This window comes from Thalassotalea sp. G20_0 (assembly GCF_017744175.1).
In the GTDB taxonomy this organism is placed as follows: Bacteria; Pseudomonadota; Gammaproteobacteria; order Pseudomonadales; family Endozoicomonadaceae; genus Endozoicomonas.
This window is the reverse complement of record NZ_JAGHQV010000004.1, coordinates 115343-173013: the sequence shown is the minus strand read 5'-3', so window position 1 is coordinate 173013 and position 57671 is coordinate 115343. Positions and strand designations below refer to the sequence as shown.

Annotated in this window: 45 protein-coding genes, 1 other RNA gene, 1 pseudogene and 1 riboswitch (1 of these 48 cut by a window edge); of the genes and pseudogenes, 21 read left to right on the top strand and 26 right to left on the bottom strand. The window is 49.9% G+C overall.

The features are described 5' to 3' along the window. Positions 1-430, bottom strand: the 5' portion of a protein-coding gene (locus J7438_RS27585; protein WP_286196382.1) for a pilin. 62 nt of this gene lie to the left of the window's left edge; only the first 430 of its 492 coding nucleotides appear in the window; its start codon is at positions 428-430; the stop codon falls past the left edge of the window. Positions 431-816: 386 nt separating this feature from the next. On the opposite strand from J7438_RS27585, the gene J7438_RS03675 reads away from it, so the two are divergent. Beyond that, positions 817-1275, top strand: coding sequence for a hypothetical protein (locus J7438_RS03675; protein ID WP_209275486.1), 459 nt, complete (start codon positions 817-819; stop codon positions 1273-1275). A gap of 147 nt (positions 1276-1422) precedes the next feature. On the opposite strand, the gene hutH is transcribed toward J7438_RS03675, so the two are convergent. The 3 genes from hutH to hutC form a co-directional block, all read right to left on the bottom strand. Beyond that, positions 1423-2955 (bottom strand): histidine ammonia-lyase, encoded by a 1533-nt coding sequence (hutH, locus tag J7438_RS03670; protein ID WP_209275485.1) that lies wholly within the window; start codon positions 2953-2955, stop codon positions 1423-1425. Then, positions 2948-4681 (bottom strand): urocanate hydratase, encoded by a 1734-nt coding sequence (gene hutU, locus J7438_RS03665; protein WP_209275522.1) that lies wholly within the window; start codon positions 4679-4681, stop codon positions 2948-2950. The genes hutH and hutU overlap by 8 nt, the downstream gene beginning before the upstream one ends. A gap of 137 nt (positions 4682-4818) precedes the next feature. After that, a complete protein-coding gene (gene hutC / locus J7438_RS03660) occupies positions 4819-5529 on the bottom strand; it encodes a histidine utilization transcriptional repressor HutC (RefSeq protein WP_209201571.1) in 711 nt (236 codons plus the stop codon). A gap of 142 nt (positions 5530-5671) precedes the next feature. On the opposite strand from hutC, the gene J7438_RS03655 reads away from it, so the two are divergent. From J7438_RS03655 to hutG, 3 genes and pseudogenes are all read left to right on the top strand, one after another. Continuing rightward, a complete protein-coding gene (locus tag J7438_RS03655; protein ID WP_209275484.1) occupies positions 5672-6232 on the top strand; it encodes an RING finger domain-containing protein in 561 nt (186 codons plus the stop codon). Between the two features lie 184 nt (positions 6233-6416). Continuing rightward, positions 6417-7667 (top strand): annotated as a pseudogene (hutI, locus tag J7438_RS03650) (imidazolonepropionase); the annotation flags it as partial. After that, positions 7665-8636 carry a formimidoylglutamase gene (gene hutG / locus J7438_RS03645; protein WP_353620092.1) on the top strand — a complete coding sequence of 324 codons (972 nt, stop codon included), beginning with the start codon at positions 7665-7667 and terminating at the stop codon, positions 8634-8636. The pseudogene hutI and the gene hutG, both read left to right, overlap by 3 nt. Positions 8637-8694: 58 nt before the next feature. Here the strand turns inward: hutG and J7438_RS03640 are convergent, their stop codons facing one another. The 3 genes from J7438_RS03640 to smpB all read right to left on the bottom strand — a co-directional run bounded on the left by J7438_RS03640 (position 8695) and on the right by smpB (position 10968). After that, positions 8695-9303 (bottom strand): hypothetical protein, encoded by a 609-nt coding sequence (locus tag J7438_RS03640; RefSeq protein ID WP_209275483.1) that lies wholly within the window; start codon positions 9301-9303, stop codon positions 8695-8697. 535 nt (positions 9304-9838) lie between these two features. Further along, positions 9839-10204, bottom strand: a transfer-messenger RNA (tmRNA) gene (gene ssrA / locus J7438_RS03635). 284 nt (positions 10205-10488) lie between these two features. Further along, positions 10489-10968 (bottom strand): SsrA-binding protein SmpB, encoded by a 480-nt coding sequence (gene smpB, locus J7438_RS03630; protein WP_209275482.1) that lies wholly within the window; start codon positions 10966-10968, stop codon positions 10489-10491. Positions 10969-11488: 520 nt separating this feature from the next. Here smpB and J7438_RS03625 point away from each other — a divergent pair. The 3 genes from J7438_RS03625 (at position 11489) to J7438_RS03615 (ending at position 13684) form a co-directional block, all read left to right on the top strand. After that, positions 11489-12847: a sodium-dependent transporter gene (locus J7438_RS03625; protein ID WP_209275481.1), complete on the top strand. Its 1359-nt coding sequence runs from the start codon at positions 11489-11491 to the stop codon at positions 12845-12847. Between the two features lie 86 nt (positions 12848-12933). Continuing rightward, positions 12934-13365 carry a type II toxin-antitoxin system RatA family toxin gene (locus tag J7438_RS03620; protein ID WP_209201586.1) on the top strand — a complete coding sequence of 144 codons (432 nt, stop codon included), beginning with the start codon at positions 12934-12936 and terminating at the stop codon, positions 13363-13365. Next, a complete protein-coding gene (locus J7438_RS03615) occupies positions 13358-13684 on the top strand; it encodes an RnfH family protein (protein ID WP_353620091.1) in 327 nt (108 codons plus the stop codon). The genes J7438_RS03620 and J7438_RS03615 overlap by 8 nt, the downstream gene beginning before the upstream one ends. A 41-nt stretch (positions 13685-13725) precedes the next feature. On the opposite strand, the gene J7438_RS03610 is transcribed toward J7438_RS03615, so the two are convergent. Next, positions 13726-14100 (bottom strand): outer membrane protein assembly factor BamE, encoded by a 375-nt coding sequence (locus J7438_RS03610; RefSeq protein WP_209275480.1) that lies wholly within the window; start codon positions 14098-14100, stop codon positions 13726-13728. Positions 14101-14220: 120 nt separating this feature from the next. Between J7438_RS03610 and fur the strand changes: the two genes are divergently transcribed. From fur to J7438_RS03595, 3 genes are all read left to right on the top strand, one after another. Further along, positions 14221-14631 (top strand): ferric iron uptake transcriptional regulator, encoded by a 411-nt coding sequence (gene fur, locus J7438_RS03605; protein WP_101745083.1) that lies wholly within the window; start codon positions 14221-14223, stop codon positions 14629-14631. Between the two features lie 296 nt (positions 14632-14927). After that, the gene (locus J7438_RS03600) at positions 14928-15260 is read left to right on the top strand and encodes a DUF2158 domain-containing protein (RefSeq protein WP_209201589.1); all 333 of its coding nucleotides are present in this window, start codon (positions 14928-14930) and stop codon (positions 15258-15260) included. Positions 15261-15347: 87 nt separating this feature from the next. Continuing rightward, complete coding sequence (locus J7438_RS03595; RefSeq protein WP_209275479.1) at positions 15348-15662, top strand: DUF2158 domain-containing protein; 315 nt, start codon at positions 15348-15350, stop codon at positions 15660-15662. Positions 15663-15725: 63 nt separating this feature from the next. Here J7438_RS03595 and recN read toward each other — a convergent pair whose 3' ends face one another. After that, complete coding sequence (gene recN / locus J7438_RS03590; protein WP_209275478.1) at positions 15726-17435, bottom strand: DNA repair protein RecN; 1710 nt, start codon at positions 17433-17435, stop codon at positions 15726-15728. A 399-nt stretch (positions 17436-17834) separates the two neighbouring features. On the opposite strand from recN, the gene grpE reads away from it, so the two are divergent. The 3 genes from grpE (at position 17835) to dnaJ (ending at position 21894) form a co-directional block, all read left to right on the top strand. Then, positions 17835-18449, top strand: a complete 615-nt coding sequence (gene grpE / locus J7438_RS03585; protein WP_209201592.1) for a nucleotide exchange factor GrpE — start codon at positions 17835-17837, stop codon at positions 18447-18449. Between the two features lie 190 nt (positions 18450-18639). Beyond that, positions 18640-20586, top strand: coding sequence for a molecular chaperone DnaK (dnaK, locus tag J7438_RS03580; RefSeq protein ID WP_286196381.1), 1947 nt, complete (start codon positions 18640-18642; stop codon positions 20584-20586). A gap of 165 nt (positions 20587-20751) precedes the next feature. Continuing rightward, positions 20752-21894 carry a molecular chaperone DnaJ gene (dnaJ, locus tag J7438_RS03575; protein ID WP_209201593.1) on the top strand — a complete coding sequence of 381 codons (1143 nt, stop codon included), beginning with the start codon at positions 20752-20754 and terminating at the stop codon, positions 21892-21894. Between the two features lie 90 nt (positions 21895-21984). On the opposite strand, the gene J7438_RS03570 is transcribed toward dnaJ, so the two are convergent. The 3 genes from J7438_RS03570 to J7438_RS03560 all read right to left on the bottom strand — a co-directional run bounded on the left by J7438_RS03570 (position 21985) and on the right by J7438_RS03560 (position 34069). Beyond that, positions 21985-24486: an ankyrin repeat domain-containing protein gene (locus J7438_RS03570; protein ID WP_286196379.1), complete on the bottom strand. Its 2502-nt coding sequence runs from the start codon at positions 24484-24486 to the stop codon at positions 21985-21987. 378 nt (positions 24487-24864) lie between these two features. Continuing rightward, entirely contained in the window at positions 24865-26334 is a 1470-nt protein-coding gene (locus J7438_RS03565) for a peptide MFS transporter (protein ID WP_286196378.1), read from the bottom strand. A gap of 373 nt (positions 26335-26707) precedes the next feature. Continuing rightward, on the bottom strand, positions 26708-34069 hold the full coding sequence (locus tag J7438_RS03560; protein WP_209275475.1) for a transglutaminase domain-containing protein: 7362 nt from the start codon (positions 34067-34069) through the stop codon (positions 26708-26710). A gap of 96 nt (positions 34070-34165) precedes the next feature. Here J7438_RS03560 and J7438_RS03555 point away from each other — a divergent pair, with 96 nt between their 5' ends. The 4 genes from J7438_RS03555 (at position 34166) to J7438_RS28185 (ending at position 38195) form a co-directional block, all read left to right on the top strand. Beyond that, entirely contained in the window at positions 34166-34822 is a 657-nt protein-coding gene (locus tag J7438_RS03555) for a hypothetical protein (protein WP_209275474.1), read from the top strand. Between the two features lie 178 nt (positions 34823-35000). Then, positions 35001-36038, top strand: coding sequence for a CNNM domain-containing protein (locus tag J7438_RS03550; RefSeq protein ID WP_209275473.1), 1038 nt, complete (start codon positions 35001-35003; stop codon positions 36036-36038). Between the two features lie 35 nt (positions 36039-36073). Next, positions 36074-37111: an imelysin family protein gene (locus J7438_RS03545; RefSeq protein ID WP_209275472.1), complete on the top strand. Its 1038-nt coding sequence runs from the start codon at positions 36074-36076 to the stop codon at positions 37109-37111. 616 nt (positions 37112-37727) lie between these two features. After that, positions 37728-38195 carry a pilin gene (locus tag J7438_RS28185; RefSeq protein ID WP_353620090.1) on the top strand — a complete coding sequence of 156 codons (468 nt, stop codon included), beginning with the start codon at positions 37728-37730 and terminating at the stop codon, positions 38193-38195. A gap of 348 nt (positions 38196-38543) precedes the next feature. Here the strand turns inward: J7438_RS28185 and J7438_RS03535 are convergent, their stop codons facing one another. Then, positions 38544-38816: a hypothetical protein gene (locus J7438_RS03535; protein ID WP_209201601.1), complete on the bottom strand. Its 273-nt coding sequence runs from the start codon at positions 38814-38816 to the stop codon at positions 38544-38546. A gap of 458 nt (positions 38817-39274) precedes the next feature. Between J7438_RS03535 and J7438_RS03530 the strand changes: the two genes are divergently transcribed. After that, entirely contained in the window at positions 39275-40012 is a 738-nt protein-coding gene (locus J7438_RS03530; protein ID WP_209275471.1) for a DsbA family protein, read from the top strand. Between the two features lie 218 nt (positions 40013-40230). On the opposite strand, the gene J7438_RS03525 is transcribed toward J7438_RS03530, so the two are convergent. From J7438_RS03525 to J7438_RS03500, 6 genes are all read right to left on the bottom strand, one after another. Continuing rightward, positions 40231-40662 carry an H-NS family histone-like protein gene (locus J7438_RS03525; RefSeq protein ID WP_209201603.1) on the bottom strand — a complete coding sequence of 144 codons (432 nt, stop codon included), beginning with the start codon at positions 40660-40662 and terminating at the stop codon, positions 40231-40233. 571 nt (positions 40663-41233) lie between these two features. Continuing rightward, positions 41234-42949, bottom strand: a complete 1716-nt coding sequence (locus J7438_RS03520; protein WP_209275470.1) for an AMP-binding protein — start codon at positions 42947-42949, stop codon at positions 41234-41236. Between the two features lie 370 nt (positions 42950-43319). Further along, on the bottom strand, positions 43320-43625 hold the full coding sequence (locus tag J7438_RS03515; protein ID WP_209201605.1) for a GIY-YIG nuclease family protein: 306 nt from the start codon (positions 43623-43625) through the stop codon (positions 43320-43322). 105 nt (positions 43626-43730) lie between these two features. Beyond that, on the bottom strand, positions 43731-44939 hold the full coding sequence (locus J7438_RS03510) for an aromatic amino acid transport family protein (protein ID WP_209201606.1): 1209 nt from the start codon (positions 44937-44939) through the stop codon (positions 43731-43733). A 228-nt stretch (positions 44940-45167) separates the two neighbouring features. Further along, a complete protein-coding gene (locus tag J7438_RS03505) occupies positions 45168-45500 on the bottom strand; it encodes a PBPRA1643 family SWIM/SEC-C metal-binding motif protein (RefSeq protein ID WP_209201607.1) in 333 nt (110 codons plus the stop codon). Between the two features lie 132 nt (positions 45501-45632). Further along, positions 45633-46481, bottom strand: a complete 849-nt coding sequence (locus tag J7438_RS03500) for a CvfB family protein (RefSeq protein WP_209275469.1) — start codon at positions 46479-46481, stop codon at positions 45633-45635. 174 nt (positions 46482-46655) lie between these two features. On the opposite strand from J7438_RS03500, the gene J7438_RS03495 reads away from it, so the two are divergent. Then, a complete protein-coding gene (locus J7438_RS03495; RefSeq protein ID WP_209201609.1) occupies positions 46656-47048 on the top strand; it encodes an acyl-CoA thioesterase in 393 nt (130 codons plus the stop codon). Positions 47049-47096: 48 nt separating this feature from the next. Here the strand turns inward: J7438_RS03495 and J7438_RS03490 are convergent, their stop codons facing one another. Together J7438_RS03490 and J7438_RS27580 are read right to left on the bottom strand one after the other, a co-directional pair. Next, entirely contained in the window at positions 47097-47828 is a 732-nt protein-coding gene (locus J7438_RS03490; RefSeq protein ID WP_209275468.1) for an META domain-containing protein, read from the bottom strand. 165 nt (positions 47829-47993) lie between these two features. Continuing rightward, positions 47994-48119 (bottom strand): hypothetical protein, encoded by a 126-nt coding sequence (locus J7438_RS27580; RefSeq protein WP_286196372.1) that lies wholly within the window; start codon positions 48117-48119, stop codon positions 47994-47996. Between the two features lie 51 nt (positions 48120-48170). Here J7438_RS27580 and trhA point away from each other — a divergent pair, with 51 nt between their 5' ends. Together trhA and J7438_RS03480 are read left to right on the top strand one after the other, a co-directional pair. Then, positions 48171-48845, top strand: coding sequence for a PAQR family membrane homeostasis protein TrhA (gene trhA, locus J7438_RS03485; RefSeq protein WP_209275467.1), 675 nt, complete (start codon positions 48171-48173; stop codon positions 48843-48845). Between the two features lie 493 nt (positions 48846-49338). Beyond that, a complete protein-coding gene (locus J7438_RS03480) occupies positions 49339-50286 on the top strand; it encodes a cysteine peptidase family C39 domain-containing protein (RefSeq protein WP_209201612.1) in 948 nt (315 codons plus the stop codon). 58 nt (positions 50287-50344) lie between these two features. On the opposite strand, the gene J7438_RS03475 is transcribed toward J7438_RS03480, so the two are convergent. The 5 genes from J7438_RS03475 to moaA all read right to left on the bottom strand — a co-directional run bounded on the left by J7438_RS03475 (position 50345) and on the right by moaA (position 57387). After that, complete coding sequence (locus J7438_RS03475) at positions 50345-52159, bottom strand: DEAD/DEAH box helicase (protein ID WP_209275466.1); 1815 nt, start codon at positions 52157-52159, stop codon at positions 50345-50347. Between the two features lie 593 nt (positions 52160-52752). Then, positions 52753-53724, bottom strand: coding sequence for an aldo/keto reductase (locus J7438_RS03470; RefSeq protein ID WP_209275465.1), 972 nt, complete (start codon positions 53722-53724; stop codon positions 52753-52755). Positions 53725-53824: 100 nt separating this feature from the next. After that, positions 53825-54994, bottom strand: a complete 1170-nt coding sequence (locus J7438_RS03465) for an alpha/beta hydrolase (protein ID WP_209275464.1) — start codon at positions 54992-54994, stop codon at positions 53825-53827. 156 nt (positions 54995-55150) lie between these two features. Beyond that, complete coding sequence (locus J7438_RS03460) at positions 55151-56074, bottom strand: hypothetical protein (RefSeq protein ID WP_209275463.1); 924 nt, start codon at positions 56072-56074, stop codon at positions 55151-55153. Between the two features lie 320 nt (positions 56075-56394). Next, positions 56395-57387: a GTP 3',8-cyclase MoaA gene (gene moaA, locus J7438_RS03455; protein WP_209275462.1), complete on the bottom strand. Its 993-nt coding sequence runs from the start codon at positions 57385-57387 to the stop codon at positions 56395-56397. Beyond that, positions 57376-57523: riboswitch (molybdenum cofactor riboswitch) on the bottom strand. Its footprint overlaps the gene before it by 12 nt. Between the last annotated feature and the right edge of the window lie 148 nt (positions 57524-57671).

The window sequence follows — 57671 nt, the reverse complement described above, 5'->3', positions numbered from 1 at the left end:
TAGCACAAAGATTGTTTGCCGTAGTATCTCCGCCATTATTGCAAGACATTACCCAGCTACCACCGGTAGCATCAGACCGGAAAATCAGAGTTTGAGTTCCAAATGAACTCGCTGGCGTCACTATCAACTCTGCATAAGTATTGTCTTGATAAGTACCAACGGACACTCTGGTACCATCCGTCGTGGGTACACCACTGCCGGTGGCACCAGGTACACAGGCTTGAATGGTAGCTGTCTGTGCGCAAATCGCTACAGCTGTCTGAAATGCTTTCACTTCACTCAGTGCCGCCTGAGCAGTTGAGTTCCTGGTATACGCTTGATACTGTGGAATCGCCACCGATGCCAAAATACCAATGATCGCCACAACGATCATCAATTCTATCAGAGTAAAACCCGACGTCTTACGGATTTCCGACATCCTTGTCTTCATAATTTTTTCCTCGACCAATGAGTTTTTGACAGCGCGCTGAAGTCCATTGCTCAATCTTTCGGCACCGTCCTGCAGCTCTTTAAACAGGATAGTTAAGTTCAGTAATGGTGCAGTGCTACCCACTCACAAACCCGGTGACAGCAAAACCCTGCAGGTCATTTTGCTGACAGGGCAAATTCACCACAAATACGACATATCCCTTTGATTAGAATAATAAAACCACTAAACCCGGCTTTTTATAGAGTGAAACTACCATGCCGCTTATCGTGCAATACTCCCGGCCACGCTTCTTTTGACAGATCAGCTACTTTTTTTTGCCATTCGTCCGATAGCCAAAGTAATGACGCTGTTTATTCAAGAACGGTTCAAAACAGGCAGGCATGGCTATGCAAAATAAAACCCTGGTAAATAACCAGTTAGGCTCATGGCTGGCACGGATTGGTATTGCATCCATCATTGCTCTGTCAGCCTTTATCACTGGCTTTATTAGCCTGCAGTTCTTTTATCAGCAGAAAGTTGACAGCTATTTCTCGAATCTGGCTATCAACAATCTCTCAACCGATAAGTCTGCGCTGATTATCCAAACCAAAGATCACTGGATTACCACTACCGGTCAGCACCGGGAAACCTACAAGCCGCTGTTAGCGAAAGAGCTGGGCAATTATAAAAGTCATCAATACGTTGGCTGGTTTTCCAGTTTTAGCGACTGGCTGAACAGCAATGACGGGCTACCATTTACGCTGCTTTATGAAGTTGAGTATGAACATGGCGTAAGCGAAGAAACCTTTCTCTTCAAAGGGCTGTTGTCAACAAAGCTTGTTGCGAGACAGGTAAGGATTAATTAACTATTCATGTGTTTGACAAGTCCCAGAACAAAAACGCCAAAATAGACAGGGATAGCGCAAATTGGTCTCGCGCTCAGGTCGATCCCCGAAGGGAGCCGACTCGTGAATGGGTTAACCATATGTTGGGCGTTTAGCCACCTGCACAAACTAAGAGTGGCTTGGCAACAGCTCTGCTGGCATATAAACGCTCAACTCACCACTGGCCACCAGCTCGGATGCATTCTGGATATCAGGAAAAAAATACCGGTCCTGATCGTAGAACGGTATATCCTTTCTCACTGTTTTCATCACCCGCTGCAACGTTTCCGAGGTTTTGTAGGGTTTCCTCATATCCACTCCCTGTGCCGCGGCCAGCAATTCAATACCCACAATAGACGCCGTATTACTGTTCATCTCCCGTAAACGACGGGCACCATAAGTTGCCATGGAGACATGGTCTTCCTGGTTGGCAGAAGTGGGCAGACTATCAGCAACCGAAGGATGACACAGGCAACGATTTTCACTGGCCAGGGCAGCCGCCGTGTTATGGGCAATCATAAACCCGGAATTGACGCCACTGTTCTTCACCAGAAATGGCGGCAATCCGCTCAGGTGTTGATCCACCAGCAACGCAATGCGTCGTTCACTGATGGCACCGATTTCTGCAATGGCCAGAGCCAATGCTTCGGCAGCCATACCGGTTGGCTCGGCGTGAAAGTTGCCACCGGAAAGTATTTCGTTCTGTTCAGCAAAGACCAGGGGATTATCGGTAACGCCATTGGCTTCCACTGCAAGCAGGTCGGCGGCATAACGCATCTGCTCCAGACAGGCTCCCATCACCTGGGGCTGGCATCTTAGTGAATACGGATCCTGAACCTTGTCACAATCTATGTGTGCCTGCTCAATGTCACTGTGATCCAGCATGGTACGGTAGGCATGAGCAATATCAATTTGTCCTTGTAACCCACGTGCCTCGTGAATGCGAGGATCAAAAGGACGACGGCTGGCCATGGCTGCTTCAATGGAGAGGCTTCCGGCGATGATGGCTGATGCCATTAAATCTTCTGCACCAAACAGTCCCTGCAAGGCAAAGGCCGTACTGGCCTGAGTGCCATTCAACAGTGCCAGCCCTTCCTTCGGTGCCAGCTTCATTGGCTCCATACCGGCATAGGTCAGGGCTTCCATGGCCGTCAACTGCTGACCATCCAACAGGGCATGACCTTCACCCAGTAATAAACAGCTCATATGAGCCAGCGGCGCAAGATCACCACTGGCCCCTACCGACCCCTTCTCGGGTACACAGGGATAAACCCCCAGGTTAATCAGTTGAATCAGTGCTTCAATCAATTCCAGCCTCACTCCAGACAATCCCCGGGCAAGGCTGTTGATTTTTAATACCATCATCAGGCGGACAGTACTTTCATCCATAAACTGTCCGACACCTGTCGAATGAGAAAGCACGATACTCCTTTGCAAATCCTCCAGCTCCTGATCCGGAATCCGGGTATTGGCCAGCAGACCAAAACCGGTATTGATACCATACACAACCCGATTTTCTGCCAGCGCATGATTCACGCAGGCCACACTTTGATGGATAGCCTCATAACAGTCCGGGGCCAGCTTGATCTGAACCTCGTGACGGCTAACTCTGTGCAGGTCACTCAGCGATAATTTTCCGGGGGAAATCACTAACTCATTCATACCTTTGCCCTCCCGACTGCATGGGCAGATCCAGACCGTTCTCCTGAGCACACTCACAGGCAATGTCATACCCTGCATCGGCATGGCGCATCACCCCGGTTCCCGGGTCATTCCACAGCACTCTACCCAGTTTTTCCCGGGCTTCATCGGTACCATCAGCAACAATCACCACACCCGAATGCTGGCTGTAACCAATCCCTACACCACCACCATGATGGAGACTCACCCAGGTTGCCCCCGAGGCCGTATTCAACAGGGCATTCAGCAGCGGCCAGTCAGAGACGGCATCACTGCCATCGAGCATACCTTCAGTTTCCCGGTTAGGGCTGGCAACCGAGCCGGAATCCAGATGATCGCGGCCAATCACCACTGGCGCACTCAGCTCACCACTGGCCACCATATCGTTAAAGGCCTGCCCAAGGCGGGCCCGGTCTTGCAAACCTACCCAGCAGATACGGGCAGGCAGTCCCTGAAAAGCGATGCGCTCTCTGGCCATATCCAGCCAGTTATGAAGATGTGCATCGTCGGGAATCAGCTCTTTGACTTTCTGGTCAGTCTTGTAAATATCCTCAGGGTCACCGGACAAGGCTGCCCAGCGGAAAGGACCAATACCCTGACAGAACAGTGGACGAATATAAGCGGGCACAAAACCGGGGAAGTCAAACGCATTTTCAACCCCGACCTCTTTCGCCATCTGTCTTATATTGTTGCCGTAATCAACAGTTGCCGCCCCCCTCTTCTGCAACTCCAGCATAGCCCGCACCTGAACAGCCATAGACTCTCGTGCAGCACGGGTAACAGCTGCTTCATCCGCCTGACGGCGTTCGCAGGCCTGTGCCAACGTCCACCCTTTGGGCAGATAACCATTCAATGGGTCATGGGCTGATGTCTGATCCGTCACCACATCCGGCGTAATATTGCGTTCAACCAGCTCGGGGAATATATCCGCCGCATTCGCCAGCAAGCCCACTGAAATCGCCTTACCTTCCGATTTGGCCTGTTCAATCATCGCCAGCGCTTCATCCAGCGTTGCCGCTTTTTTATCCAGGTAACGGGTTTTCAGGCGAAAATCGATTCGAGACTCATCCACTTCACAGGCCAGCATGGAAAAACCGGCCATGGTCGCCGCCAAAGGCTGCGCGCCCCCCATACCGCCAAGACCACCGGTAAGAATCCACTTGCCCGAAGCATCACCATTGAAGTGAGTTTTGGCCATGGCCACAAAGGTTTCGTAGGTACCCTGCACAATGCCCTGGGAACCGATGTAGATCCAGGAGCCAGCGGTCATCTGGCCATACATCATCAGCCCTTGTTTATCCAACTCATGGAAGTACTCCCAGTTTGCCCAGTAAGGCACAATGTTTGAGTTGGCAATCAACACCCGGGGAGCACCGGGGTGGGTCTTGAATACCCCGACCGGTTTTCCGGACTGGACCAGCAATGTTTCATCGGTTTGCAGACGTTTCAGAGTGGCCAATATCTGGTCGTAGCAAGCCCAATCCCGGGCGGCCCGGCCAATACCGCCATAAACCACCAGCTGTTCAGGATGCTCTGCCACCTCCGGATCCAGATTATTCATCAACATACGCAGAGGGGCTTCTACCTGCCAGCTGCAGGTATTCAGCTCAGAACCTCTGGGAGCCCGAATGATTCGGTCCGGATCAAATCGCTGATGCCCTTTACTGCCGGTTTTGCCAACGGGTTCTTTACCACCGGCTATAAGCATCTTCGCCTGTTCACTTGCCATATTCACCGTCCTCTACGTTACGCTGCTTTATTGTGGAACTGTCACCTGCACAGTCGTTATTATTGCCCCGGGAGGCTCTCGGTGTTATTCCTGCGATCCGACTTGTCGGCAGGTCATCAGGAAAACTGTAAGTGGTCTCCCAGGCGGTATCGGTCACCGGGGTGCATTAGCCTGGCCAGACTGACGACACCGTGCCGACACCAGCTTCTTCTCGTGATTCTCAGACAGGGAGCACCTTCCATAGCCAGTGCTTCGGCCACTTCTTCCGAAGGCAATACCGCTTCCACGACATGTGTCGCTTCTGTAAGCGCTGCAACCCTGTTCAGATAAACATTGGGCGTTTCCCTTGAAAAATCCTGTTTCAGGTAATCCGGAGCAAACCGCGGATTAATATGACGTTCTTCCCACTGCAGTGGCAGGCCATTTTCATAGTGAACAATAATGGAATGAAAAACGGTCGCTGACTCCGGTAACTCAAGAGAAACCGCAATGGCCTCGGACGCCTTTTCTTCAGACAGAAGCAATACCCGGTTGCTGTAACCATGCCCTCGCCCCCTGATCTCGTCGGCAATATTTTTCACCGTCAGTATTGACGATTGTGGCTCAATAGGAGCCACAAACGTACCCAGCCCTTGCTGGCGCATCAGCACGCCCGAAGCCGTCAGCTCCTGCAGCGCCTTTCTGGCGGTCATCCGGCTTACCGAAAATTGCTGGCAGAGCTCATTCTCAGAAGGAACCTTGCGGGATTCTGTCCACTCACCGCACTCAATCTTGTCCAGAATAAAGTGCTTAATCTGCTGATAACGGGGTAACAGGCTCTGATTCATAATTTATTTGTGCCAATTGGAGCTTTTCAAACGTTCCGGCGATCCCGGGAAGCCTGAGTTTGATTATATCACCACGTTGTATATAGTTGTATATAGTTGTATATAGTTGTATATAGTTGTATATACAACATGATAATGCAAATTGTACGATTTCGCTAAAAAATTCAAAGATTTTCTTGAGGTTAAAGTGAACAACGTTACCAGTGATCAGTGCAGTATTTGTCTGGGAGAATATGATGATGCTCCCACACACAATCGGGCTTTAATGAGTTGTGGACATACTTTTGGACGCTCATGCATCATCCAGTGGGGAGAGCGAAAACTGAACTGCCCTTTATGCCGACATGAATATTTTCCCTTTGAAGTAGACAGGGCAAGGGGCTGGAGCATTATGGACAGGGTATTGTCTCGTCGGAGTATTGTCGCCATTTCTTTATCGACGTTATCTGCTTACAACTCGATGACCTTCGAGGACAATGCCAGAACACTTTCACTGGCTGTGGAGTTACGCTCCTTCTTTTCCTTTGCAAAATTACTTGATCTGTTGATCGGAGTCGCTTTTATCAGACATAACCCCATTGACTTCCCCAGAATGGCCAGTGAGTTGTTGAGGCAGGAAGTGGACGCTATTCTTGCCCTGATTGTGGAAGTACTCCTTGGCATTGCACTTGGTAATATGATCGCCGCCTTACTCAGAAGATAATTTCACATGGCTCTTTTCCCAAGAATGGATATGGGAATCGATTACTTCATTCATTGAGTGTCGTTTGAACTTTTCTGGCAAGTATTTATTTTGGCGTTCATGCATTATCTAAAGGAGACAACAAATGCTGATTACTCCTGAAGCTGTGGCTCATTATTCAGTCAACCAATAACGGCCTAACACCATGAACAACATTAACGCTGATCCATCACTGACCGCCTGTGACCTATTCATTCGGAATATTCACCTTGCTACCATGGACCCGGCCCGCACTGCCACCTGCCCCTATCACAGCGTCAGCCAGGGTGCCGTTCTGGTGCAGGACGGCAAGATTGCCTGGGCAGGAGCAGAGTCAGAATTACCGCCAGGTAGCAATGCGAAAGAGACCATTGATGGACAAGGGCAATGGTTAACGCCCGGCCTGATCGACTGCCACACCCACCTGGTCTATGCCGGGGACCGCTCCAGAGAGTTTGAACAGCGACTTGAAGGCGTCAGCTATGAAACCATCGCCAAACAGGGAGGCGGCATTCTCTCCACCGTCAAAGCCACCCGGGCAGCCACGGTTGAAGAACTGATTGACGACTCCCGCCCACGACTTGAGGCATTACTGGCTGAAGGGGTGACCACACTGGAAATCAAATCCGGCTACGGCCTGGATACGGAAACCGAAACCAAAATGCTCCGGGCCGCAAGTCTGTTGGCCAGTGAGTACCCTGTCACTGTCGTTCGAACTTTTCTGGGTGCCCACGCTTTGCCGCCGGAATACAAAAACCGGGCTGACGATTACATTGAACACGTTTGCACTGAAATGATGCCTGCGGTGGCCAGAGAACACCTGGCCGAAGCCGTGGATGTGTTCTGTGAAAACATTGCCTTCTCACCGGCACAGACCGAACGGGTATTTAAGGCAGCCAAAGCCCATGGGATGAAGATCAAACTCCATGGCGAGCAACTCTCTGACAGCGGCGGCACCCAACTGGCGGTAAAATATCAGGCGCTTTCCGTGGATCACCTGGAATACCTCAGCCAGTCCGGTATTGAAGCGTTAAAAAACAGCAACACAGTAGCCACTCTGTTGCCGGGAGCCTTCTATTTTCTTCGGGAAACCAAGCTGCCACCTATTGAAGCATTAAGAGAGGCTGGAATTCCAATTGCCATTGCTACCGACCTGAACCCTGGCACCTCCCCTTTCGCATCTATACGGCTGATGATGAATATGGCCTGTACCCTGTTTCGTATGACACCTTCCGAGGCACTGGCCGGTTGTACCCGCCATGCGGCACAGGCACTGGGTCTTCAGGACAAAACCGGCAGAATCAGAAAAGGACTGGATGCCGACCTGTTACTCTGGCCTGTCAGCCATCCTGCCTCTCTGGCGGCCGGGCTCACGGGCATCTCCCCTTCCCTGATCATAAAAAGTGGCCAAATTGTGCAATCAACCATCTACGGAAACCCACCATTCTCCTGGTCTGGCCGTATCGATCAGGAAACCGATCCACAGGCTGCACAGCGCTGGCACCAGAAAGTTCGCCCTTATGCACCGGGGGGCGAACAAGGGGTTGCTTTACTGGGGTTTGAGTCTGATGAAGGCGTCCGGAGAAATCAGGGACGACCCGGTGCCGCCAAAGGGCCCGACCATATTCGACAGGCACTGACCAACCTTCCCTGGAATCGCAGCACCCCGGTTTGGGATGCAGGCAACATTCGCTGCCATGGCACCCAACTTGAACAGGCACAACAGGACTATGCCGGGCAGATGTGCCAACTATTAGACAATGGTCAATTAGTGATTGGTTTGGGAGGAGGCCATGAAATTGGCTGGGCTTCTTACCAGGGACTGATGATGCACCTGGAAAAACAAGGTCAGGGTAAAGACCCGATCAATGTTGGCATCATCAATTTTGATGCCCACTTTGACCTCCGCTTACCCGAAGTGGGTCCCAGCTCAGGAACTCCATTCTGGCAGGCTTCTGAATACGCCCGGGAGCACAGCATCCCGTTTAACTATTTTTGTTTTGGCATCAGTGAAAGCAGTAACACTCAGGCGCTTTTTAATCGAGCTGATGAACTGGGTGTCACCTATCGACTCGATAAAGAAATGACACTGCTGAACCTGCCATCGTTACAGCAAGATCTCCAACAGTTTATCGACCGGGTGGATCATATTTACCTGACCATCGACATTGATGCCTTCCCTGCCGCCCTGGCCCCCGGCGTCAGCGCACCCGCTGCCAGAGGCATTCCACCGGAGGTTGTTGAACCTTTGCTGGATATCATCAAACATTGCGGCAAGCTGAAACTCTTCGATATCGCTGAAACCTGCCCGAAACATGATATTGATGCACACACGGCCCGGCTTGCGGCGCGGTTAATTCATCAGCTGGCTGGACAAACCCGGTAGATTCTTCAGAATGCATCATCGCCAGCAGTGCTCTGATGAATTCATTTTGATTTTCATTTTATTTGAGCTCAAGCAGTGAACCCTGGGCAGTATCACCGCTTTGATCTGCCCTCTCACCGTCAATCAACAGCTCCCCTTCCTGGTCACCCTGCCCATCCAGAACCCGGTAGAGCAGAGAATAAGCGACCCGCCATTGTCCTTCAGCCACCTGCAGGGTGACTGATTTAGTATTCAGACGAAGGACATGTCCAAAATGTTCTTCCCCATGCTTATCTTTAAAACCCAGCAGATCTCCCACAGCAATGGCATGGCGACTCAGGCCTTGTTGAGTTTCATGATTAACGCGGGCATCGGCACCTTCAAGATTGAGCATGTAGTAGGGCACCGTCCAGCGTTTGCCATCGGTAAAATCCAGGACCAGTGCCCGCTTTTGCTTAAGCTGCAACACTTCGCAGTCACGCAGCGAGTTGCTGTTTCGGTCAAAGTAGCTCAGCTTCTGTCCAACGGTCAGTGCCGCCTTGATCCGGACAATACGCTCTGAAGACTCCAGCTCACGATCAATCATGGCATTCAGCCGGAACAGATCAAAGGTGCTGGCCTGATTGAGAGCTTCCAGCAATTGGGCATAATCCATGGTTGGTTTGGCGGGGGGGTTACTGTTATTCATTAGTAGTCAGTACCATGATTTGGTTATGGATGTTTGATCCCGAAGGCAGAACAAATTGATGGCTGGTTACCGGGGCCTCAACCACTGCCCGTGGTTGGTTTTCTTTGCATAGCGTTGTTTCATCTATGCCGACTTCTGGTCATAGGCTTTACGTCTGTCCAGCATTATAGTCATGAGTTGAAGATCACCTGGTTTTGCAGAGAGTTCGCCCACCTTTCAATCACTATCAGGAGTGCATCAACTAAATAAAAAATGCCCAAAATCTGAATGATCGTCCACTGTCGTTCCTCCTGATTATTGACCGTTAATACATTAACCTCCCGGAAACAGAAAAACTCCCACTCGCCGTTGGGTTCATGCTGGGCTTTTTTTATTCTTTGCAGATTAAGCGAGGGGAAGATACAAAAGTGGCTGGACCGGCGGTATCGAAAGCTGACCAGCATTTATTTTCAACAATCCTTCGACACCCTGCCAATTTGCGCACAGTGCATATAAAGAAAAACCCTGTAAATCAGTGATCTACAGGGTTTGTATGTGGTGGAGGCGGCGGGACTTGAACCCGCGTCCGCCAGCTCTACGCCTTCGGCTCTACATGCTTAGTTTCCGTTATTAAGTTAACGCAGAACGACCCAACGGTCAGGGTGACACTGCGCGATCCTGTGGATTTAACCCACCGGCTCCAGGAAGACCGATGTGGCGATTCTATTTTCGGTAACGATCAATTTCCACCCAACAGACAAGACAGAGTGATCGGGAGAAAGCTGTTATTAGGCAGCCATTGCTCCGTTGAAGCTATTATCGTTAGCAACTATACGTTTGTAGCGTTTTGATTTACGAGAGCCGCTACGCCCTCGACATGCACCTTGGGTTTCGTAACCGTCGTCGAATCCTGATCGCCCCCAGTAACAAAACTCTGTCGTATTTATGCCAAAAGTGGATAGCAAATGCAACTGCGTTTAGTACATAAGTATTTTTACACTGCAAAAAATACCATTGTCATTAAATTTTCCTGAGAAAGGCTTTAAGCGCCCTCTGTATGAGGTACTGAGCCGGGGAACCGATCGCCAGCTGTTTTTATTCACTGCATTGGCACTGCTCAAGAACAAGTCCCGAATTCAATAGCCAGGTGAATTGCATTAAGAAAAAGGAGTAAGCGGCACACAGTGAAACCGTGTGCCTGAGTTATCAGCCGCGGTGCATAACCCGCTGCTTTTCAATATTCCACTCACGCTCTTTGGTGGCTGCACGCTTATCAAACTCTTTCTTACCCCGGGCAAGGGCAATCTGGCATTTGACCAGATGTCCTTTCCAGTAGAGTTTGGTGGCGATGCAGGCGTGGCCTTTTTGCTGGGTTACCGAGAACAGGTTGGCCAATTCTCTGCGGTGCAGCAGCAGTTTACGGTCACGCAGAGGGTCCGCCACAACATGGGTGGATGCGGTGATCAGCGGTGTGATCTGGGCACCAATCAACCAGGCTTCGCCATCTTTCAGCAGGACGTAACTGTCCACCAGCTGGACTTTGCCCTGCCGGAGGCTTTTCACTTCCCAACCGGCGAGGGAAATGCCTGCTTCGAAAGTCTCGTCGATGTGAAAATCGTGACGGGCTTTCTTGTTGACGACGATGGATGAGTCGCCCTGTTTGCCTTTCTTTGAACTTTTTGCCATGGCGCGGATTATAGGAGCAGCTTAAGGTAAAGTCACTAATTCTGCGGGATCCGGACTGATTTCTACAATAGCGCCGGATCAATGAATGTTTAGCATAGTGAATATTTCTGCATTTAATAACCACCATATTCAAAAAACTCTATTTTGACCGTTTAGACGGCAAAAACGGTTGAGATGTAGTGCCTAACCGGTACAATGACGGCCAACCTGTGTGATCTTCTCCGCTCTTCCATCAGCATGCTGTTTCATCTGAGGTAGTCTTTATCGCTGGTTGTTCGGTTTGGAGGTTTGCCGGGATTGTGTTGTTCCCGTGAAAATCTCGCGTGGCAATTGTTCAAGAAGCAAGAAGCCGTCTGAAAAGCAGCGTTGCTGTTCTGGTTTTCGACAACCTGCCCTGATTGATAAAGATGGTCTCAGCTGTATCAAAGCGGGCTATCCATAAGAATTATTCTGTGTTGTCTGACCTTACCTGCCTTTCAAACAGCCTCTGAGCAAAATAATTCGACTCATTGGGGAACTCATGTCTGGACAAAATCCAACGACATCGAAAAAAACCTGGGCTAACCGCTGGACCTTCCTGTTGGCCGCCGCCGGCTCTGCCATCGGCCTGGGTAATATCTGGAAATTTCCATACATCGCCGGGCAATATGGCGGTGGTGCCTTCGTTATGCTTTATCTGCTGTGCATCGCCATTATGGGTGTACCTCTATTGATGGCAGAAACGGCCATTGGCCGTCATACCCGCCTGAGCCCCCTGAATGCCATTCGCAAGCTGACCAGTGATCTGGGGGCCAACAAACTGTGGGGCATTATCGGCTGGATGGGTATGCTGGCAGGCTTCCTGATTCTCTCTTTCTACAGCGTCATTGCTGGCTGGTCCCTTTCTTATGCCTGGGATATTGTGACCGGGGCCTTCAGCGGCATGAACACCGATCAGGTGGGTGATGCTTTTGGTGGGCTGGTGTCATCGGCATCACGTCAGATCTTCTGGCACACCGTCTTTATGGTGATCACCCTGGTGATTACCGCCAGAGGTATCCACAAAGGTCTTGAGAAAGGTCTGCAGGTGATGATGCCCGCCCTGTTCGCCTTGCTGCTGATCATGCTGGGCTACAGCATGCTGGAAACCGGACAGTTTATGCGCGGCTTTGACTTTATGTTCTCCGTGGATTTCTCCAAGGTGACCGGTGAAGCTTTTGTTGCTGCATTGGGTCAGGCGTTCTTCACCCTGAGCCTGGGTATGTGCTGCCTGATGGCTTACGGCGCTTATATGCCTGCCAACAACTCCATTCCAAGAACCGCCATTAACGTTGCCACTCTGGATACCCTGATGGCAATTATCTCAGGTCTGATTGTCTTCCCGATCGTATTTGCCTATGGTCTGGAGCCCTCTGCCGGCCCCGGCCTGCTGTTTGTTTCCCTGACGGCCGCCTTTGTGCACATGCCGATGGGAGAACTGTTTGGCTTCCTGTTCTTTGTTCTGGTGGGTATTGCGGCGCTGAGTTCTGCTATCTCCCTGGTTGAACCGGCACTGGCCTGGCTGATCGAGCGCACACCACTGAGCCGTACCGTCGCCACGGTGATTCTATGTGCTGCCATCTGGTTTGTTGGCCTGGGTACCGTGTTCTCCATGAGTGGTGACCTGACCTTCACGCTGTTCGGGAAGAACTTCTTTGACCTGCTGGATTATTTCACCAGTAATATCCTGCTGCCTGTGGGTGGCCTGCTGATCTCCATCTTCGCTGGCTGGATAATGAAGCGTTCAACCATGATGCATGATCTGGGCCTGAGCGTGGGAGTATTCAACCTGTGGCGCGCCATGATTCGTGTGATCGTGCCGCTGTGTGTATTGACAGTGTTGATTACCGCGCTGTTCTAGACCTAAACAGACCCTGACACTGTCTATTAATCCGGGGGCCGGAATAGGTTATTCTATCCGGCCTTTTTTTATGAAAGGCTCTTTCTATGCCAAGGATTTCCCGTTCCGCACTGGTCATGTATTCCGCTGAACAGATGTATGATCTGGTCAGCGATATTGAGTCGTATGCAGAATTTCTGCCGGGGTGTGCCGGAGGCCGTATTGACCGTCAGGAAGGCGAACAGCTGGAAGCCACCCTGGAAGTTGGCAAGGCCGGATTACATCATAGTTTTTCCACAAGGAACCAAATGATTCCCGGGAGGTCTATTGAGATGCAACTGCTGGAAGGGCCATTTAAACACTTATCCGGTATCTGGACATTTCAGCCCCTGGCTGAGGATGGCTGCAAGGTCTCCCTTGAGCTGGAGTTTGAGATGAGCAATAAGCTGACTCAGGCAACGCTGGGTGGTCTGATTGGCCACATGATGAATGCCATGGTCGATGCCTTTGGCAAGAGAGCGAAACAGATTTATGGCTAAGATGTTAATGGATGAACCCTCTATCCACGTAGAAGTGGCCTATGCAAGAGCCCATGAGCAAAAGATTATCGCGCTGAAGGTCAAAGAGGGAACTACAGTACTGGAAGCTGCCAGGGAATCGGGCATGGTTGATTACTTTCCGGAGATTAATCTGGCCGAGGCGAAACTGGGTATCTTTGGCAAGGCCGTGTTAAAGCCCGCAGAACAGGCACTAAAAGAAGGCGAACGGGTTGAGATTTACCGCCCCTTGATTGCCGACCCGAAAGAGGTTCGCAAACGCAGGGCAGAACAGGCGAAACAGAAGAATTCTGTACAGTAATAACTGAGGGTGATGTTCTTCAGGAGTGGTATCAGCAGTGATTACTGCTGATCGCTGCCGGGTACCAGGTCACCTTGAATGGAATGGAGTTGATCGTTTACGAAAAACAGCGTAACCGTGTTTTGCTCCCGGCTCTTACCACCGGGCTGCAGGCTGTAGATGTAATCCCAGCGATTGCTGTTAAACGTATCCTCGATCAATGGCGTACCCATGACATATTGGACCTGGGCACGGGTCATTCCCGGACGGAGCTGGTTAACCATCTCCCGGGTAATGACATTTCCCTGCTGAATATCAATTTTATAGGCACCGGGGAAACTGATAAGCTTCGAACCACTGTCCGTGGAGCTGGCACACCCTGTCAGAAGGGTGGCTGAGAAAAGTGCGGCGGCCAGGGCGATCGTGGTTTTTGGCATCGGTTTCAGACTTCCACTATCTTGCTCAAAAATGACTAGCAGCCTGCTCGCAGAGCAAAATGAAAAAGCTGCACGGAAATGTGATAATAGCAGGATTATCTTGCAAAGGGTTAGGGAAACGTGTTGGAAAATCAAGAGTTACGCAAAGCAGGACTTAAAGTCACCCTGCCTCGTGTGAAGATTCTGCAGATCCTTGAAGGTGCCGAAGAGAAGCATATGTCGGCGGAAGATGTCTACAAGGCTCTGCTTGAAGCAGAAGAGGATGTGGGTCTGGCCACTGTCTACCGGGTACTGACCCAGTTTGAGAGTGCCGGCTTAGTAGTTCGCCATAACTTTGATGGCGGTCATTCCGTGTTTGAACTCGCCCGCGGGGGGCACCATGACCATATGGTTTGCATGGAGAGCGGAGACGTTATCGAGTTTATTGACGAAGAAATCGAGAAACGTCAGTACGCCATTGCTGAAAAACACGGCTTTGAAATTGTCGATCACAATCTGGTGATCTATGTACGTCCAAAGAAGAAAAAATAAGCAGCATTTAATCAAGAAGAAAAAACAAGAGTTAACCTCTAACCTGTGAGATCACTTGCCCCCCTCAGCTTCTGCCGAGGGGGATTCATTATTTTTTATTTTCTTCAATTGGTTAGTGAAATTGATCAGAACGAATAAATCAACATTCGTTCCGTAATCGATCTCTTGATGTTTGGGCCAAACCAAATGGTTAAACATTCCTATCCAATCAAAAACTCAGTCAAGTGCAAAACGATGGAACTAACATAATAAAAAAATGTCTATAAAAAGACTTTCAAACAAAAGGAATCAAACAAATGGAAATAAGAGCCAAAATCGGTCAACTTGTCCGCTTACGAGCCGGTGGTCCCGTACTTTGTGTTACGTGCGAATACCCTATGGCTGATGGATCTTATAGCTATACCTGCCAGTGGTTTGAAGATGACACACTGAGAGATTACACCTTTCCAATCGTAGCCCTTGAACCTGTGGAAGGTGAGTTTGAAGCCAGTATCAAGGGTCAGCCCGGCACCGAAGTGGAAATAGAAGCAGAAGTAGATACAGAAGCAGAAGTAGATACAGAAGCAGAAGTAGATACAGAAGCAGAAGCCGAAACAGAAGAGGGCGATACTGGTAAAAACTATCACTAATACTCATTCAAGAACAAACGATGGAACTAATATGATTAAACAATGTCTATTAAAAAAACTATCAAACTTGCATAAGGATTCAAAGATATGGAAATAAGAGCAAAAATCGGTCAACTCGTCCGCCTGAGAGCCGGTGGCCCGGTACTTTGCGTTACCTATGAATACCCGATGGAGGATGGTACTTATAGTTACTGCTGCGAGTGGTTCGAATATGAAAAACTCAGACATTCAACCTTTCCAATCGTAGCCCTTGAGCCGGTTGAAGGTGATTTTGAAATTGATATTAAGGTTCAGCTCGACACCGAAGCTAAGGCAGATGCAGAGACAGAGACAGAGACAGAACCAGAATCAGATGATGAAGCTGACAAAAAAAGTAGCAAACCAGGTAAAAATTTCCACTAACTCTGGTACATCCAAACCTGTAAGGTTGCTTTAATTCATTTAAAGCAACTTTACCGGAAGGATTTACACGGCTTGCACCTGCGCCTGAAACAGCATCTCCTGGGCATGACTCAATGTTGGTGCTGTCAGCTCAACGCCCCCCAGCATTCGGGCAATTTCGTGTACGCGATGTTCACCATCCAGCTCGAGAATACGGGTGCTGGACGCTTTACGACTGACTTTCTTACTAACGTGCAGATGTTGATGGGCCTGAGATGCCACCTGGGGCTGATGGGTAACACACAGCACCTGCCCTTTTTTACCCACTTCTCTCAACATGCTGCCCACGATTTCTGCTGTGCCGCCGCCAATACCGACATCTACCTCATCAAACACCAGCGTTGGCGTTGACGCGGTTTGCGCAATAATCACCTGAATGGCCAGACTGATACGGGAAAGCTCTCCACCGGAAGCCACTTTGCCCAGGGGACGCGGAGGTTGTCCCGGGTTGGTGGTCACCAGGAACTCGATGGATTCAAAGCCCTGGGAGGCAACCGTGCGATCAGGAATATCTGCCAGTTCAACACAGAACTTACCTTTGGGCATACCCAGCAAGGCAATGCGCTCAGACACCTGTTTCTCCAGTTTTCGTGCGGCGGCCCTGCGTCTGGCAGACAGTTTTTCGGCTAACTGATTGTGTTTTTTCTGCAGCTGTTCCAGGGACAATTCCAGGTCGGCTACCTGTTCATCATGACACTGAACTTTTTCCAGCTCTTCGCTGATCTGTTGTTGTTTTTCCAGCAACGCTTCCGGCTGGATACGGTGCTTGCGGGCCAGATCAAAAATAGCACTGAGCCGGTCTTCGATTTCCCGGGCCCTTTGTGGATCGGCATCAAAGTGATCAATAAAATGATTCAGCTCGCCAACCGCTTCCTCCACCTGAATCTGCGCGGATGACAGCATCTCCAGAGAATTATTGATGGCCGCATGCTCAACCTGCAGTTCACTGAGGCGGTGCAGACAGAAAGAGAGCTGCTGCAGCAAATTATCACCATCGTCACTGGTACAAACCCGGGTGATCTGATGGCAGGCCGATAAGGTTGCACCGGCCTGGGACTGCTGGCGATGCTCCTGCTCCAACTGCTCAACCTCCCCGGGCTGTAGGTTTAACTGCTCCAGCTCATGCAACTGATAACTCAGCAACTGAACCCGCTCTACCCGGTCCTGCTGATCGGACAGTAAAGTATGCAACTGCGCACAGGTCTGGCGGTAATCTGCGGCAATACCCGCTACTTCCCGGGACAGCGTCAGCGAGCCGGAAAACTCATCCAGCAGCTCAGCATGATTGCTCTTTTTCAACAATGATTGGTGGGCATGCTGACTGTGAATATCGATTAACAGCTCCCCCAGCCCCTTCAGCTCGGAAAGTGTGACCGGGATGCCATTGATATAGCCCCGGGAGCGACCTTCACGGGTAACCACCCGGCGCAGAATACATTCGCTCGCCGGGGATTCAGAACCGCCAGCATGCTCACCGTCATAATCTCGCTCCTGCAACCACTCTCTTGCGGCAGGTATGCGCTGAAGGTCAAAGCAGGCGCGGATATCGGCCCGATCAGCGCCATCACGCACACAGTCGCTGCCCGCCCGGCCTCCCAGGGCCAGCCCGAGGGCATCCAGCATAATGGATTTACCGGCACCGGTTTCCCCGGTGATGGCGGTCATCCCGGGATTGATGTCCAGGTTAAGGTGGTCAACGATGGCATAGTTGCTGATGGAAATTTGGTTCAGCATGGCAGCTCTCACGATCCCAATCGCATATCGGGTTACTGTTTATTTATACAGTAAACTTAAAACCCGAATTGGTAAAGCAAATTTCCCCTTGAATAAGCTGCCATGAACCCCATATTAGGCTATCACTTAATATTTACTTTTGCCCCGGGGCCCTAGGAGGCTGTCCGAGAATAGCGCCCGTAGCGAGGATGGCAGAAAATTGAGGATAAAAATTTCGTTTTGTGAGGTGAATAGCGGGGCTATTTGCCGAACAAAACGGAATTTTTAGACCAATTTGCTGCCACCGCAGTAGGGCAGTCTATTCTCGGACAGCCTCCTACGGAAGCACCACGGCCCATAACACGAAGACACGTTCCAGCCAGCATTTCAGGCTGGATTGACATCCGGAGAAACGTTGGAATGACTGTAGAAAACACCAAAGCAGAAGATCAGGCTGAGCAACCTGAAGCCAACGAAACTGAAATTTCTGCTGACGCTGAAGCAGCTGTTGACCCGATTATGGAAGAAGCAGCTGATTCAGAAGATCAGGCCGAAGAGCAGGCCAACGACGATAGCGCCAAACGCATTGAAGAACTCGAAGAGCAGCTTGCCCAGGCTAAAGACCAGGCTCTGCGCGCTCATGCCGAAGCCATGAACACCAAGCGCCGCGCAGAGCAGGACGTCGAAAAAGCGCACAAATTTGCCCTGGAGAAGTTCGTTAACGAACTGATCCCTGTGGTCGAGAGCCTGGAAAAAGGCATTGAAAGCGCAGAACAGGGTGAAGGTCAGCACGAGACCATGCTCGAAGGCATGCGCCTGACCCTCAAACAGCTGCTGGATGCCCTGGCAAAATTCAATGTTGAGCAGGTTAATCCTGAAGGCCAGCCGTTCGACCCGAACTTCCATCAGGCTATCTCCATGGTGCCCAACCCGGATATGGAACCCAACACCGTGATGAATGTCTTCCAAAAGGGCTACACATTGCACGGTCGTGTTATCCGCCCGGCCATGGTGGTGGTTTCCAAAGCGGCTTAACCAAAGAGGGGCTCCGGGAGGCTGATCGAGAATCTTGCAAGAGCCCCTTGAAAAAGGAAAGACCGCTCCCATATAGCAAACCAAGATCGTGGTAATCACCACCTAAACGCTGTTTCACCAGACTCAACGTCGGTTGAAACCATTGGGCAGCGAACAAAGATTTCAAAGTTTTCCGCCCTGATTATGGGCAATGGAGAGACTCAAAATGAGTAAAGGCAAGATTATTGGTATTGACCTGGGTACCACCAACTCCTGTGTGGCTATCCTGGACGGCGATAAATCCAAAGTCATCGAAAATGCCGAAGGCGCACGGACTACGCCTTCCATCATCGCCTACACCGATGACGGCGAGATTCTGGTAGGCCAGCCAGCCAAGCGACAGGCGGTTACCAACCCTGACAATACCCTGTTTGCCATCAAGCGTCTGATCGGCCGTCGCTTTAAAGACGACGTTGTTCAGAAAGACATCAAGATGGTGCCGTACAAAATCATCGAAGCGGACAACGGCGATGCATGGGTTGAGGTTAAGGGCGACAAGAAAGCACCACCACAGATTTCTGCCGAAATCCTGAAGAAGATGAAGAAAACCGCTGAAGACTATCTGGGCGAACCAGTGACTGAAGCGGTTATTACCGTTCCTGCCTACTTCAACGATTCCCAGCGTCAGGCTACCAAAGACGCCGGCCGTATCGCGGGTCTGGAGGTTAAGCGGATCATCAACGAGCCAACCGCTGCGGCGCTGGCTTACGGCATGGACAAGAAAAAAGGCGACCAGACCATCGCTGTTTATGACCTGGGTGGCGGTACTTTCGACGTATCCATCATCGAGATCGCTGACGTAGACGGCGAGCACCAGTTTGAAGTACTGGCCACCAACGGTGACACCTTCCTGGGTGGTGAAGACTTCGACCTGCGCCTGATCGAATACCTTGCCGACGAATTCAAAAAAGACCAGGGCATCGACCTGAAAGGCGACCCACTGGCCATGCAGCGTCTGAAAGAAGCCGCTGAGAAAGCCAAGATTGAACTGTCTTCTACTCAGCAGACAGACGTCAACCTGCCTTACATCACTGCCGATGCCACCGGTCCCAAGCACCTGAACGTTAAAGTCAGCCGTGCCAAGCTGGAATCCCTGGTAGAAGACCTGGTTGCCCGTTCTCTGGAGCCATGCCGCATCGCGGTCAAGGACTCTGACCTGGATCTGTCTGACATCGACGAAGTTATCCTGGTGGGTGGTCAGACCCGTATGCCACTGGTTCAGCAGAAAGTGGCCGAATTCTTTGGTAAAGAGCCTCGCAAGGACGTTAACCCTGACGAAGCGGTGGCCATGGGTGCTTCCATCCAGGCTGCGGTTCTGGCCGGTGACGTTAAAGACGTTCTGCTGCTGGACGTTACTCCGCTGACCCTGGGTATCGAAACCATGGGCGGCGTAATGACTCCGCTGATCGAAAAGAACACTACCATCCCGACCAAAAAGTCCCAGGTGTTCTCTACGGCCGACGACAACCAGGGCGCAGTCACCATTCACGTACTGCAGGGTGAGCGCAAGCAGGCGACTCATAACAAGTCCCTGGGCCGTTTTGACCTGGCAGACATTCCGCCAGCACCCCGTGGCATGCCACAGATCGAAGTCAGCTTCGACCTGGATGCCAACGGTATTCTGAATGTTTCTGCAAAAGACAAGGCAACTGGCAAAGAACAGTCTATTGTGATCAAGGCATCTTCCGGTCTGTCGGACGAAGAGATCGATCAAATGGTCAAGGATGCTGAAGCCAACGCGGCAGACGACAAGAAGTTCGAAGAGCTGGCGGCTTCCCGTAACCAGGCTGATAGCCTGGCTCACGCTACCCGCAAGACGCTGGAAGAAGCCGGTGACAAGGCCACTGAAGAAGAGAAGGCGGCCATCACCAAGGCGATTGAAGACGTTGAAGCTGCGGTCAAAGGTGACGACAAGGAAGAGATCGAAGCCAAGACCAAGGCACTGTCTGAAGCCTCTGCCGGTCTGGCCCAGAAGATGTATGCTGAAGCTCAGCAGCAGGGCGAAGCCCAGGCTGATGCCGGTGCCGGGCAAAAGGCGGATGCCGCTGACGACGCCGTTGACGCTGAGTTTGAAGAAGTAAAGGATGACAAGAAGTAAGACCAACTCGATCATCAATGACTGATGATAAGGTCACAACGCGGGATTCATTCCCGCGTTGTCGTATATATCAAAATAATGGCTTTGTCAGACTTGACCATGAATCCAGTTAGCTCTGTGTTTTCATGCTCGACTGGTGAATGCAGGTAGCTCAGGGTTTTTCTGATGTCAAAACGCGACTACTACGAAGTGCTGGGTGTAGAAAGGAGCGCTTCGGACAAGGACATAAAAAAGGCCTATCGTCGTATGGCCATGAAATATCACCCCGACCGTAACCCGGGTGATAAAGCAGCGGAAGAGAACTTCAAGGAAATCAACGAAGCCTTTGAAATTCTTTCCGACAGCCAGAAAAAAGCGGCCTACGATCAGTATGGCCACGCAGGTGTCGACCCGAACATGGGCGGCATGGGCGGTGCCGGGGGTTTTGCCGGTGGTAATTTCGGCGATATTTTTGGCGATGTCTTTGGTGACATTTTCGGTGCTGGCGGTGGTCGCAGCCGCAGTTCCGTCCAGCGTGGTGCCGATCTCCGCTATCAGCTGGAACTCAGCCTTGAAGAGGCCGTTCGTGGCGTCACCAAGAAAATCAATATTCCAACACTGGTCGGCTGTACCGGGTGTGATGGCTCCGGCGCAAAAAAAGGCACTCAGCCGGTCAGCTGTACAACCTGTGGTGGTATTGGTCAGGTGCGTATGCAGCAGGGCTTCTTCTCTGTGCAGCAAACCTGTCCTGACTGTCGTGGCACGGGCAAGATGATCAAGGATCCCTGTAACGTCTGCCACGGTGAAGGCCGCGTCCAGGAATACAAGACCCTCTCCGTCAAGATTCCTCCCGGTGTTGATACCGGCGACCGTATTCGTCTGGCCGGTGAAGGTGAAGCGGGTGTCAATGGTGGGCCCGCCGGAGACCTGTACGTTCAGGTCAGTGTTGCTGATCATCCGATCTTCCAGCGTGATGGCAAACACCTCTACTGCGAAGTACCCATCACATTTGTGGATGCAGCACTGGGCGGTGAGCTGGAAGTCCCCACTCTGGAAGGCCGGGTGAAGCTGAAGATTCCAGCGGAAACCCAGACGGGTAAACTGTTTCGTCTGCGTGGCAAGGGTGTTGTCCCGGTCCGTGGCGGCAGTGCCGGAGACCTGATGTGCCGGGTTGTGGTTGAGACTCCGGTGAAACTGACGGAACGCCAGAAAGAGTTGCTCAGGGAGCTGGATGACACCTTCAAAAAAGAAGGTGCCGGTCACCAGTCGCCTAAAAAGCAGTCCTTCTTTGAAGGCGTCAAGAAGTTCTTTGACGATATGACTTCCTGATTCCCCCCTCAAAAGGCCCCTGTTATCAGGGGCTTCAATTAAATGATGGCTGAGTTACTGCTATTTTTGCGGTGATTTTTAGCTGACTTATCATTGTCTTACTGTGTTTTTTCGGACATGAGCACCGGTGGCTCTCTTCTTGAGCTTTGCAGCGTAGGCAATCAAGGCATCAACGGCTGCCTGCTGACCTTGCTGGGTTGCATATTTGAGGGGCGTAAACCCGTCTTTGGTTCGAGCGCTGACGTCTGCACCTTCGGCAATCAGAGCATAAATGGCATCCAGCTGGCCTTTCCCGGCTGCATAATGGAGGGGCGTAGCCCCGTTTTTGGTTCGAGCGTCGACGTACGCACCTCTGGCAATCAGAGCATCAATGGCTTCCTGCTGGCCTTCCTCGGCTGCATGGTGGAGGGGCGTATATTTATTTATATTCCCGGCATTAATATCAGTACCTTTGGCCACCAATTCGTCGACGAGTTCCCAATCACAGGCCGCAGCGGCGCACGCAAGCACTATTGAATCTAAATTATTACCTGGTGCATTAACATCAAATCCAGCATTAACAAAACTCTTGATCATTGGGACATTTATCTTTTTATTGTCGCTGGCCCTTTTTAGGGGCGTAACCCCGTCTTTGGTTCGAGCGCTGACGTCCGCACCTTTTTCAATCAGAGCATTAATGGCTTCCTGATGGCCTTGAGCGGCTGCATAGTGGAGGGGCGTAAACCCGTTTTTGGTTCGAGCATCGACGTCTGCTTCTCTGGCAATCAGTTCATAAATAGCATCCGGCTGGCCTTTCTCGGCAGCAAAGTGGAGGGGTGTATATTTAGTATTTTTATTCTTGGGGCCATTAATATCAGCCCCTTTGTCCAACAATTTGTCGACGAACACCCAATCACAAGCCGCAGCAGCACACGCAAGCATTGTTGAACCTAAACTATTACATGGTGCATTAACATCAAATCCAGCATCAGCAAAACTCTTGATCATTGGGATATTTATCTTTTCATTGTCGCTGGCACTTTTCAGGGCCGTATATCCTTTCTCGCTTCGAGCGTTAACGTCCGCACCGTTGGCAATCAGAGCATCAATGGCTTTCTGCTGGCCTTGAGCGGCTGCATAGTGGAGGGGCGTAAACCCGTTTTTGGTTCGAGCGTTGACGTCCGCACCTGCGGCAATAAGGGCATCGATGGCTTCCGGCTGGCCTTGAGCGGCTGCATAGTGGAGGGGCGTAACCCCTTTGTCGGTTTGAGCGCTAACATCCGCACCTTTGGCAATCAGAGCCTTAATGGCTTCCAGCTGGCCTTCCTCGGCTGCATAGTGGAGGGGCGTATATTCAGTCTTTATATGCTTGGGGCCATTAATATCAGCACCTTTGGCCATCAATTCGTCGACAAACCCCCAATCACAAGCCTCAGCGGCACACGCCAGCATGGTTGAACCTAAATAATTGCATGGTGCATTAACATCAAATCCAGCATTAGCAAAACTCTTGATCATTGGGATATTTATCTTTAGATTGTCGCTGGCCATTTTCAGGGCGGTATCTCCATTCACGGTTCGAGCGTTGACGTCCGCACCTCTGGCAATCAGAGCATCAATGGCTTCCTGCTGGCCTTGAGCGGCTGCATAGTGGAGGGGCGTAAGTTTAGTCCTTATATTCCTGGGGCCATTTATATCAGCACCTTTGCCCATCAATTCGTCGACGAACCCCCAATCACAAGCCTCAGCGGCACACGCAAGCATGGTTGAACCTGAATTATTACATGGCGCATTAACATCAAATCCCGCATCAGCAAAACTCTTGATCATTGGGATATTTATCTTTTTACAGTCGCTCGCACTTTTCAGGGCCGTAACTCCTTTCACGGTTTGAGCGTTGACGTTGGCACCTCTGGCAATAAGGGCATCAATGGCTTCCTGCTGGCCTTTCTCGGCTGCACAGTGGAGGGGCGTCCTACCGTCTTTGGATTGAGAGTTGACGTCCGCACCTGCGGCAATCAGAGCGCCAATGGCTTCCAGCTGGCCTTTCTCGGCTGCACAGTGGAGGGGCGTCCTCCCGTCTTTGGTTCGAGAGTTGACGTCCGCACCTTTGGCAATCAGAGCCCCAATGGCTTCCAGCTGGCCTTTCTCGGCTGCACAGTGGAGGGGCGTCCTCCCGTCTTTGGTTCGAGAGTTGACGTCCGCACCTCTGGCAATCAGAGCCCCAATGGCTTCCAGCTGGCCTTGAGCGGCTGCATAGTGGAGGGGCGTCCTCCCGTCTTTGGTTCGAGAGTTGACGTTCGCACCTCTGTCAATCAGAGCACCAATGGTTTTCTGCTGGCCTTGAGCAGCTGCATAGTGAAGAGGTACCTTGGTGTCAGCAATAATAAAAAGATCACGACGACACAATGGGCAATTTGCTTTTTTACTTATCTTCAGCCATTTCTTAATACACGATGTATGATAATGATGATTGCAAATACTTACAGAAACTCTCCGGGAGCCGGAAATATCTTCCAGGCAAACAGAACACTTCTCCACAACGTCTGCGTGTAAGGATACAGGAGAAATGCATTGAATGAGGTTATAGCGTATTCCTGATAAAACATTCATGACCTTTTGACCTTCCTGGACGCAAAAAGTTCTATAAACTCCAAACTATTGCTTATTCCACTCATAAGAAAAGGAAGAATAAAAGGCATTACTTGCCGCTGATAGTTGGCTCAGGTTTTATCTTCAACAGAGCAAGTGACAGGGTTTGATGGTCAGGAAGATTCCTTAATGCCCGCCATCAGAACTATAACGACCCACTGCTTTGGGAAGTTAAAGACAGAACCACGGTGGTGAGCGTTACGGAAAAGACGCAGCTTGACTGCGTCAGGTGTGAGATCAGGAGATGAGCACAAGTAAGCTGATACCTCTCGAAATGTGGTTCGATGGCATCAAACTGGAATTTTGTGCTGCTCCATGATGAGTTCAGGGGATAACCAGTTATTGCCTGAGCGGTGTCCTGGACGCAGAAGTCAGCGCTTCTTCATTTTCAGGCCGATCTGCACTGTCCAGCATCTTGCGAATAACAAAAGAAGACACCTGGGCAACAATCACCATCACCACCGCGGCTGCAGTCAGCATGGCAAAGTAGTCACCGTACACACCCTGAACAAACTGCTGGGTGATTTCCTGTCCTTTTTCCATGGCAATGCTGCCGGAGATCACCGCACCGATGATGCCAGACAGAGCCATGGCAATGTAGAACAGGGACACGGAGAAACCCTCAATCTTCTTGGGTGTTACAGACAGAATAAAGGCAACCACCAGAGAACCCACAATAACTTCACCAAAGGCCAGGAAACCGTGGATCACCAGGAATACATCCGGGCTGATGATAACATCGGTACCAATACCTTTAACCGCCATGGTCAGAATACCAAACGCAATAGTCACCAGTACGAAAGAGATGGATACCTTGCTGGCAGTAGACAGGTTAATACCACGCTTCTCCAGGGCAGTGAAACTCGCGGCAATGGCCGGACCTGCAACAATACACCACAGAGGGTTCAATGCCATGGATGCTTCTGGAGCCAGAGGGATAAAACCAAGCAGTTCACCACGCATGGTATTGATAGTCACCATGGTCATGGAAGTCATCATCTGGCCGTAGTACACAAAGAATGCAGTCGCCAGAAATGCCATGATCAGAATGGTACCCATTTTCAGAGCATCCGATTGACTGGCTTTGAACATCAGGGAGATGAAATATAACAGTGCAGTACCACCAATGGCGTATACAACGTACTTCCCGGTTTCCATGTCGGAGAACATGAAGAACACCATACCGAGCATGGCAACAGACAGCGCCAGGAAGATAACAATGTTCATAGTGCTCAATGGCTGCTTGTCGATATCTTCACCAATCTCGACCAGTGGCTTGTGGAAAATAACCAGCATGGTAACCGCCAGAGCCGCCATGATAGAAGAAAGCGCAAAACCACCTTTAAAGCCAATAACCAGCACCAGCATTGGGTACAGATATTGACCCAGCAGAGCACCAATATTGTTAACCGAGTAGTTAATTGGGTAGCAGTTTTCAAAGTCTTCCTGAGATTTGAAAGTACGCTTGTAAAGGCTTGGGTAAGAAGGAGACATCAGGCCCCGGGCATAACTGGCCAGAGCAATACCCAGCAGAGCCACTGGAGCATTGGCGATGGAAGCACCAAATGCCAGCAGTGCGTAACCTGATGCGAATGCAGTGTAAGCCAGCGTCAGTGAGCGTTTGGCCCCCAGAAATTTGTCAGCAATGAAACCACCGGCAATGGCGAACAGAGGGCCGATGGAAGAGAAGGCACCAACAATCATCATGGTGTCTGCTTCGCTGTATTGCAGCTCTTCAAGGAAGAAACGGGTCAAAATGACCATTACGCCATAAAAGGATAAGCCAAACATCATTTGGCAGAACATCATCGACTTGTTCAGTTTATTCCACATAGAAACTCTCTTTATAATGTGTGCATTCAGATGAGGGAAGCGCCCTTCCCATTCTCAATTACTCCAACAACGTTGAACTGCATTACCAACACACAAAATAATTTTCTATGCTCTTTCGTAGTATTAGAGTTTCTATCAATCAAAAGAAAAAGAAGTACAAGAAAAACCCACTAAAAGTATGAAAAACCACACTTATAAACCGAAAAACGAAATCGATTTCAAAAAGTAAGTAGCTGGCTATGTGGAATCGAATATTTCTAGCTACCTGGACTGGTACTATGCGAGGCATAACGGAGGGAGCATAGCCGTAGCTATGTGACCGGAGTTGGCTGAACAGCGCCCACCCACTTCAGCTTTGCACCCCCAGGCTTTCGAAATATTCATCATAAATCTTCTGCACATCTTCTGACCTGATAACCACCAGATCCTCGCTATCCATCATTTTTTTGATTCTGGTGTTTTCCAACATTGCAACATTGTCTTTCTGTTTGGCGACAAATCCAGAGACGTTTTCAGCACAACAGTGCTTATCTGGAGTAAAGACCTTATCATAGTTGAGTAGCAGATTTTTAACGTGAACCGTGCTTGTTGGTTTAAACACATGGAACGGTCTGAAACGAAAACCCTCTCTTCCGGCCAGACCAATGCTCATGGGTGCCTTCAAAGATTGGGCACGCTTGTAAAGATAGTGTGCAAAACGGGTTTGAGTCTCTTCCGGCTGGTTACGGGTATCGATAAAGCCATTGGTCATAAGGAAGAGTGGCTTACCCACCTGGGACTGGCTTGAGGTCACTTTTCTGTAGGCAGGGATTCCATGGAGAAGGCGACTGATATCGGGTATTCCATCTTCTGGCTGATCAGTCCACTGCTCAATTTTGGCTGAAGCGCCCAGCAACGTTTCAAAGGTTTCCGAGCACCCGGTGGGCATGGTGTCTTCATCTATCTCTGTCACCATCTCGTTGAGCTGTTCGTTATAACGACTCGAGAAAATGAAAGGGCGTTCATTGTGTTTCCAGAGGTTATACCAATTTTCAATATTCTGGTTGGCAAGCATTCCCAACGATGGGACATTTGCTTCGATCCAGCGCCATTGTTTGAGATTTAGAAAGAGATTAAATGGTTGTACTACTTTAGGTTCAATCCACTTTTTTTGGACAATAAAGGCAGCCAAAACAGAACACCATCCGATATTGGTCACTTTTTTTTCAATACAGTGCTTCAAGTGATTAGTCAGTACTGATTCAAGGAAACCCCACATTTTCCTCGGAGGATGATGGTCGCGAGACGGTGCATCAAGTTGATTTTGACAATGATCAATATGTTCCAAAACCTGCCTGCAGTCATCTGAACCCGACTCAGCCATTTGATTCAAGCCAGCCAATAATGACTCTTCAACCAGGCTTTGTTCTTCGATGAAGGAGCTGCCATATTGTTTGCAGGTTGACAAGCGCTCACATCCCTGACTAAAGCCTTCCAGATTGGCTTTTTTGAAATGCCCTATTACCTCGGGGGCTAAAGCAGTAAGGGAGTTCTTGTCAGTCTCCCGCGCTGCGAAATCATGAACATCAATTTTTGGAAAGTAAGGGTTGTGGCCATGAGTATCCTCTTCCGAATAAGCACCTCCCAAATCATAGGTTTCCCAATCATGGCCATTCCAGACTTCTGCCCAGTCATGGATCTCACTTATAACAATACGGCAGGTGATACCAAAATATTGCAGAATAAACTTGAAAACAGGTGCACGGTGCCTGCAAGAGCCAACAGCCTCAGAGAGAAGAGTCTGTGCCAAATCATCTTTGATCTCAAGGTTACTTTGAGTGTCAAACTGACGACAATATTCCACTGCTGCGGCAATTCGCCCCTGATCATCCGTTGCGTTGATAATATCCAGTACCAACTGCTGATTATCGGTCAGCATTGTTATGGGGGCTTGTGCAGCTGCCCGCACCGTATTGAACAGGACATCGACGCGATGCCTGATCGGTTCCGGACAATGGTTGCCCTGTGGGGAGGAGATCAGGTCATCACGCTGATTATGACCATGGGGTTTGAACAGTTCTCCCGGGAGGCAACAGCATTTGTCTTGTTTCTGAGTGTCTACTGGTTGAGTATCATGCACTTTATTAACATCAGCTTTTTCAAGCAGACCAGCGCCACTAAATTTTTTGCTCAGTTTATAGTGAACATGAATACTGCGATTTATTAAACCTGAAAACTGAATCCAGTGCTGGCCAGTATAGTTATCCAGGAATACCTGGTGAGCCCGCACCGGCTCCGTTCGAAGTTCCGTTATCTCCTCCCTGGGGAATCTGCTGGGCAGAGGAAATAATTTATGGTTTGGTCCGACTTTGATCGTGTGACACCCATAAGTTTCTCCCGGATGCAGTCGAACATTATTATTTGCCGATGGTGGATTCATTGCCTCAGGAAAGACCCTGATTAAATCTCTCTTTTCGGGTTTCCATTTGTTCCTGTAAATATTGCCATTATCGGTCACTTTATAATCAATGAAATTTAACCGATAACTCCTGATGTCCTGACCGTAGAATGTCCTTTCCTTCCTTATGGGCCCGGATTCAGACCCGAAACATCCAATGACCGCTCTGGTTTCTATGGATTGGTAGCCACCCCCACTATATCTCCTAACCCCACGTTGCCGGGGCTGCTCTCTAAGAAGAGACGAAACATTACCATCAAGTTTCTCGCCAGCTGTTCGACTCAAGTAAGGCAAACACTGTGCAATGGCAAGAACGGGAAGACAGCAAACCACCGCAACCGGCAGACAGGCAGGCTTCAGATAAGCCTCCCAGACTGACACTGGCTTGTCGATGTCCACTTGCAGGTCCCCGCGCAATAAGCGTTCCCAGATCTCTCTTTCTGAAAAAATGTGTCGGTACCCATTCAGGTACCTCAGAGCATCCATGTGCCCGGCTGAAACCTGCGACTCGGCAGGACCAGACTCCCAGCCACTGAGCTTAAATACCTCCGAAGGGAGAACGTCGCTGCCTTTTATGCGTGCACGAAACCACTGTCGCTGCTGCATAACATAGAGCGCCCTGCTCTGATTATCACCACCTACTTCCAGATCATCTGGCAGGCCGGTCTCTTGCCGCCATAACCACTGGGCAGCCCGCTTGATAATTTCTGCCCTGGCATCGCTATCCGACAGTTTCTCATCAATAACGAGTTCCCGCGTCGGCGTAACACCAAAACCACCGGATGTTGAGCGCTGGATAAATATTGGTCTGTCCAGGTCGGGAATGGTTTGAAAAAGCCAGCGGCATAACCCGTGATCGTAACGATGGCCATCGACAGGTGCTGGTTGCTCTGGCGTTGAATCCCGAAGGAAACCAGCAACCTCCTCTTTGGAGATTTTTCCGGCTTCCATATAGAGGAAGTAATGCTGACAGAATAATGCGATTAAATCCGATTGAGGCGTGACTGCTGCCGCAAGATTTTGCAGATCACGGCAAACCGGGAACAGCGCCTGCCCGGATTTTTTTAACCGTTGGTAAACGTAACAATGCAGGGCGGCAATATGCTCAGCGGTTTGATCCGGGTTTTCCGGGGGTAATAATTGCCGGGCAATCTTGCCCAGCTCCTGCTCATTGTAATCATCGATTCTGATAATCCGGAAACGATCATTAAGTGCCGGTGAAAATGCGCTGCGCCCGCTGTATTCCGGTGGGTTGGTGGTGGCAAAAAGGTGGAAGCCGGGCGTGCAAGGCTCGGTCAGTACATCATTGAGCTCACCTTCAAGGTCGGCACTGCTGATCATGTTCAATTCTGAAACCACCAGAACCGTACCTTCCTGCTGGGCTTCCCTGATGGCTTGCTTCAGTTCAGCCCAGTCACAGTCTCCGGCATTGAAATAACGAACGTCGGTGGGCCTGCTCGTTTCATCACTGTCATCCCACATATCCAGCAGCAACTTCAATGTTGCGTCCTTGCCTCTGCCGGCGGGGCCTTCAACCAGTGTCGCCCTGCGCCCTGAATGGCGAACACCACTTTCATGCTCAAGACGGAGACGATCAAGATCCTGGGCCAGCGTCTGCATTAATGATTTAACGGACTGTGATGATGTATCAAATTCAGGTTTTGCCCGGTTAACGTAGTGACAGAATTTTTCGTAAAGCTGATCAAGACGCAGGTCGTATCCTGTCACGGTGGTTGGCAGTTTGCGGGCCTCATAGCGGTGCTCAAACCACAGCTTTAAAATCTGGTAAGACGCTTGAGTCTGCTTATTCAGTGAGTGAGCGATGACACTGTTAAACCCGTTCCAGACCATATCATCAAGCCGGGTTTGCGTGACACGCCTGGCAGTGTAATGGAGCTGACAGGCCATCCAGCCACAGACATCGGTGAGATCCCGGGGGCTGAAGACCCGGTCCGGCAGCAGCAGTTTCAGTTGCTTTTGCAGCTCCATCACCGTGTCGGCAGTCTGCCGGGCCGCAGCGTCATCAAGCCCTGTCAAAGAGGTCCCATGAAATATTCTGTTCAGTGTCGGCAAGACCACCTGTTCTTTCAGGAACTCCGGGCTTAAAGCGGGATAGTGAACCCTTATACCCCGATCCTGCAGGACCGTTTGCTCACTGCGACCGGAGTAGGCACCGGGATTACAGGTGAACACAACCCGGTGTTGGGGTGAAATATCCACTCTTTCGGAACCACAGAATATATGGGGATTTGCCGACCAGATACCGGCCAGCACGTTATCCAGAAGGTTGGCGGCAAGATTTGCCTCATCCACCACCAGGGTCACCATCTCACCAGGTCCGGGCTCTGTTCTGGCCCATTTCAGGATAATTCCCGCCTGCTCTGTCATCCCACGGTCATCACCCTGATGTTGCCAGACCCACCGCTTGAGGAGATGGCTCTCTTCTGCGCCGGGGCCAATCGTCAGGGTAAACGTGGGACCTGACGATTTTGCCGCCTGATGGGCGAGATAGCTTTTGCCCGTACCGGTGGTGCCCTCAAGGGTGATCAATTTATTGCCACGGATTCGTCGCTTCAGTCGGGCCAGTCTCCTGAGGCCCCTGCTGTGCTGGGATATGCGTTTTGAGAGTATTTGCTCCAGCACTGACGGATCATCATCACTGGCATTAATAAATTGCCGTTCCAGCAGGCTGCGGATCAAATTTCGCTGCTGGTTTGCGGAGGCATTCTGCTGGATTCTCAGAATACTGGTGGAGAGGTTGTCCAGTCGCGTCTGAACCGGACTACTCTGTTGCTTCCGAAAATCCCAGCCGGCGTAAAGGGCATTGTTCAGAATCCGGGTAATTACGGATGAGCGGTAAGTCGCCTCAGGCAGTGTATTCAAGAGCTCATCATCACACCCAAGCCTTTTTTTCAGCGCTCGCTGGTAAACTTTGGGGGCGTGGCGACATAGAAGCGCGATCAGTGTTTTCCTGTGGCCAGGCTGGTTATAATCAAGCGCCATTGGCTCAGGGTGTGAGAAAAATCCCTCTCCGAACATATCAACCAGCTCCCATCCGTTGCTGGTAATATAGGCACTGTTGATCAGGTGACCATCCCCAAGAACAGCGGTCAGTTTATCAATATCCACCCAATAGCCATTGTGGTCGGGCCATATTTGCCGGGTAATTGACTTTGCGAACGCTCTGACTTGTTTTTCTTTCCTGGCGACATGTGTCACCAATGTGGCAATGGCTTTGCGGTAGTGGACAGGAAGTGCTTCGGTGCCGCCTTCCTCCGTGACGATGGCATTGGCTTCGTCGAGTACCGATTGCACCAGGGCATCCGATAACGCTGGCCAATTAATAGTGGCAAACCTTTCCGGCAGCGTCCTTAACGCACTGTGCAGTTTTTCCAGCCCCTCTTTCAGCTCATTCCAGGCTTGGGAGTGTTCAGGAACCGGCGGAGTCACGGCAACTTCCCGGGCAATAGCACTGTGCCATACCAGCGATTCCGTTCTGACACCTTCAGGCCATACCAGGTAAATTCTGGAATCCGCCGGTATCTGCTCTTTACTGCCGTTGACAAAGAAGTGGCCCGGTTTCAAAAGCAGGGTTTCCAGCTCAAGCTGCAACCTGGGATTTTGCTCCAGGCCACACAAGATAACCGGTTTATTTGACTGCAAAGCCTTCATCAGGCCGGACCAGCGGAATCCGTATTGATATCTGGCTTCAGAGGTTATATGTGGGTTGTTAACCAGCTGTGTCAGGGTCGTTTCAGGATTGACACGGACAATCTCAGCCTCCGGGTGCCTGTTGAACAGATCATTCACCAGACCTTCGTGATCCTCACTGCGCAGGATCCGGATCATTTGCTCAAATGCTTCACCAGCTAATTGAGGCGAACTGTCAGGCCTGGCAGGAAATAAAGAGTCGGGTTGCCTGGTTTCGAGCAATGTCAGCGGGACTTTCGTTTCTTTAGCTTCCATCAGCGTTGTGAGCCGATGGAGTAATTGTGTCCACTGCGCCTCCTGCAATGAAGAGGTCACCACTATTGACCCTCCTGCCTGAATGGCTTCTTCCAGAGGGTGGTGCTCGCAACTCTCTCCTTTGTCGTTAATCCCCACGGTGCTCAGCCAGCTTTTCACATTAGCGGAATTGATGGTGATGAGCGGACCATCAGGGATATTAGCAGCAAGCCTGATACTGCCAAGGAGCCGGGACCTGTCTTCCCCCCCGGATTGTCTGACCCGGAAGAACATCTCTTCAGGCAGTGACAGTTTTTCGCCCTGCACTTCGATTTCCCGCGTGATTTTTATATTACGCAGAGCCTGGGTAAATGCCGGATCCTCTTCGGGGGCATCGGTTATCCACAGTTTTTTTGGTACCTCTCTCTCAATGACTCCCGCCTCCCAGCCGAATCCATGATCTGCCTTCACACCGTAGCTCCCGAGCAGTGTTGGCCGCCAGGGAACACTGCCGTGACACAAATTAATGGAGCACTTTTCATTTTCATGTGACGGGTTATTTTCATCCGGGGCGCAGGGAGAGATATCAAGAATAGAAGGGTGTGCTTCAGGAACGCTGGTGAGGGATGCCAGCTTTTTCTGATAATCCCAGGTATTGTCTACCCGGTTTATGCGCCGACAGGTATCGGCTCCCAATGAAAAGGTATTACCGGTATGAAGCTGTTTTTTTTGCACCAGGACCAGTATCTCGACATGACTGCCTAATCTGATTTTATTTAACGCAGGGCTTTCCGGGTCAAGCAGGTCATTGAGTGCCACGGTATCGCTGGGGTGCATCTTCTGTAAATCAACCACCAACCGGATCGGACGACTGTTGTCAAATAGCTTGCCCGGTGAACGCTGGCATTTGCCACCAACTTCCAGATGAATACGCTGGCGCAGGTTGTCCCTGGACAAATCTTCAAAACTTTGTATCAGGTGAATCTCAGCACCGACCTCTCCATTTTGTGCACGTTGGTACTCAAAGGTAGACAGCCTGTCCAAAAGTACATCTACGTGATCATCAGGCGGCATGATGACACAGTCAAACTTCACCGGGTTGGCGGTATCAGCTCTCTTTTTTTTCGTTGCGGCAATATCAAAGCTATGAATTGGCCGTCTTTCACTGCCTGGTAAACCGGAAGAGGTATCATCTTCCGGTGACTTCTGAAGAAATGGAGTATATTCATCAGGTAACTCTTCACTTGATGATTGATCGCCAACAGCCGGAGGACTGGAGGGTAAGATTCCACCAGGGAATAAACCGGAAATTCTTTCGAAAGCATTCATATTCGTAAGTCTTCCCCAGTCAGAAGTTGGCCAAATGATCCATAAGTTCTGACCACAATTTCGCAAGAATGTTCCGTATCTTTACGTCACCATCCATTGATCACCGCCCATTGGCTGACCAAAGCAGGTAGAACACGCCTTAAATTACTGGCTAACAACTTATGCACACCTGAAAAACCGTTGTTGAAACTTTTCAGGAAAAAAAACTGTCTGAACTACCAGCAAAGAAAACTGATTAAGGAGAATATTATGGACTCGATGCGATCTTGTCTTGATTACACGTTACTTCGCCCCGACTGCCGGGAGTGCTGGCCATGTTCAGCCGGGATGGGTGCATTCTTTGGTGGAGTTGGCGGTTTGTTCGCCGGCCTTGGCGTTGAAATTGCGACATTAACAACTGGCGAGGCAGTAGTTTGTGGTATCGTAGTGGGTGCGGCCGGAGGAGCAGTTGTCGGCACTGCAACAGCGGCGACCTTCCTTGCCTTTTGTTGCAAAGGTCAGGACGATACCCAAAATCATCAAAACACTTCCATTAATTCCAGAATGGTCACCAGGCAACCAGACACGATAATCCGTTTCCCCCGTCCCGACTCCGACTCAGACTCAGACTCACCGCATGTCACATATACAGACACATATTATCCTGCAGTTCTCATGGGTAGTCACGGCGGATACTGCGATAGCAGTTATGGTGGTGGTGACTTTGGCTGCGATGGCGGTGGCGGTGATGGTGGTGGATGCGGTGGTGAGTGAGCGAATCCCGCAAATTTCAACACTTACAGATCGTGGTACCTTAATATGTATGCAGATGTAGCACCCCGGTAGCGAGCAACCGGAATTTCGGCTCAATGTAATATTCGGAAATTTCTATCGCCAAAGATTAAATTCTCAGGCTAGAATAGCATTCCCTTGACTACCTTTGGAGCCATGCGTGGTTACGCTTGTTGCGTATGTTGTCATCGCTATTGCGGTGTCCTTTATTTGTTCGGTGTTTGAAGCCGTCCTACTCAGTATTTCCCCGGCCTATGTGGTTAGTCTTGAGCAGAAAAACAGCAAATGGGCAAAGATTGTCCGTGAGCTGCACGATCATATTGACCGCCCGCTGGCCGCTATTCTCACCCTGAATACCATTGCTCATACCATTGGTGCGGCAAGTGCGGGTGCCCAGGCAGCGAAAGTCTTTGGTGATGCCGCTGTTGGTGTTTTTTCTGCGGTGCTGACCTTACTGATCCTGGTGCTGTCTGAAATTATTCCAAAAACCATTGGTGCGTCCTGGTGGCAATCCCTGGTTCCGGTCATGGCTGTTGGTGTGCGCTTTATGGTTAAGCTGCTACTGCCCATTATCTGGATCACCGAGTTACTGACCAGTAAGCTGAGTCCAAAAGACAAAACTAACCCCTTTCTGCGTGATGAAATTCAGGCGATGGCCGACCTTGGCTTTCAGGTTGGTGCACTTCAGGGTGTCGAGTCTGAGCTGATGAAAAACATGCTGAAGTTTCGTGATCTCCAGATTGTGGAAATCATGACGCCTCGCTCAGTGCTGTTTTCATTGCCAGAATCTACCACCACTGATGCTTATATGAAGGAGTTCACCGGTTCCAGCTTCTCTCGTATCCCTGTGTACGGTGAAGACCCGGACGATATCAACGGCTTTGTCATGAGAAATGACATTTTGCTTTCCCACCTTCGGGAAGGCGGCAGTACCAGACTGGAAAGCCTGAAACGTCCGATTATTGCCGTGCTGGAAAGAGAACCGCTGCCAAAACTGATGGCAACGTTCCTGGAAAAACGCAGCCATATCGCCATGGTGGTCACCGAATATGGCGATATCCGTGGTATCGTGACACTGGAAGACATGATTGAAACACTGCTTGGCCGCGAAATCGTCGATGAAAGTGACGAAGTGGTGGATATGCAGCTGGCAGCAAAAACCAAGTGGGCGCATCGCCTGACGGCAACCGCTTCCTGACAGCCTTCTTCCTTAGAGCGGGCAGTTCATAACTTATGAACAAATACCTGAAACTGATCATGCTGTCGGTGGGCTTGAGCGGGTGCGATCAGTTTTTCCCAGAAACACCGGATTTATCCCGTTCGCCCATGACCGTCTTGCTGGAAGACCAGATCCAGCCACGTTATACCAGTCTGGTTTCTGAGGCATCGAACCTGAGAAACCTTGCCTCGGAGTTCTGCCTTAATCCGGATAACAAAAACTTCGGGCTCCTCCAGCAACAGTGGCGTACGACCATGTTAAGCTGGCAGTCAGCGGAAGCGGTGAGCCAACTGATGCTGGAAGAGAATATGGAAGGCTGGCGTTTTCAGTTCTGGCCAGATAAGAAAAATCTGACCGGCCGCAAAGTTGAAGCACGGCTCAAAAGTGCAGCCCCTGTGCCATTATTGTCAGACAGCGTTATTCTCCAGGGGCTTTCCGCTTCCGAATACCTGCTCTTTGATTCCCGGGCCAATGATGCCCTGGCCCTGAAGAAAACCGAGTATTGCCAGTTTCTGATGGAAAACACGGAAGCTCTGTTTGCCAATAGCATGGAGTTGCAGCAGAACTGGGAAAAGTCCGGTAACTACTCCCTCAAGTTAATGGCAATGGAGCGGGGCCAACATGCCCTGGGCCTGAATGGCTGGGTGCTGAACAGCCTGGATGCCCAGACTTCACGGCTGAAAAAAGAGCTGGCCCTGCCCCTGGGGAAACATCGCACCAACCTTTTTCTGGCGGAATCCTGGCGCAGCCAACAGTCGCTGGAAAATATCCGGACGGTGCTTGCAACTGCTGATTCGCTGGTTGCCCTGGCCATTGAACAATCCGTTAATCAGGAACAGGCTGAGTTGTGGCAAGGCATTGTTGAGGTGCTGGATCGTCTCTTATTAGCCATGCAACACCTGCCTTATGATTTCACCACTGCGATTGAACAGGGAAGAATTGAAGAGCTTTACCAGCTGAAAGAGCAAATTAACGCACTTAGCCAGCAGATTGTCACAACGGCGGGCAGGCTTCAGGTGCCTTTGGGTTTTAATTCGAGTGATGGGGATTAGTGCATCAATTCGATGAGTTTGATGTGTACAATCTCCGTTCACCCTGAGCGGAGTCGAAGGGTGATTGGCACAGTCTTTATTCCAATGGCACTGACTTAAGCTTAAAAGCCCCGTAAACATGGGGATTGATACAGGTTGAGAGGTTTGAATTGGAACCACAAAGTACACAAAGAGCACTAAGAAGAGCTTTTCTTTTCCTTTGTGCTCTTTGTGTGCTTTGTGGTTCAAATCGTAGGGTGCCTTAAAGCCTGCGTATGGCAAAGCTTTCACTCTTAAGTCAGTGCCATTGGTCTTTATTCAGGGCATGGAGCTTACGCCCTTCGGCTCCACTCAGGACAAACGGAGTTTGGGGGTTGGAGCAGGTGTCGGCTCGCAAGGGGAGCGATCTACAAAAGCCACGCTTAGCAAATCTCTGGTTTTAGTATTGTGACACATATCAAACCATGTTACTTTTTTCGTGTTCTGCGTAGCTATACAGATGATAACCATAAGCTTTTAGCGGAATACACACTGAGAAAGGACGATGTACCCAGGGTAGGGTGGTTAAAAGACGCATGTCTTGTATGAAGATGCATGCTAAAAAAACTATAAATGATGTTCCCGGGGGACAGAAAAAGTGAAAAAACAACAGGGTTTTACGCTGATCGAATTGATGATCGTTGTGGCGATCATTGGTATTTTGGCGGCTGTGGCTATTCCGCAGTATCAGAACTACACAAGAGGTGCGACTGCCACTTCTGCTATTGCAGAAGCCGCTGCCTATCGAACAGCTATTGCAATTTGTTCTCAGACAAATAGTGGTGTACTGAATGCCTGTGATGCAGGAAACGAAGGGATCCCTGTTGTTGCTGGCCAGGTAACTGCCGTAGCAAATGGTGTTATCACTGTAGATGCTGGTGATTTCACCGGTGATGGTAATAATGACAACGTTACTTTAACACCGAACACAGTCGGTGGTGTTATGCAGTGGGCAATTGAGGGCGTTAATGGTTCAAATTGTGGTAACTTTATTGATGGCTGCCAAGATGCGGCTGCTCAACAGCAGGGTGGTCAACAGCAGGGTGGTCAACAGCAGGGTGGTTAAGGCGAAAATGGTTAATTCATGATCTCTTTCCCACACTCCGGTGTGGGAATGCATACCTGCTAAATGTCCTTCCAAGAAGCTCCCACCGATGGAAAACTCCTCAACAAAATCAGAATCAACTAAGAAACAGCACATGTAAGAGTCTGAATCAATCGTTCCCATCATCATTTGCGTGGAAATACATACGGAAGTCAGCAGATATTCTTCTCGCAGGTAGTTGGCAGGAAGCTTGTGGCAGGCATTCCCACGGAGCCCCGTGGGAACAAGGTCAGAACCTAAACGCTGGCCTACAATACCAAGAGATCATTTTCACTCAGCACCTTAAGCCCTTGCGATTCAACCAAAAAATCAAGCATTCGGATCAATAATCACATGAGCGCCCTTTTCCGCCGCCATCTTACGGCAGGCTTTATAGTCACGGTCACTGGTGATATAAAAAGTCGGAGCAATATTGACAGTAAGGTCCGGAGCCATTCCACGTCCACCGGATTGTCTTTCGGAATTGACCTGGCCCATTGAGTAACAGACCATACCCTGTTTCTGAAGATCTTCCGCTTTATCCGCAGCCTGAACAGCACCGGCCAATAACATTCCCGCTACAGCAACAGCAATTACTTTCATTGTTTCAGTCCTTTACGTGTGTTTTTAAGGAACTGTTGTTATCGGCCCCGGCAGCGATCATTTAGCAGGTTAGTACGTTTTTCTGGCAAATGCCTGAGACGCCAATACAACACCTGAGATGAAGTATATTTGGCTTCTCCTATCTCACTGGCTGATACCGATAATCTGTTCTTTCGGGTACTCCAGCGGTCTTGACGCTACGCCTTCAAGCGGTCTCTTCAAGCTATCCCTATAAAAACCATACGCAGGCTGTACCCGATGTACTTTGATCTGGATCATCTTTTTCCGAAATCCCGGCTTTTTTGATCAGCGAAGGCAGTGATTAATAAATAAGCAGAATAAAAATAGCAATATTTACAAGATTATTGCCTTAACCAATGGCGACTGCATTCCATTACCGCCCGTCAAACCGGTATGATGGTAAAAAACAATCCTGAACATTACATTGGACGTGAACCATGAAAAAGCTGCTGGCCATTGCCGCTACCGCACTTATCCTGCCAATCAGCAGTCAGGCCGCACCGCTGGACCGGGAACAGCAACAACAGGTCAAAGAGCTGGTGCGTGAAGCCCTGATGGAAAACCCTGAAATTTTTATCGATGTTGTCAATGAGTTGAAAAAACGGGAGGAGTTAGCCAAATCACAGGCGCAAAACTCGGTGCTCACCAGCAATATGGCTGAGCTTTTTCACGGTGATGATCCCTTTGCCGGTTCCTCAACCCCCAAACTGACCATTGCCTACTTTGGTGATGTGAACTGTGGATTTTGCAAACGGCAGGACCCGATTCTGGAAGTGCTGGTCAACAGTTACCCTGACCTGAAAATTATCTATAAAGACATGCCCATCCTCGGGCCAAGTTCAAGAGAGGCGGCTGCGCTCTTATTAGCAGCCAGGGCTGAAGGGAATGACGCCTATCTTGCGCTGCATAAAGAATTGATGTCTCATCACGCCCGGCATGACTCGGATTCCATTGCCAGTATTGTCAGAAAACAGGGGCTGGATCTGGAGGCTCTGAAAAACGCTGTAGTAGATGATGAGATTTACAAACAGCTGGACCGTAATATCATGCTGGCCCAGAGGCTGGGCATTACCGGTACTCCGGCACTGGTGTTCCCCGATGAAGTGGTTAGGGGGTTTAACCAGGAAAATGTTCTGAAGGAGATGATTGATAAAAGGCTCAGGCAAACCAGGTAGGCAGGAGTGAAACCAACCTGCCCCTGGGTCTGACGAGGGGTGCTGGCGGTTGGTTGATCGGTGTTGCTGGTTTTGCATTGGAACCACAAAGGCACAAAGACACTAAGAAAAGCTTTTCTTTTCCTCTGTGCCTTTGTGGTTCAAACACAGAACCACTTAAATAGAAGATGCTTAATGTCTAACGTAAGAAGCTCTTTTTTCAGCAAGGATTTAAACAATCAGAGTTCAGAAACGATACAGGCCTTGCGATTTTTACCGGTTCGCTCAAGATAGTCTGAGAAGTCCGCAGGAATACGTCCGGTTGTTGCCCCTTCCCAATCCACTGATGAACCATCAACGGCTTCGTAGCGAAACAAATAACGCTGGCGTGTTTTTCCTTTACGGCCACCACTGCTTTTCTCTTCTGACAGGTCTTTGATATCACCCAGGGAGAGACCCAGCTCTTTCATCTGTTTAACCACCGCATCCAGCGCCTCTTTTTTGCGGGCCTGCTCCTCTTCAACCTCCATTTGAGCCATCACCTTTTCTTCGTAAATGGCTTCAATGCGACCGATGACGCGCTGAAGGTCTTCAGCGTGCATATCGTGAAAGAGCTTGCGCACCTGAACTTTAGACTTCAGAACACCGAGAGCTTCATCAAAAATATTCATGGTTTGAACCAATCTGGTAAATCAAAGGATCCATTAAACGCAGGGTTTAAAATTGGTAAAAAACTTAACATTGACAATTCTGCCTGTAAATAGACAAAAGCCCGTGCATTGTTGATAAAAAATGAGCATATTTTCCCATCACCTCGCAAAAATGTGTTTTCAGACATCGTTAAGCGTAACGGCCAATTACATTACAACGAAGCTATGAATCATAAGGTAATACGAAGAATCAGGTTCCTCATCACATGGTTTGGGGAGTCAGCAAAGGTTAACAGTTAAGGTAGAAATCAGCAGCATGAAACAGGGAAGATTAATTAAAGCCAGAATACTGATCAAAACACTGCCAACATAATCATTTACTCGCATTTCAGGTAAAAAACAAAAAGTGGCCGCCTGCTTACTTCATGAAAGCCTGATTACTGAGTTTAATTCATATTCAAAAATACGCCAAAAAAACGGAATTCTGGCTGAAACTGAATCAATGGATTGAAGCAATAAGTTTCAAGCATATTAAAAGTCAGTTTAATTACAAAGCCCCGGAACGTACCGGGGCCTTGCTGATGCGCAAAAATCAGGCAACCGTTTCGTGCTTCTTCATTTCCTCGGCGCGAAGATCTTTCCGCAAAATTTTACCCACTGGCGTCATTGGCAGAACATCCCTGAATTCAACCTGCTTCGGCACTTTATAGGCGGTCAGGTTCAGTCGGCAGTACTCCTTGACCTCCTCCGCCGTTAAGCTCTTGTCTTGTGGAATGATAAAGAGTTTGACTGCCTCGCCGGTTTTCTTATCGGGTACACCAATAACGGCACAGTTCTGCACTTTATCGTGCTTGGAAACCACATCTTCCACTTCGTTGGGGTACACGTTAAAGCCTGAGACCAGCACCATATCCTTAACCCGGTCGACGATTTGCACATAACCCTGTTCATCGATAATGGCCACGTCTCCGGTTTTAAACCAGCCTTCGCTGTCAATCACTTCTGCCGTTGCTTCCGGGCGCTGCCAATAGCCTTTCATCACCTGCGGGCCTTTGACACAGAGTTCCCCACGCTCTCCCAATGGCAGCTCATTGCCCTCATCATCAATGGTCTTCAGGGCCGTGCCGGACATTGGCAAGCCGACAGTGCCCAGCCTGGCGTAACTGCCTGCAGGGTTCAGGGATACCACGGGCGAGGTTTCAGAGAGGCCATAACCCTCGGAAATCGAACATCCCGTGATCGTTTGCCAGCGGTTGGCAACCGCCGCCTGCAAGGCAGTACCACCGGACATGGTTGACTGCAGTTCGGAAAAGTCCAGGTCTTTAAATTCCGGGTGATTCATCAAGCCAACAAACAGTGTGTTCAGGCCGATGAAGATATTCACCTTGTGGGGCTTCAGGGACTTGACAAACGTATCCATATCCCGTGGGTTGGCAATCAAAATGCTGTGTCCACCCTGATGGAAGAATGCCATCAGATGCACGGTGAACGCGTAGATATGATAAAGAGGCAGGGGCGCAACTGCGGTATTGCCTTCGGGCTTTGACAGCGGCACACCATTATCATCGGTCTGAGACAACGTACCGGCAGTCTGCAGTACATTACTGACCAGGCTACGCTGAGTCAGCATAGCGCCTTTGGCCACGCCGGTGGTGCCACCGGTATACTGCAACACCGCCACATCATCAGGATTGGCCGGCAGCGGTTTGCTGTACCGGGATTTTTCCCCAAGCTTCATGGCCTGATTGAAACTCAGCGCCTGGGGCAGCTGGTAAGAGGGAACCATCTTCTTGACGTGCTTTACCGCCAGATTAATCAGTGACCGCTTCGGCCAGGGCAGCAGGTCGGCCAGCTCAGTGACAATCAGGTGCTTGATGGGCGTATCCTGAATAATTTCCTCCACCAGGTGGCCAACCACATTGAGGCAGACCAGCGCCCTGGCTCCTGAGTCGGTAAACTGATGTTTCATCTCCCTGGCGGTGTAGAGCGGGTTGGTATTAACAATAACCAGACCAGCCTTGATTGCGCCATAAGCGACGATGGGGTACTGAATAAGGTTCGGCAGCTGAATAGCAATACTGTCACCGGGCTTCAGTGTCGTATGGTTCTGGAGATAGGCAGCAAACCGGGTGCTTAGCTGATCGATTTCGTTGTAGGTAACCGTTTTGCCCATGCTGGTGTAGGCTGGCCGGTCGCCGTATTGATGGACTGCATGTTCAATGACTTCGCCCAGGTTTTTGAACTTTTCAAGATCAATTTGGTCTGCAATGCCTGGGGCGCGTTTGCCATCCCAAAAACTGGCTTCCATGAACACCTCATACTTATTTTTTGTTGTTATCGGAAGGCGATGAAACAGTTATATTTCCCTGGCCTGCTTTTTATGAGGCAGGTGTCTTACAAAAATCCTTTTTGCTTCATCTATTTCTGAGGATCATACTATCTAAACGTTCAACCTTGAACCAAAAATGATAATTTATGCTTCTTTTTGTGCTAAAAAGCCATGAGCTGATCGGGACGCTAGTGCAGGAAAGCGCTAGTCCCCATACAATGCACACCCTCGCTCTACGTGGGAACGAGATGCAAATCCTGCCACGGAGGCACGGAGAGAAAGAAAAATCTTTTCCTCTGTGACTCCGTGTCTCCGTGGCAAAAAGAGGAAGTTTTTCAGGGGCAATGCCTTAGTGATTGGTATTAACCAGCTTTACGGTCCAAAGATCACAGCAATTTTCCGGTGAGGCAAGCAAACTCAGCTTTTGAGGGCGAGTCAGCTTTTTGATGGCCGCTTCCCGTCGGCTGGCCGAAGAACGGTCATGATTACCTTCCAGATAGACCAACTGCTGTGGCTTCCGCCCCCTGAAATACCTGGCTCCCCCAGCAGTACCGCAATGCTGACGCCAGCGCCGTTCAATATCCGTGGTGATGCCAGTATAAAGGCTGCTATCACTGGCAAGAATAATGTAAACCGACCAACATCCATCCGACATTCTTTGCTCTTCCTGAACGATTCCGAGTTGCTTCTTGATCCAATTGACCACGGCAGGAGGCTGTCCGGGGCTACTGAAATAGTGAGTCTATTCTCAGAAAGCCTTTTAGCCAATAGAAGGCAACACACCACCAATCACCCCAAACTGGGCAACGATCACCAAAAGTCCCGCAATAATGGCAATGGCCAGGGCCGGAATACCACCAGCCACTTGATAGGGTTCTTCCATATGGAGCTTGCGAACCTTCCAGACCAGGGCCACGGGAATAAATACCGCCAGAATCACCAGGGCCACAGCGGCGTAACCCAGGGCAGTGACAAAACTCCCCGGCATAAAAATAGCCGCCAGCAGCGGAATCAATAGCGTGAGTGTGATGGTTTCGATACGCCCCCAAATACCGTGAGAGCGACCAAACACTTCTGCCAGATAGTCAAATAACCCAAGAGCCACACCCAGGAATGACGTGCCCAGGGCAAAGGCAGCAAAGGCACTGATCATATAATCAAAACTGGATGTTCCGGAATGGTTGCCTATGGCATCCATCAGCGATGTTACACCGTCCGGACGGTGTGCCATGGTCACCACCACCGCAGAGGAAACCACACCAATCACCACCGCCATCCAGATCACGTAAATGCTGAACGGAAGGGCACTGCCACCAATCAGGGCATAGCGAAACCGCCGGGGTTTTCCCTGCACATACTGAACCACGGTGGGTACCGCACAGTGATAGCCAAATGAGGTATATAACACCGGCAGCGCCGCGAATAAAATGCCAGGGGTACTGTTCTCCAACCCAAGATTACTCAAACTGACCTCGGGCAACAGTGACACCACGATATACAGCAGCAGGGCCAGCATCAGTGCGAACATCACCCGGTTGGCCACATCAACCACCCGGGTACCGGTCACCACCAGAATGGCAACCAGCAACACCACCACCGTTGCCGTGATGCGAAAAGGCAGGTGAATCCCCTCTTTGGCCAGCAGGCTGCCCAGCACGTTGGCACCACCGGAAATGTAAGCTGCGCACAGGGAATAATAGAGAAACAGCATGGCGACGACGGCAATACCCTGACCAACCGGCCCCATTAAACGCCCCATAACGCCATGGAGATTCTCTGCTTCCGGGCAGGCCCTGCAGGCCTCGGCAATTAACAGACCGCCGTAGGTTGATAACCCCCACATCAAAAACATCAGGAATACGCCCCAGACCAGACCGGTCAGTGCGGACACCAGCGGCAATGCCAGCATGCCTGCACCAATGGAAGTACCGGCGACCAGAAGGCTGCTACCCAACGTCTGACTTTTCATATTCGGTCCACCTGTTTGATAAAACAAAAGCCACTAAAAGTGGCTTTTGAAAGTGGGAAACTTATATAAAATAGATCGACAACATGGCTCTATAAATAACCTGTCAGTACTAATAATGGACTGAATTAGAATTTTTTCTACTTATCAGGTGTTTTTGCCAGAAATCTGAAGGGGGGTTGACCCGGGGGCCTATAGAGCTCGCAGCAAACCCTTAATAGACCCTGGCTATCAAGCGCAGCACTTTTTATATTTTTTCCCGCTACCACAAGGGCAAGGATCATTCCGGCCCGGCATTTTTTCCAGTACCGTAGTTTTGGGCGTATCCTTCAACAACTGCAGGGCAGAGATATCCTCTGCGGCTTCTTCATCCACGTGAATCTGGCAGAACCAGCCATTCTCCAGAAACTCTTGTTCCAGCTCAGCCCGGCGTTCTTCGGTCTGCACAGTAAGAACGGCAGGATTCTTTTCTGTTCCGAGACGGGCTTGTTTTTTACCGTCGAAAACCCGGTAGGCCTGTTTATCGTCAATTTGAAGATTGGTCTGGGTATAAAATTTGCCCATTTGATCACCTGTTAAGTTGGAAAATGTTGACCTCTCGGAACGAGAGCAAAAGGGAAATGCAAAACCGGAGCAGTTTACTGGAAGTGCCTGTCATTAGCCACCGACCAATTCTTTCCGGCATACCTGCAAAGCTTATAAAAGACGAATGCCATCTTCATCAATGCTAATCAGGCGTTCTTTGTATAGCCCACCAATCGCCATTTTGAATACCCGTTTACTGACCGAAAATTCTCTTTTGATAATCGCAGGGTCAGTACGGTCATTAAACGGCAAAAAGCCCTTCTCAGCCTTTAACCTGGCAACAATCACCGTACCCAGGTCGCTCATTTCCTGCTGATCAAAGCCGGGCTTTTTCAGGCATAAATCCAGTTTCTGATCGGGCCGGACCCGTTTGATAAATCCGTCAAACTTCATGCCCATCCGGATTGGCTGGTCAATATCCTGGTCAAAAATAACCCCAAGGTATTTATTCTCGACAATTGCCGTATAGCCAATATCCGTACGGTCACAAACCATCAGAGAAACTGCCTGACCATTACTGTACCGATGGGGTGTTTTGGACGAGATGGTAGCCAGAAACTTGCTTATTTTTGACGACGCAACGATCCGATAGCTCTGCTGTTCCTGATAGATATACACGACATAAAACTGGTCTTTGACCATGCGCTCTTTCTGTTCACTAAAAGGCACCAGCAGCTCTTTTGGCATATTCCAGTCAAGGAAAGCACCAATACGGTTGGTATCGGTGACTTTCAGGCAGGCGAATTGCCCTACCTGAGCCTTGGGGCGGAGTGTCGTCGCAATGGGGACATCATCAGAGTCCAGGTAGATAAAAACATCCAGCTCATCCCCAACCTGGCACCCTTGTGGCACAAAGCGTTTGGGCAGCAGGATGTCGTCCAGCATCCCCCCGTCAAGAAATGCACCAAAATCCAGAAGATTGACCACCTTCAGGTGGTTCATGCGACCTATTCTAACCATGAGCCTGTCCGGCAATAAAAGCGGGCGGGGATTATATCATTGCCGTGAAGGCTCTGCTGTTATCACCAGCAAAAATAGTGTCCGTTATTTATGGCGTGAGAATTGCCTTATTAATGTCATATAAATTATTCACAATAAATCTGTTTTCATAATAACCAGGCAAGGAGCATCAGAATGAAGTATTTTTCACGCCGCGCGGTAAAACCCGGTGACCTCAACCCTGCATACCGACTGTTTGGTGGCACACTGCTGGCCTGGATTGATGAGGAAGCCGCTATCTATGCTTCCTGCAAAATGGGCCCTGGCAAGTTGCTGGTGACAAAATATATGTCAGAAATCGACTTTGTCAGCTCAGCCGCCTGCGGTGATATTCTGGAGTTCGGTATTGAAGTAGTCAGTACCGGTAAGACCTCACTGACCATCTGTTGTGTGGTACGCAATAAGGTCAACAGACAGGTGATTATCGTCGTTGATCGTATTGTGTTTGTCTGTGTTGACGAAATGGGCACTCCGACTCCGCACCATATCAAGGCAGAGAAGGAGTCAGAAGTGCTGGAAATGGCTTGATGCAGTGAAGTGCGCACCTTAACAGGGCGCACTTTACCCGCAAACGATTCAGTGATTTGCCGGAGCAGTCTTAAGCTGAACAGAGGGCTTCACCGCAGTGGCAAACATCACCTGACCATTCTGGATCACTTCCGCCAACAGCTCATAGTTGCTGCCCGGTTTCACCAGCTCAGGTGCATAGTAGACCACATAATCCACGACATCCACCGCCCTGCCTACGCGGATTCGCTCAATGCCAATGATGCCAGCCGGGTCATCGGGCATGGCGCTATCTTGCAGAACCACAATAACTTCAGAGCCTGGTGCAAAAGTGCCTTCACTGGCAGTAATCTGACCGCTCACATTGGCTGATTCGGTCACGTAGGTCAGTTCCTGGTCACCGCTTGCGCTGTTCAATACCAGTCCATGTTCTTTTATGGTGATATTGTCCAGTTTTGGGAACATTGCCAGATACTCAGCTTCACTGTTCATCAATGGTGGCGGACAGGCCATTCTGTTGCTCCCCATTGAGGTAAAGTGAATTTTATGGCTGGCAACCTGATAGTTACCAAAGTAGCGGTTACAGGGTGCCTGGCCTCCAATACGTCCATCCAGGGCAGTGGCAGGGCGAAGCTCCATGGTGACTCTCGGGCCCGGTGCCGGCTGACTGTTCATTGTCGTCAACACCCAGGTTTTGTTCTCAACCAACTGGGGGTCTACACTGGTCAGCTTGTGGGATCCGCACCCAAACAGGGCAGCGCCTGTGACCAAAACAATACAAGAGTGAATCAACCTTTTCATGTCATACTCCAGCAACGGGAATAAAGATAAACTTGCAGGCTGTCGAACTTAAGCGTGTGTGGCAAGAGTCGTCTAAGTTCGAGAGTCTCCTGCGGCACAGCCATCAGCGATAGCCTGTAGAGGGTGACTGCCGGGGGCAGATGACCTTGGAAAAAAAACCTTTGATCAGCCAGCAAAGCAGAAACTGATAGTGTTAAAGTAGTCGATCATCAGGTATTGCTGCCATTCTAATTTTCCACCCGGACCTGGTACCCGGGCTACATTCAGGATGACCTGATAATTCCCATGCATCAGGGCATAAGATTCAGTATGATCAGCACTGGCACTGATTAAAAACGTTTTATGGCCCCGAAATCTACCGCAGGAAACCAACTGATCAGCCGTGGCTACAGCCTGGCTGAAGAGATTGCCAACAGTATTACTCATGGTCTGGGGGCTCTGCTCAGTGTCGCCGGTCTGACGCTGCTGGTCACCTATGCCGCCCATCAGGCTGATGTCTGGCGGGTGGTCAGTTTCAGCATCTACGGCAGCACCCTGATTCTGCTGTTTCTGGCCTCTACGCTTTACCACAGCTTTCAACATCCAAAAACCAAGCGCGTCTTCAAGATACTGGATCACTGCTCCATCTATCTGCTGATTGCCGGAACCTACACGCCTTTTCTTCTGGTTACCATGAGAAGTGTGACTGGCTGGATTCTTTTTGCTGTCATCTGGACCCTGGCTGCATTGGGCATTATCTTCAAGGCGGTGTTTGGGTCCAGGTACAAAAAACTGTCGTTAACCACGTACATTCTGATGGGCTGGCTGGTTCTGGCGGCCTCCAAAGAGCTGGCAGAGAACTTGTCAACCAATGGCATATACTGGCTGGTTGCCGGTGGCTTGCTTTATACCGTTGGCGTGATCTTTTATTTATGGAAAAAGCTGCCTTTCAATCACGCAATCTGGCATCTCTTTGTATTAGGTGGGTCGGCCTGCCACTTCTTTTCGGTTTTATTCCATGTATTACCGCCAGCCTGAAGAAAAATAAATTTTTTCAGCTTCTCTGGAAACTATTTGGCGATTACTCAATCAAAATTATCAAATCATTTCGATGAGTTTGATGTGTATAATCTCTGTTCACCCTGAGCGTCTTTCGACTCCACTCAGGGTGAATGGAGCCTTGAGGCCTATGAAGGAGCCTGTCAATTGCATCGAAACCGTGTACTGGTAATAAAGCACTTTTTGAAGATACTGGTTTATGATCCCCTTGAATGAACCCTCATCCGGCTATACTGCTCCGAAAACAGATATCGCTCTGAAAGACGAAGTTATTTCTCCATGTAAGCAAACAGCAGATTCCAGTGGCCATCTGGTCAAACAGGTTCCACCAATATCTTCTACCCTGAAACAAGGTCCGTCATTTTCCTCCAATGGCCGAAAACCATTTCATGAAAAAACAAGGCTACACAATGCCAGGCTTCCCATTATTCAAATTAAGGCCAGTGGGCTGTCAGGCAAGCCTGCCTCACAAATGCCAGAACTGACATCACCCGGTCGGCGTACGCCGCTTAATTCTCCCTCTGGCAAGAGTAGTAACCCCTTTTATAAACCAACGCCGGAACTTTTGGCCACACTGTTAAAATTGGCTGGCATCCCCTCTTCCGTTTACCAGAGACAATACCCACCAGTATCCAATGTTGACACCGTTCGTGGGGGCGACGATACAACCTGTGAACAAACCAAAAAGACGGTTGAAGATATTATTGCCTCCTATAAGTTACTTGAGGATAGAGGTTTTAAAAAATATCTGGCAGCGAAAAGACTGAGAGAGGAGATGTTTGATAAAAATCATTTTATGTGGAATAGACCGGCCTCTCTTCTGGAAATTGTTGTCCATTATACTTTCCGGTTTGACCCTGTTCTCAAAAATATATCGTTTTCTGGAGCGCATGGTTATGTGCTCACATATCTTGACCATGAAATCTTGACAGTGCATCAACCGATAAGAAAAGAACATATTCAGGAGTCTGGGAAGTTTAAACCGATTGAAGTCAAATACACCTGTAATGGCAGACCCATCATTCAACAACAGGCAACCAGAGGCTGTAGTTACGCTGTTGCAGCAATGCTGATACATCAGCATCACGGCACTTTTTCGGTTAGTGACTTACGCTCAACCAACCTTGGCAATGACAAGCTGATATTTCAAGCATTATCTACGGCAGGCCTATCCCCCTTTAAAACCCGGCATTCAAATCTTGAAGATCTGGCCATTGCAGTTAATCGGGATGGGTCTGCAATAGTCACAGTAAGTAGTTTGGAAGGGGGAATGCATGACATTATTGTTGATGCGGTTACAGACACATCTGTTCTTATTCGAGACCCATACCACGGTTGGGAAGTTGAGATCAGCCGGGATGCTTTTAAGACATCCTGGGATAAAGACGCCATTCAGGTGAAACAGCGGATAGCAAACTGATAAATTCCCGGTTTCAGAAAGTCCGGGCTACTGGAAGAACCAATAGCCCGGAATGCTATTAACGAGTGCCGCTATTATCACGACGTGGACGACGATCGCCACCACGGCCACCTTCGCGACGGGCACCGCCTTCACGGCGACCACCTTCGTGGCGGCCACGGCCACCATCACGTCGGCCACGGCGCTCTGTTTGAGGCTCGTCACCGGTCCACAGTTTCAACTCCATTGGCCGGTTGCGAATCCTGGCACCTTTCAGGGCTTCAATAACGCTCTTGTCCATCCCTTCTGGCAGGTAGACTGACGAGCAGTTATCAAACAGTCGGATATGGCCAATGCTCTGTCCGGAAATTTTGCCTTCATTGGCAATGGCTCCCACCAGGTCACCCGGGTTGATGCCCTGGTCACGACCCAGTTCGACACGATAACGCACCATGCCATCATTGTTACGTTCACGGCCACGCTCACCACGCCTTTCGCCATCACGACGTCTTTCGCCACGATCACGATCACCACGATCACGGCCTTCACGACGGGGCTGCTCCGGTTCTTTGGCATCCGGGAACGGGCGTTCTTTCTGGGCCATAAAGCAGAGCGCTGCTGCCATGTCTTCATAGCTCAGGGCATTTTCCTGCTCAAGCTCGGCAACAATCTCACGGAACACATCCAGCTCTTCGCCCATGTCAATCGCTTTGATGACATCTTCCTTGAACTGACGGATACGAATATCACGCACGTCACTCATGGAAGGCAATCGCATGGTATCAATACGCTGTCGTGTAGCACTTTCGATGGCACGAAGCATCCTGCGCTCACGATGGGTGGCAAACAGGATCGCAGTGCCCTGACGGCCAGCACGCCCGGTACGGCCAATACGGTGAACGTAGGCTTCTGTATCGTACGGTATGTCGTAGTTCACTACGTGACTCATACGCTCAACATCCAGGCCCCTGGCCGCTACGTCGGTAGCAATCAGAATATCCAGGGATTTTTTCTTGAGACGATCCACCACTTTCTCACGCAGCGCCTGACTCATATCACCATTCAGCGCCGCCGCAGCGAAACCACGGGCTTCCAGTTTTTCCGCCAGTTCCACCGTGGCGGTTTTGGTGCGCACGAAAATGATCATGGCATCAAATGATTCCACTTCCAGAATGCGTGTCAGGGCATCCAGCTTGTGGAAACCGCTGACCATGCAGACCTTCTGGGTAATGGTGTCAACCGTCGCCGTTTTGGCTTTGATCTCCACCGTAGCAGGCTCTTTTAAGTGAGTATCTGCAATTTTGCGAATCTGGTAAGGCATTGTGGCAGAGAACAGGGCCACCTGACGGTCAGCGGGCGTCTGCTCCATGATCCATTCGATGTCATCCACGAAGCCCATGCGCAGCATTTCATCCGCTTCATCCAGAACCACGGTTTTCAGGCTATCCAGCTTCAGGCTTTCACGACGCAGGTGATCCATGACCCGGCCCGGCGTGCCCACAATCACATGGGCTCCACGCTGAAGGCTGCGCAGTTGGCCGCGCATATCCTGACCACCGTAAACAGGCAACACATGGAATCCTTTCATGTGACGGGCGTAACGTTGAAAGGCTTCTGCCACCTGTATAGCCAGCTCACGGGTCGGCGTTAAGACCAGAACCTGCGGATCGCGCTGCTTCAAATCAATGGCTGACAGCAATGGCAATGCAAATGCGGCTGTTTTACCTGTACCGGTCTGCGCCAGACCCAGAAGGTCACGACCTTCCAGCAGGTGAGGAATACTTTGTGCCTGGATGGGTGACGGGCTCTCATAGCCGACATCCTGAACAGCCTTGATTACCGCTTCCGACAGGGGCAGGTCCGCAAAAGTCATCGCGTTGTTGGTATCAGTCATTTGATACTCCGTAAATTCATTCTTTGCCATAAAAATGCCGCCATTTTGCTGTCAAAAGCTGTCAGGATCAGACGGCATTTGATCGTCCGGTAAACCGGCTCATGGCTGCTTGGTGCTGGCGACGTTTGGAGCAAACAGAAATAGGATGGCAGTATACTTTTCCGACGCTGTTCCAGTAGCATTCGGAAAATTTGCAGCCATGGACTTCCTGGTGCCGCTATCCGGAACTCCCCTCTGATCGAATACAGAAAGACGTTACCGAATCGCCTGTGAGGTCCACGACTGCGTTTGGAGAGGCTTGATGAACAAGCTTGGCCTGCATTGGCAGAGGATAATAAGATCTATTGATCTTCCAGTGGCTGAGCTCTTGATTGCCATAGGCTTTTCAAAGGAGCGGACAGTTGCCGGATTAAATGCAGGAAACGAAGTGCCAGGACTTCCCAACAAACCCCTGTGTCCATAAGTAGGACTGCACATGGGGATAGAAAAAGGTCTGCTAGTCTAGCGTGTTTTTTAGACAGTGAATACTGTTTTTATCCCTGAATGAACTAGGGGATTATCACATCCAGGGATTTTCCCCCAATCGTTTCAGGCTACGGCAGCGCCCGGCCCCGGGCACTCACGTACAGCTGATACCACTGCTCACGACTTAACTGAATAGTCTCAGCCTCGCTACAAGCCCTGATACGCTCGGCATTTGTTGTGCCAATCACCGGCTGGATAGCTGCGGGGTGGCGCATCAGCCAGGCCAGCACAATAGCCTCTCTGGAAACACCCTGCTGCTCTGCAAACGCTTTGACCAGCTCAGCCGTTTTCTGAATAGCCTCGGGCTCACCATGAGTATCTTTCCCGGTGAACACACCGTTGCTCAGGCAGCCCCAGGCCTGCAGCTGAATATTGTGGCTGCGACAATATTCAACGGTGCCAGGGGTAAAGCTGACCGCCGGCCCTTCCGGGTGATTGAACAGCACACCTTCATCCAGCCAGTCCAGATGGGTCAGGCTCATCTGCAACTGGTTGACCACAATAGGTTGATCAAGGAATGACTGAAGGTATTTGATCTGGTGGCCATTCATGTTTGACACACCAAAATGTTTGACCTTGCCATTTTTCTGCAGCTGATGAAACGCCCCGGCAACCTCCTCTGGCTGCATCAGCGGATCCGGTCTGTGCAGAAGCAGAAGGTCCAGATAGTCGGTGTTTAAACGGGCAAGACTCTTTTCCACACTGTGCAGAATCCAATCCCGGGAGAAATCGTAGCGATTGGGAACGTTTCCTTCGGCGAAGCGAATGCCGCACTTGCCTTGCAGGAATATCTTCTCCCTCAGCTCTGGTCGATCACCCAGCACGCCACCAAATACCTGTTCAGCCTTGCCAAAGGTATAGATATCGGCGTGGTCAAAGCAGTTTATGCCGCTCTCCAGGGCACTATCCAGAAACTGGTGCGCCTGCATCATATGACCCTTTGAAACCGGGTTATTATCCCAGCCTCCACCCAACCCCATACAGCCTGCGGCGATTCTGCTGGCTTCAGGCAAGAAAATAGTCAGGGGAATTCGATTCATAAGACTCCAACCCAATCGGGTTACTAATTATAAGTAGTCAGAAATATGTGATTTCATATGGTTAGCTACTTAGGGTGCAGACATAGTAACATTGATTCACTCAAAGGTACTTTACCATTTCATAAGTCATTACCGCGTGGCTATTGCCGGAAAATTCTTTGGCAAATACCCGCCCGGGATCCATCTCACCAGGATGAAGCGACTTAATAAATTCTGACATACGAGCCCCTTTCGGGATAACCGGATCATCACGATGGTTCAGTGACACGATGTAAACCTCACGGTCAATCAGTTTACGCATAGAGGCTTCAGCATCCAGATTCCCACCTATCAGCCACCCCAGAAAATTGGCAAGTCGGGGCCTGTCTGGCATAACAACTCTTGGCGCTGTGGTAAAAGAGTCATGGGACAGTAACTCGACCCTTGAATCATCCTGCCCTCCGCTGGCTTCAAGGTGTCTGGCAAGCGAGACGGTTGCCACACCTCCGCCAAGAGAAGTGCCAGCTACGTATACATGTTCAAAATTTTCCAACGCATATCCCAGGGCAGCAGCACCATCCTGAACAATGGTTTCATAGGTTGAGAAAGGCAGATAACCCGACACCCCATCACTCTGGTTTAACCCCGTCCCCCTATAGTCATAAAGAATGACCGGGCATTTCTTTTCTGACTGTATTCGGCCGGGTGCTGACCCCGGATGAAGACAACCTCTACCCAGTAGCTGTGAAAGAACCATACCATTTGGATTGTGATAAAGAATGCATTGACTATTACTCGGGTCCCAGTCAGGGGGATAACAAATCACGCCGTGCAATATGCCCGAATCATGTTTAATTGGGAGCTGCTCAAACCGAAAGCCACTGGTATTGGTTGCATCACAGGCTTCCTTAACAATCTCACGGCTTTCCTGTAAGCCCGGAAATTTCTGGAGACCCGGGAACTTATCAGGAAAAGTCTTGCCAAGCCATGGAAACACTTGCGATCGCACCAGGGCAATACCAACAACCTTGGCAACCCCCAGCCTGTTTTCAATCATCCAATGAAAAGGCGTCAGGACAACCGCAGATCTTGATAAAATTGAATTGCAGGTTCCGGGGACAGAACAAATAAGATCCTTAGCCATGGATAAATAACTATCAGGCTCGACGGATTCAGTAGAACGTGCCCCCATGCGCGACTTTTGGTCATTATCAGGGCATGCTTCCTTCGCCCGGCTCCTTAACCAGGGTGATTCATAAGCGTATCGATCAGCAATAGTTCCGTAAGTCATAACAGCCTCTTTATTCTAATTCTGAGCATCGTTTCAGAAAAAATCATTGTTGCAGTTAGAAGACAGAAAAGCGGCCATGCCCTGTCAGGCCAACTTAAATGAATATCCCGTCGCTCCCGGAAGATGAAAAGAAGATAATTCAAGGTCGAAAAGCCACTACCTTGAAAGCACATCATTAGCAACATCAACTGAACTTTTCTTTTCCAGACGAAACTGTTTCAGTTCTTCTAACGTGTAGCCGAAATCACTACAGCCAACGGGCAGTCTGGCCGTTTGTTTACCATGATCCATAAAGATAGCAATGTGTCTAAAAGAAGAGCGTTCAAGTATTTTCGGATCACGTTCAGCAACGTATTTCCTGAGCACTATCAACTGTGATGGGGGCATTGCTTCCTTGGTTCTCATTCCTTTTGAAAGAAATTGCTGAAATGCTTTCGATGGGGGAACAAGAACTCTTCCGGAAAAGGCATCAATTCGGGCTGATATAGAATCAGCCGAACCCAACCCAATACTTTTTTTACTTAACTTTCTATCTGCTGTTAACTGAACTATCGTGCAGTCAGCGCCCTCGGAATCCACCTTGCCCACTACTTTTACAATATCGTTCTTTATCAGAAAATCCAGGCATCCTTTGTTTCCTTCAAGGTCCTTGATCAGCACCAATTTTTTTATATGTTGATCTTCATTAAAATCAGGATCGATATAGCTGCGTACCAGCTGAGAATAACTGGAAAATCGTATTGAGCACTGCATAAACCTTTCGCCATTTTCCAGCTTTAATCTAAGGCCGCAAGAACCATCACGATGGGTAAATTGCTTAGGTAGCACCTTGTAAGTTTTACCATCAGTAGCGCACACATAGTCGTAGGTCGTCGGCCTGGCAGGAATACTGGCCGATCTGTCAGCGATGTTAACCGGGTTTGGTGTGCTGCCTGCACCTGGCTGGTCATCAGGAATACTCATGCGGCTGAGTGATGCTTGCAGATCCGCTACTCTGCTGTCGTCACCTGACCCGGGATTGAGAGAACTTGTCTGTGGATGTACCGGAAGCTGACCGGAAGAACTCGTTATTGGATTCATGTTAAAGCACCCATCACTAAGTTGCTGCGTGGCACAAGTTAGTCGGGTTTCATTAACATAAGTTCCCTCTACACGTTATGTTCGACTTTAATTCAATAAATTGACCTGTGAAGTGATTTAATGATGGTGCCTGACTGCACTGGTACATCGTTTCGAAGAGTTAATCTCCGTTCACCCTGAGCGCCCTTTGGCCCTGCTCAGGGTGCACGGTCGGAGGGTGATTGGTACAGTATTCAGGGTATGGTGTTTACGCCCTTCGCCTCCGCTTCAGGACGAACGACGCTTGGGAGTCATTGATAGATGGAACCCGTCAATTACATCTAGCCTCCCATCTGAGACAGATTGTCCGTGCCACCGGTCCATCCCTGTTCAAGAAAATGACTGTCGTCTTTCAGCTGTAGTGAATCACGAATTCGAGCCACCAGCACTTCCTGCTGATCATCGCTGTGCAGAAGATCTCTCAGATCAATGCCGGACTCAGCAAACAGACAAAGCTGGAGCTGCCCCAGACTGGTCACCCTCAGTCGATTACAGTCATTACAGAAGTCCTTGCTGTAAGGCATAATCAAGCCAACCGTACCTTCATAATCACTGTGGCAATACTCCTGGGCAGGCCCGGCATCGGCCAGACGAATTTTTCTTACCCAACCCCGTGCCAGGAGCAGTTCCTGAATCTGTTTTCCCGGGAAGTGGTGCTTCTGGAAAAAATCCTGATTGTTCCCGGTTTGCATCAGCTCGATAAAACGAATAGAGACGGGATAATCCCGGATCCAGTCAAGAAAGGCATCAAGTTCATCATCATTAATGCCTTTCATCGCCACCGCATTCACCTTGATGGATGGCAGACCATGGTCAAATGCATGCTGAATACCGGCCAGAATTTCCCGCAGCCGGTTATGGCCGGTAATCAGCTCAAAGGCCCGGGGGTCAAGACTGTCGACACTGACATTGATGGCATCAATACCCGCATCCAGCCAATCCATAACCCGCTGATCCATTTTGTAGCCGTTAGTGGTCATGGCCAGCTTCTTTATGCCGGGGATCTGCTTGATGGTTCTGACAATGTCGGAAAAGTCCTGACGTAAGGTAGGCTCCCCCCCGGTCAGGCGAATTTTTTCCACACCGACCGCAGCAAAAGCCGTTACCAGACGACGTATTTCGTCAATGGTCAGTGCTTCACTGTGATGATGGTCAAGGCAGCCGTCAGGCAAACAGTAATTGCAACGAAAGTTGCACAGGTCTGTGACTGACAGTCGCAAGTAAGGGAATTTCCGTCCCTGACGGTCCTGCAGCTCTGGTAAATTAGAATGCATAGAACACCTTTCCAATCGCGGGAGGCTGCAAAGTTTCTTCTACAGCCCTGGCAGCCAGTGATACGCACTCTGGCTGCGGCTTCCAGTCCATAGGATCATACCCATTAGGTACCGAAGCTCGGCGCTCGCTTGTTAATTCAGTTTAATCACTACGTTAAACAACCTCATTTGACTGTTAAAAGAATTCCCGGGAGATCGTTTTATCAACAGCCAAGTGAATCCTACCTGCTTATTTCTCGAAAAACCATGCTATCAGGTACTATTGTTTTATTGGATTATCAGGC

What these genes read in the sequence shown, in the direction of transcription:
- J7438_RS03625 (WP_209275481.1), top strand. Translation starts at nt 11,489, where the DNA reads ATGTCTGGACAAAATCCAACGACATCGAAAAAAACCTGGGCTAACCGC.
- J7438_RS03610 (WP_209275480.1), bottom strand. Translation starts at nt 14,100, where the DNA reads ATGCCAAAAACCACGATCGCCCTGGCCGCCGCACTTTTCTCAGCCACC.
- J7438_RS03545 (WP_209275472.1), top strand. Translation starts at nt 36,074, where the DNA reads ATGAACAAATACCTGAAACTGATCATGCTGTCGGTGGGCTTGAGCGGG.
- grpE (WP_209201592.1), top strand. Translation starts at nt 17,835, where the DNA reads ATGACTGTAGAAAACACCAAAGCAGAAGATCAGGCTGAGCAACCTGAA.
- J7438_RS03675 (WP_209275486.1), top strand. Translation starts at nt 817, where the DNA reads ATGCAAAATAAAACCCTGGTAAATAACCAGTTAGGCTCATGGCTGGCA.
- J7438_RS03595 (WP_209275479.1), top strand. Translation starts at nt 15,348, where the DNA reads ATGGAAATAAGAGCAAAAATCGGTCAACTCGTCCGCCTGAGAGCCGGT.
- J7438_RS03515 (WP_209201605.1), bottom strand. Translation starts at nt 43,625, where the DNA reads ATGTCGGATGGATGTTGGTCGGTTTACATTATTCTTGCCAGTGATAGC.
- J7438_RS03470 (WP_209275465.1), bottom strand. Translation starts at nt 53,724, where the DNA reads ATGAATCGAATTCCCCTGACTATTTTCTTGCCTGAAGCCAGCAGAATC.
- hutH (WP_209275485.1), bottom strand. Translation starts at nt 2,955, where the DNA reads ATGAATGAGTTAGTGATTTCCCCCGGAAAATTATCGCTGAGTGACCTG.
- J7438_RS03480 (WP_209201612.1), top strand. Translation starts at nt 49,339, where the DNA reads ATGCCAGAACTGACATCACCCGGTCGGCGTACGCCGCTTAATTCTCCC.
- moaA (WP_209275462.1), bottom strand. Translation starts at nt 57,387, where the DNA reads ATGCATTCTAATTTACCAGAGCTGCAGGACCGTCAGGGACGGAAATTC.
- recN (WP_209275478.1), bottom strand. Translation starts at nt 17,435, where the DNA reads ATGCTGAACCAAATTTCCATCAGCAACTATGCCATCGTTGACCACCTT.
- J7438_RS03500 (WP_209275469.1), bottom strand. Translation starts at nt 46,481, where the DNA reads ATGGTTAGAATAGGTCGCATGAACCACCTGAAGGTGGTCAATCTTCTG.
- J7438_RS03565 (WP_286196378.1), bottom strand. Translation starts at nt 26,334, where the DNA reads ATGATGTTCTGCCAAATGATGTTTGGCTTATCCTTTTATGGCGTAATG.
- J7438_RS27580 (WP_286196372.1), bottom strand. Translation starts at nt 48,119, where the DNA reads ATGCATGGGAATTATCAGGTCATCCTGAATGTAGCCCGGGTACCAGGT.
- J7438_RS03530 (WP_209275471.1), top strand. Translation starts at nt 39,275, where the DNA reads ATGAAAAAGCTGCTGGCCATTGCCGCTACCGCACTTATCCTGCCAATC.
- J7438_RS03520 (WP_209275470.1), bottom strand. Translation starts at nt 42,949, where the DNA reads ATGGAAGCCAGTTTTTGGGATGGCAAACGCGCCCCAGGCATTGCAGAC.
- hutC (WP_209201571.1), bottom strand. Translation starts at nt 5,529, where the DNA reads ATGAATCAGAGCCTGTTACCCCGTTATCAGCAGATTAAGCACTTTATT.
- dnaK (WP_286196381.1), top strand. Translation starts at nt 18,640, where the DNA reads ATGGAGAGACTCAAAATGAGTAAAGGCAAGATTATTGGTATTGACCTG.
- trhA (WP_209275467.1), top strand. Translation starts at nt 48,171, where the DNA reads ATGGCCCCGAAATCTACCGCAGGAAACCAACTGATCAGCCGTGGCTAC.
- J7438_RS03570 (WP_286196379.1), bottom strand. Translation starts at nt 24,486, where the DNA reads ATGAATGTTTTATCAGGAATACGCTATAACCTCATTCAATGCATTTCT.
- J7438_RS03475 (WP_209275466.1), bottom strand. Translation starts at nt 52,159, where the DNA reads ATGACTGATACCAACAACGCGATGACTTTTGCGGACCTGCCCCTGTCG.
- hutU (WP_209275522.1), bottom strand. Translation starts at nt 4,681, where the DNA reads ATGCTTATAGCCGGTGGTAAAGAACCCGTTGGCAAAACCGGCAGTAAA.
- J7438_RS03600 (WP_209201589.1), top strand. Translation starts at nt 14,928, where the DNA reads ATGGAAATAAGAGCCAAAATCGGTCAACTTGTCCGCTTACGAGCCGGT.
- J7438_RS03495 (WP_209201609.1), top strand. Translation starts at nt 46,656, where the DNA reads ATGAAGTATTTTTCACGCCGCGCGGTAAAACCCGGTGACCTCAACCCT.
- J7438_RS03490 (WP_209275468.1), bottom strand. Translation starts at nt 47,828, where the DNA reads ATGAAAAGGTTGATTCACTCTTGTATTGTTTTGGTCACAGGCGCTGCC.
- J7438_RS03620 (WP_209201586.1), top strand. Translation starts at nt 12,934, where the DNA reads ATGCCAAGGATTTCCCGTTCCGCACTGGTCATGTATTCCGCTGAACAG.
- J7438_RS03465 (WP_209275464.1), bottom strand. Translation starts at nt 54,994, where the DNA reads ATGACTTACGGAACTATTGCTGATCGATACGCTTATGAATCACCCTGG.
- J7438_RS03510 (WP_209201606.1), bottom strand. Translation starts at nt 44,939, where the DNA reads ATGAAAAGTCAGACGTTGGGTAGCAGCCTTCTGGTCGCCGGTACTTCC.
- dnaJ (WP_209201593.1), top strand. Translation starts at nt 20,752, where the DNA reads ATGTCAAAACGCGACTACTACGAAGTGCTGGGTGTAGAAAGGAGCGCT.
- J7438_RS03640 (WP_209275483.1), bottom strand. Translation starts at nt 9,303, where the DNA reads ATGAATAACAGTAACCCCCCCGCCAAACCAACCATGGATTATGCCCAA.
- J7438_RS03615 (WP_353620091.1), top strand. Translation starts at nt 13,358, where the DNA reads ATGGCTAAGATGTTAATGGATGAACCCTCTATCCACGTAGAAGTGGCC.
- J7438_RS03525 (WP_209201603.1), bottom strand. Translation starts at nt 40,662, where the DNA reads ATGAATATTTTTGATGAAGCTCTCGGTGTTCTGAAGTCTAAAGTTCAG.
- smpB (WP_209275482.1), bottom strand. Translation starts at nt 10,968, where the DNA reads ATGGCAAAAAGTTCAAAGAAAGGCAAACAGGGCGACTCATCCATCGTC.
- J7438_RS03535 (WP_209201601.1), bottom strand. Translation starts at nt 38,816, where the DNA reads ATGAAAGTAATTGCTGTTGCTGTAGCGGGAATGTTATTGGCCGGTGCT.
- J7438_RS03505 (WP_209201607.1), bottom strand. Translation starts at nt 45,500, where the DNA reads ATGGGCAAATTTTATACCCAGACCAATCTTCAAATTGACGATAAACAG.
- J7438_RS03460 (WP_209275463.1), bottom strand. Translation starts at nt 56,074, where the DNA reads ATGAATCCAATAACGAGTTCTTCCGGTCAGCTTCCGGTACATCCACAG.
- J7438_RS03560 (WP_209275475.1), bottom strand. Translation starts at nt 34,069, where the DNA reads ATGAATGCTTTCGAAAGAATTTCCGGTTTATTCCCTGGTGGAATCTTA.